Below are 57,671 nucleotides of genomic sequence, written 5' to 3'. Positions count from 1 at the left end.
GTTGATGAGGAAATGTTAATTTTGAAAAAGATAATTTATAATTAGCTCTTTTAAGAATAGAAGGGTATAGTCCTAAAGAACCACCTATTATAAAATCTATAGTACTATTACCATTAATTTCACAGCCTTCAATTAAGTGAGATAGGTCTTCTGAGGATATTGAATTTCCTTTTAAATCTAAGGCTATTACAAAGTGATTATCCTTTATATGTTTTAATATTTTTAATCCCTCTTTTTCTTTTATTAGGTTTTGTTCTTTTTCAGAAGCTTTTTCCGGTGTTTTCTCATCAGGAACTTCTATTATATTTAACTTACAATATTTACTTAGTCTTTTAGAATATTCATCTATAGCAGATTTAAGAAATTTTTCTTTTATTTTTCCTACACATATTATTGATATATTCATTTTTACCTCCATATATAAGTATAGCCTTACACAAAGTGTAAGGCTTGTACATTAAGCGTTTTTTCCGCAACAATTTTTATATTTTTTACCACTACCACATGGACAAGGCTCATTTCTTCCAACTTTAGTTTTCTTTACTATAGTTTTAGTAGAAACCCATTCTTTATGAATTTCTTTTCTTTTTTCTTTTGAAAGAATAGCATCCCATTGAGGCAGATTGAATAAATAGTCAGCTTTAGCATCTAGCATATTGAAATATAATTTTTCAAAGTCAATATCTAATGTAATGTTAGAAGTTTCTTCTATGTTTTCAATATCTAGAGGAGTTTTTAAACTTTCATTTACTCCATCTAAGAATCCCATAAAGAATACTATAGATGTATCATATTTTTCTGCAAGTTCTTTTATAGAACCAGTTATAGTGTTGTTGTGAGATGCTAAAATTTCAGAGTATACCTTTTTTTCAATATATCCATATTCTTGCCAAAAAGCATCTTGTCCTTTAGTTTTTACATAATTAACAACCATGTCAGTCCATTGTTTATATAAACTCATAATTACATTCTCCTTTTGAAATAAAATTATAATAATTCTGATGGCCCATTGTTTTTAAATTTTTTTAATACATATAAGGCCTTTTTTTCACAATAACTACACTTTTTATTATCTGTTACTTTTTCTAAGTAAGGAAAGGTTTCATTACAGTTTATGAAGTCATCAAAAGCTATATCGGTATGATCTTCACAACAATAACTAATTCCTTTTGTCTTTTCGTTTTGCATTAGTTATATCATCCCTTCCTAATGGTTTTGATAAATCAAAATTTTTACTTATATTACTCATACTTTTATTATCTATAAGTATTTGTACCTTTTGGATAGAGGAAATCTCTGTTAGGGACCATATTATACTTTTTAAATAAGCTTCTTCTCTAGCTTCTGTCATATTATAATAAGCCTCTTTACTTAAATTAACATAGGCAATATTATCCTTTATTGAAAAACTTAAAAGTCTAGTTTTTTTAGGAAAAATAGGTTTAAGAGAACTATTTACAGAAGGTCCTTTTATTAATTCTTGAATTATCATTTCTGCAATAACTTCATCTTTTTTTAGAATACGTTCTTCTTTAACCATTTTTGAATTATTTTCATCATTAGAAGAATCAAAATACAATTCTAATTCTATATTATTATTTTTTTCATTGTCAAAAACTATTTTTTTTATTTTGTCTTTATTATTTACAGTAAGGTTATCCTTTTTTTCGCAACCTATAAACAATAAAAAGCATAAGACTAATAATGAAAAAGTTATAAGTTTAATATATTTTTTCAAATTTTATCACCTAACCCTAAATTTCTATATAGCTACTAGGTATATTTCTTTTGGCTATAGATAATGATATATCCTTACCAGGTTGTATACCATTGCCTTGCAATGTATTAAGGACTGTTTGATAAGCCAATTCTGGAAAATTATTGGTTTTACTAAGATGACCTAATATAATATTTTTATACTTATTGTTAGTAATATTAAGTATAGCTCTTCCACAATCTTCGTTAGATAAATGACCTATGTTACTTAAAATCCTTCTTTTTAATGGATAAGGGTAGGGACCAAATTTAAGCATTTCTGTATCATGATTACTTTCAAGTAAAATTATATTACAATCTTTTAAAATATCTTCTATTTCTTTGGAGAAATACCCCAAATCAGTTGCTACACTTACTTTTTTATTATCACATACAATTTTATAACCACAAGGCGATGCTGCATCGTGTGGAATAGGAAACGAGTTTATTTCCATATCATTTAAACACACTTTAGATGAATCCATTATCTTTATATTGTGGTCTTTAATCTTTCCTAGATTTTTTTCCATAGCCATCCAAGTTTTATAGTTAGCATATATAGGTATATTATATTTTCTTGATAGGACGCCTACTCCTTTTATGTGATCTGTATGCTCATGAGTTACAAATATAGCATCTAAATTAGCTCCATCTTTGTTTATGTAATTTAAAGCTTTATCTATACTTTTGCCAGGAAGTCCGGCATCAATTAATATTTGTGTTTTTTTAGAGGATATAAATATAGAATTACCACTACTACCACTATAAAGTGGACAAAAAATCATAATTGTTAACCTATTACTTAATCTTCGCTTCTAGATATATTAGCGCCTAATGCTTTAAATTTGTTCTCAATATTTGGATATCCTCTATCTATATGTTCAACACCTAAAACTTCAGTTTCTCCACTAGCAATTAAGCCTGCAATAACCATAGCAGCTCCAGCTCTCAAATCAGTGGCTTTTACTATAGCTCCTGTAAGGTTTTCAACACCATCTATTATAGCTGTTCTTCCTTCAACTTTTATATTAGCACCCATTTTCTTAAGTTCGTCTACATGTTTAAATCTACTTTCCCAAATACTTTCATTTATTATACTTCTACCTTTAGCTACAGTTAAAAGTGCGCTCATTGGCTGTTGAACATCAGTAGGGAATCCTGGATAAGGTTGAGTTTTTATATTAACTCCTTTAAAGTTTTTATTAGATTTTATTGTAATAGAATCTCCATTTTCTGTTACTTCAATGCCCATTTCAATAAGTTTTGCAGACATAGATTCTAAATGTTTAGGAATTATATTATTTATTGTTACTTCTCCACCACAAGCCGCTGCAGCTATCATATATGTACTAGCCTCGATTTGATCAGGTATTACACTATAGCTACATCCTTTTAATTCATTAACTCCTGTAATTCTAATAACATCTGTACCAGCACCTTTAATGTTAGCACCCATAGTATTTAAGAAATTAGCTACGTCTACAATATGAGGTTCTTTTGCAACATTTTCAAGAACAGTATTGCCTTCAGCTAAAGATGCAGCTAACATTACGTTTATAGTAGCTCCTACACTTACAACATCAAAAAATATATTTGTTCCAACTAATTTATCAGCTTTTACAATAACAGCACCGTGCTCTATTGTAACTTTTGCACCTAAAGCTTCAAATCCTTTTATATGTTGGTCTATAGGTCTTACGCCTATAGGACATCCACCTGGTAATTCAACCCTAGCTTCTTTAAATCTTCCAAGTAATGCTCCAATTAAATAATAAGATGCTCTCATTTTTCTTACATCTTCCGTATTAGCATCTGTACTTTTAACATTAGTACTATCTATATGAACTGAGTTATTATTCTTAGTAACGGTACATCCTAATGATTCTAATATTCTTTCAATACAATGTACATCTTCTATATTAGGTATATTATCAATAGTGCAAATTCCTTTACTAGCCATTATAGTAGCAGGTACTATAGCTACTGCAGCATTTTTAGCACCACTTATATCCACTTTTCCAAGGAGGGGGTTGCCTCCTTTAATTTTTAATATACTCATCCCCGCATCCATCCTTACTTTTGAATTTATATATATTTAAACTTCTTAGTTAATTTCAAAGTTACATAACAAGATATATTATATCATAACTATTTGTTTTTTTAATATTAAATTTTAAAATATTGGTCATTATATTAATAAATTTTTTAAAAAAATTGGGATAATATGAAAAACAAAAGTAATAAACAATATATTTTCTATAATTATAACCTTAAAGGCCTATTATATACTAACTTTATAGGCTTATATTTAAGATAGATACATTACATTAAAGTAGTGTATTTTACACTTGTTTTAAAGCCAAAGGTATTATGATATAATACCTATAAAATAAAAAATACGGGGGATTAGTTTTAATTATGAAATATTATTTGGTAGCATTATTTGATAAAGAGGATTATTCAAAACTAGAAAAGATTCAAAGGACCATATCCAAAAAATATAAAATATATAAGAATCTACCTATGCTTCATATAACACTTGAAGTTATAGATGATCCTAATATTGATAAATTGGAACAAATAATAAGTAAGATATTAAGTCCTTATAAAAAATTTAAAGTTGAAATAAACGGAGCTATATGTTTTGAACCTCCATATAAATCTGTAAATTTAAAAATAGAAAATAAGGGATATATAATTAGATTAGCTAGAGTTATAAATGAAACTTTAAAATTACATGGATTTAAGGTTAGAGGAAGTATAGATGATTGGGATTTACATATATCCTTGGCTAATACGAATTTTGCTAACAGGGAATGGTCTAATAAAGAATACTCTGCAGCGTGTAGTAATCTAAAGTCGGAAAATATAAAAGATATGGTAAGAGTTAATAGAATAGAGTTATGGAAGCCTATTAATAATAGACGAGATATGGTTATTAAAAGTTTTCCATTAAGAGATTTTTAATAGAGTCATAATAAAAACTACTTATACTTAAAATATAATTTTAAGTATAAGTAGTTTTTGTTATATATCTAATAGGTTCTTTTTATATGTAGAGTATATATATCTAAGTTCTTTCATTTTTTCTTCTAATTCTAATTGAAGTTTAGATATAGATTCTAAATCATTATTATTTTTAGCATCTTTAATTTTAGTAAATAATGATTTATTAGAATAAGAATCTTTCATTATATATTGTCTTAGCTTATTAATCCTTTGCCAATTAGCTACATCCAAATCCAATGCTTTTTCATTATGATGAAGTTGTTTAAAACTTCTTATTTCATTAGCATAACTAGGAATAATTCTATTAGTTATTTCAACTAACCATCTTTCTATTATTGCTAACTTATAACTATTTACTATTTGAGAAGTAAAAACATCGCCTTTTGCTAAGACATCTAATTTATTAGGAAATTTATCTAAAGCACTTATATTTTCATAAACAGTAGAAGGGGCTTTCCCAAATATTTTAGCTCGTTCTTCTTCACTAAAATATTCAAAGACATCTTCTTCGCTTCTATAGGATCTTCCTTCCTCTAGATAGTCCGATTTTTCTTCTGGTGATTTAGAAAGTTCTTTTAATAGATCATCCTCAGACTTATTATTTTCTAGTGCATAAGAAATACCATCTATCATGCACATACAAAGGGAGGCTATAGTTAAATAAGTATTACTACGAGGATTTGGGGATCTAAGTTCAAATCTAGTAGATAAAGGGTTATCCAAATCTCTTATAACACCTACAAGTACTGTTCTATTTCTTGAAGGAAGATCTACTGAGTGGCCTATGGAGGTTACACTACAAACTGGAGCTTCAAACCCAGGTTTTAATCTTCTTAATGAATCATTAGTTGATGAAACAAATGGATTTATAATTTCATAATTTTTAAGTATACCCATTATGGAAGCATAACCAAATGAACTTAAATAATGTTTTTTATTAGTAGAGAATATATTTATTTTTTTACCATTCTTAAGTTTTAATGCTACACCTAAATGGGTATGTTCTCCACTACCGGCAGCCTCATCTATAGGTTTTGCAAGAAAAGTAACATCTAATTGATTTCTTCTAAAGGTTTCCTTTATAATACTTTTAACTAGTAATTCGTTGTCTGCAGCTTGTAGAGCTGTAGAATACTCCCAATCCACTTCTAATTGCTCCATTATGTGGGTAAATGCACCAGCGTTAGTTAGCTTAGCTTTTACTCCACCAACTTCTTTGTGTCCCATTTCAGGTTTTAAGTTATGTGCTTCCATTATAAGAAGAGATTCTTCTAGAGCTGTTCTAACACTACCTTTAGTTCTATTCCAATATTGTTCATGTAAAACTTGAGAAGTTGATAGCTCTTCTGCTTCTGCTTCATCATTTGGAGTTTTTACCCAAAATTCTAGTTCAGTGGCACAGGTTACTGCTATATCTTCTATATCTTCAAATTTAATATTATAGTCACTTAATGAGTCTGGATGATTTTTTATTAAATTTAAAAGTGTAGATTTAAAATGTTTTATAGATTTTTTTAGTATATGTCTAGAATCTACAGGCTTATTTTCATGATAAAGGAAACAAGGAATTCTTAAAGTACCAATTGGTTTTTGAGTTGTTTTATCTAAAAGGTCATAGTTGTAATCTATGAACCAATTTATATCCATATCAGCAATCATATCAACTTTGGCATTATTAAGAGTTGCAATGCCAGGAAGGACAACAGAAGAACCATCTGTTTGGACACACCCCTTTATGTATTTGTCCATATCTTTTAAAAATAATTTAATAGGGATTTTTTCATCAGTATCATTACCAGATAGATCGATGCAAACAAGAGATACAAATTTTATTTCTTCATGCTGAGAAAGTATTTTAGTTAGTTTCTCTTTAGAATGGAGTTCTTTAGGAATTAAATAAATTAAATCATCTAACATAGTTTACCCCCTAATTTATTAAAAAACTATAAAATTAGTATTGATATATTCAGAATTTGATATATCCTATATATTATAATTAATATTTTTGTATGTCAATAGAAAAATATTTGATAGATTTATATAATATAAGTATTGATAATATAATGTTATTGTTAATGCTATTTAGATAATGAGGTGATATTTTGGACTTTAAAAATAATCCTATAGGTGTTTTTGATTCAGGAGTAGGCGGAATTAGTGTGTTAAGGGAGGCTGTTAAGTTATTACCTAAAGAGGATTTCTTATATTATGGAGATTCTAAAAATGCCCCTTACGGTACTAAAACTGTAGAAGAAGTAAAAAAATTATCTTTTAATGTAGCGGAATTTTTAATGAAAAAAAATATTAAAGCTTTAGTAGTAGCTTGCAATACAGCAACTAGTGCAGCTATAAATGAATTAAGATATGCTTACGATATTCCTATAATAGGTATAGAACCTGCATTAAAACCAGCAGTGGAGATAAGTAAGAAAGGTAAAATTATAATAATGGCCACGCCAATGACCCTTACGGAAAGAAAATTTAAAAAATTAATGAGTTTATATGAGTTAGAAGTAGATATACAGCCATTACCTTGTCCAGGATTGGTAGAATTTATTGAGCAAGGTATTGTGGAAGGAGATAAAATAACGAATTATTTAAAAGAAAAATTAAAAAAATATGAAGGTAAACCAATATCATCTATTGTATTAGGATGTACTCATTATCCATTTATAAAAAATACACTTCATAACATAGTTGGAGAGGATGTTCATATTATAGATGGAAGTTTAGGAACATCAAAAGAGCTAAAAAGACAACTTATCAACCACAATATACTAAGAGAAGATAACATTGAGAGAAAGGTAACTATATTTAATTCACAAAATGACAAAGAAATTATAAATTTATCCTATAAATTATTAAATTTAAGATAAATCAATATATTGCACAGTAGGTGATTAGAGTACATAATATTATGGTACAATAATGTTGTATATTTAAATTTAAAACTAATATAAATTGAAGGGAGAATTTTAATTATGAATCCAATAGTAACTATAGAAATGAGCAATAATAAAATTATTAAAATAGAACTTTTTAAGGATGTTGCACCTAATACTGTAAAGAATTTCATATCCTTAATAAAAAAAGGATTTTATGACGGAATTATATTTCACAGAGTTATTCCTGGTTTTATGATACAAGGAGGATGTCCTGATGGTACTGGTATGGGCGGTCCTGGTTATTCAATAAGAGGAGAGTTTACATCTAATGGTTTTAAAAATAATTTAAAACATACGGAAGGTGTAATATCTATGGCTAGAACAATGGATCCAAATTCAGCTGGTAGCCAATTTTTTATTATGGTAGCGGATGCACCTCATTTAGATGGACAATACGCATCTTTTGGTAAAGTAATAGAAGGACTTGATGTAGCAAAAGAAATAGTTAATGTGGATAGAAACTTTAGTGATAAACCTATTGAAGATCAAGTAATGAAGAAAGTTACAGTAGATACTTTTGATGAAGAATATGATGAACCTGAAAAAATTAACTAACTTTAAAGGAAGGTGGTATTATATTGAATAATGAAAAAATAATGCTTATCTATGGGTTTATAGAAGATGAGTTAAATATTTTTGATTATCTATGTAATGAATTTAAACTACCTAAATATAAAATAATAAAAAAAGATATGGCAAAAATGAAAGTTAGAGACTTACTAGAAGGTATAAATTTACCAGTGGTTAATAGTAAAATACCAGAGGAAAAGGTAGTTTTATTTAATAATTTTTCAGATAAAGAGTTACAAAAATGTATAAGATTCATTAAAAATAATTTAGAAAGTATGCCCATAATGGCTATAATAACTGATACTTCTATAAATTGGACATTTGAATATTTAATAGAACATTTAGTTGAAGAAAGAGAATGGTTTAAAGAACATAGAAATGGGGTATAAGGGATGAGTAGGGTTTCTGAAAAAATAAAAGAAGCTAGAAATAAAAAAGGATTAACCCAAAAACAACTAGCTAAAAAACTAGGAGTTTCTGAAAAATTTATTAGTGAGGTAGAACTTGGTAAAAGAATAATTAATCAAAATATAATGAATAGAATATCTAAGATATTAGGTGAAGATATAAATGATATAACTATGTCTTTTGAGGAAAAAATACTTCAAGAGAGTACTAAGAAAACTTCAAACCCAAATAATACTAAAGTAAAAGAGGTATGGAATGATGCTTTAAGTTCAGTATTAAAGAGTGTTCCAGTGTATAATTATAATCTAAGAAATATAATTACTACTAAACAGCTACCTATCATAGGTAATAAAGTTGAAGGACTAAATCACGATAAAGTAATCTATTTAAAAATTCAAGATGATGATATGATAGGATTTAGAATAGGTAAAGGCGATTTAGCTTTTTCATATATTACCCATGAAATAGAGAATAATGGTATATTCCTTATAGAGATAGAAAACGAAAGAGTTATAAGGCAGGTAAAAAGATTAGATAGTAATAAATTACTCTTGATAAATAATAAGGGAGAATTAAGGACTAAAACTGTTAATTTTAAAGAAGTAAAAATTATTGCTAAATTAATTAAAATAGAAATAACTTTATAAAAATATAAGGAGCATGATTATTAATGCTCCTTATATTTTTTATATTATTATAAATAATAAGGATTATTATAACAAATTAGATATTAATGGAGTATAATTTTATGAAAAACCTACCATGAACCTTTGTAAATAATACAAGGCTATTATATAATTATAAAATATAAGAATAATTTTCCTATAAAATTAATTAAAATATAAAGTAATAAAAGTAATAGTAAGGAGGGTTATATGTGAAAGGTACAGTAGTAGATACTTGGATGAAAACTTGTATAAATCTTTGTGGAGAAGGCGTTGTTAAAGATGCTATGAAAAAAGTTGGTTGGCAGGGCAAAATATTTTCTCCTATGGAGAATGTAGAAGATTCTAAGGTGAAAGAGCTTATAAAAATAATAGCAAAAAATTATGGTACAGACGTAAAAACATTATGGGGAAGAATAGGGGTAGACAATATAACATCATTTTTTAATGTCTATCCTGCATTTTTTAAGCATGAAAATCTTTATTCATTTTTAAAGTCAATGTTTGATGTCCATATAGTAATGACTAAAAAGTTTCCAGGAGCTAAACCACCTATTTTAATATTAGATCCTATATCAAATAGACAGGCTATATTTAGTTATAGTTCTAAAAGAGGAATGTTTGACTATTTTTTAGGACTAATACAAGGAAGTTCAGATTTTTTTAAAGAGGATATAAAAATAGAAGAAATAGAAAAAAATGAAGAATTTTTAAAGCTAAAGTTAACTTTTGAAAAGGATATATATTATAAGAAGGTATTTAAATTTAATAAAATATTATCTTTAGGATTTATAAAAAGTATTGGTGCAAAAGTAGCTATATTTACTTTTTTTATTAGTATATTATGTTCAATTCCTTTGCTTGGATTAAATAATATTGTAAAATCTATAGCATTATCTGTAATATCAGCAATAGCTTCTGGTATAATAGGTGAAGTACTTATGAGACCTAGACATATTATAGAGGAACAAATAAGTAGAATTAATAATAGTCATTATATAGAAGATGGAGATATAGTAACAGGAGATTTTTTTGAGGAATTATATAATAATATAAAATCACATAAAAGTAATATCAGAGCAGATTTTGTTGGCTTTAAAGGTGTAACTGATGAAATGAATAATTTTGTTGATAATATAAATATTATATCAGATTCAATGAATCATACTTCTAAAGAAATATCTGGTGTAGTAGAACAAGTTGCTAATTCCTCAGTAAGTCAAGCAGAAAATACGGAAGAAGCAGTTTCAGTATTAAATTGTAATATAGAAAATTTAAAGAGTATTGTTAATAGCGAAAATAATAATAAATCTGAATTAGAAAAGGCATTAGATAAAGTAAATAATAGTTATGATAGTGTTAATAATACAAGTAAAAATATATTAGACACTCTTAATAATTTTCAAGAACTAAAAGATACGGGTCTGAAGTTAGAGTCAAACGCGAAAGATATAACTAATATTGTGTCTATAGTATCGGGAATTTCAGAACAAACTAATTTATTAGCTTTAAATGCATCTATTGAGGCAGCTCGTGCAGGAGAGCAAGGAAAAGGATTTGCTGTAGTAGCTGGAGAAGTTGCAAAGCTTGCAGAACAATCTAAAGATGCAGTTCAAGAAATAAATACTAACCTTGTTAAGTTTGCAGAGGATGTAAAAGGCTTAGTAGATAAAATAGCTTCCCAATATAGTATACTTCAGAATGAGACTAAAAATTTAGAAACTGTAAGGAGTATAAGCTATGAGGCTACTACATCTATAAGATCAGTATCTTCTTCTATGATAAAAACAATAAATGAACTTAATAAGGAGGCAGATTCTATATCAGGTATTTATGGTAATATAGAATCCTTAGCAGCTATAGCAGAAGAAAACTCAGCATCTTCAGAAGAAGTTAGCGCCAATGTCTCAAGTTATATTAACGAAATAGATAAATTGGTTAAAAATATACATGCTTTTAAGGAAATAACAGAGACATTTAAATCAGATTTAAATAAATATAGGATATAAAGAACTAGCCATAATGAATTTATGGCTAGTTCTTTATATTCCTGTTAAATCAAAGTTAGGAACAAATTTTTTAGACGAGGTTCCTGATTCTTGAATAAATGCATTTTTAATTCCAAGTTCTAAACAATAATTTATCATAGAATCATAATGTTTAGGATTTAAAGTTTTATTTAGTTCTGGATATTTACTTAAATTATTTAAAGGAGTATATTGATTCATTAGGCTTATATATACATCATCTTTAAATTTACTATATATATAATCAATTACTTTTTTACTATCAAATAATAAGCCAGGTAACATAAGATGGCGTATTATGATTCCTCTTTGCATAATTCCTTCCGTGTTAAATACAGGAGTTCCTACTTGATTAAACATTTCTTCTATAGCCTTTGAGGTATGTTCAAAGTAATTATTGCAGCTTGAATATTTTACAGAGTATTTATTATTAAAGTATTTAAAATCTGGTAAATATATATCTATATATCCTTCCAACATTTTAATAGTCTCTATATTTTCATATCCATTGGAATTATATAATATAGGTATAGATAAACCATATTTTTTAGATAATTTTATAGCTTCTATAATTTCAGGCACATAATGAGTGGGCGTTACTAAATTTATGTTATGAGCACCTTCTCTTTGTAATTTAATAAATATATTAGATAAATCTTTTATAGAGATTTCCTTTCCATAACCTTCATGACTTATTTTATGATTTTGACAAAATACACATTGTAAGTTGCAATTAGAGAAGAAAACAGCGCCAGAGCCATTTCTTCCAGATATGCAGGGTTCCTCCCAATGATGAAGAGCTGCCCTACTTATTTTAATATTTTTTGTACTATTACAAAAACCCATTTGTCCATTCGCTCTATCTACACTACAATTTCTAGGACATAGTGTACAGTTACTTAATGAATTCATCTAAAACACCTCAATTGTTAAAATCTATAGTTTTAAATTTTATTTATCTTTTATATAGAAAATGATACATTGAATCATAAAAATAAAACTTATTACTGCAAAACTAGGATACAACACATTTATTAAATTTACAAATCCTAATTGTGATATAGGAATAGCTAGTAATATTACTATGAATATGGATTTTTTATAAGATATTCCTAGAGATTGTTCCATAGTTTTTCCCACACTGTATATATTTGAAACTTCAGTAGAGAACATTTCAAGCCAAATTATGCATAATAACATTATTTGAATTATAGTTCCAAATCTATTAGCTATATATAATAGGGGAATTTCATATTTAAAAATATATGGTATGTTAAGTAAAAGTAATAAATTTATTATGAAAGATAAAATAGTAAGACCTAAAGAACCTAAAATTAAACCAGATTTTAATGTAGTTTTATCTTTAATTTCAGTACTTAATGGAACTAAAACCCCGCTACAACAAAGAATGTTAAATCCACTATATATAAATGTAGAGCCTAGCCAATGTCTTTTATAATTAGGTATAGTTTTGATATAAGCTATACTTACATTTTTGGATAACGCTAAATAAAGTATAAATACGGTTATAATAACTATCATAAGGCTAGGAACTATAAATGAATTTATTTCTATAAGACCTTTGGTATTTCTAAGTAATACAATTAATGAAAAAAATATCATTAAACAAATGCCAATCCATTTAGAAATTCCAAAGTATTGATGAAGTAAAGCTCCACTACCTGCAAGTATTATAGCAGAACTACTTATAAGGAATAATCCTGTAAGTAGATCTATTGCTTTACCTAAAAAACCTGGACTTACTAAACCAATTAAACCATTATAAGAGTTTAAATTGTGTTTTATACTTATATCAATTATTATAGATCCCATGATGATATACACAAAAAAGCATATAGTAAGTCCTATAAAACTTTTATATCCGTATGTAGTGAAAAATTGAGTCATTTCTTGTCCGGATGCAAGGCCAGCACCAACTATAGTTCCTATAAAAACTGCCGCCATTTGAAAAATTAGATTTAATTTCTTTTTTATCATGATTCCTCCTAATTTCATTAATTATTCCTTTATATAAATATATATATAAAAATGAAAATAATGATTTTTAATTAAATTTTATTTTTAAGGAGAAAATAATTATATTAGATTAATATTAAAAATTAGATTAGAAAGGAGGACTAAAATTGAAATTTAATTATAGGGTAAAGAAAGTTATATGCTTAATTTTAATTTTAAGTAGTATATCTTTGTTTGGATGTAGAAGTAAAAAGGAAGAGGGCAAAATCGACAATGATTTCGATATGAAAATAGCCATGAATATAGTTGAAACCTATATGAATTATTTAATTGAAGGTAATGTAGAGAATATTAAAACTATGTATTCTAATAGACTTTCTAAACAAGGGGTGGAAAATAAGAATAATCAAGATTTAAAAATTAAAGGTTACACTATAGATGAAACTAATAATGTAGGAAAATCTGGTATATTTTCAGTTAAAACTGTGAGTATAAATTCACAAAATCCCTATACTTGTATAGAGGAGTATAGAATAAAAGTTATAAAAGAAAATAATCATTATAAAATAGATGCTATAAATATTAATATGGATAAAGAGGCATTTTTAGAAAAAAATAAAATAAGATACAGAAATAAAAATGAAATAAAAACAGAACTTATTTTGGATTCAAGCGGAATACCTGATTTTTCATATTCTAAGGATGATAAGGCTAATGTTAAGAAAATAGATATACCTAAAAAACATATTGGCACTATGAGTTTTGCATATAATGAAAATCTTATAGCTATATCTACTTATGATGAAAATAATGTTTTCGCTGCTATTATAACCATAGATGAGTCTAAAGCGGTACAAGGAGAGGCAGATGAAGGAGATCAAGAACAAGCACCTAAAGAAGGAGAAGAAAACCAGGGAGGCATGAATAAATCTAAAGAAGAACCTATAGGTAAGGAGGTATTACCTTTAGATATATTAAAGGCAAATAAAATAGATTTTATGGTGTTTTCTCCTGATGAAAAATTTATAGTTCTTCAATATGAAAATAGTGATAAAAGTAAAAATATTAGGATTTATAAAAGTGATAGTGGAGAAATAATTCCCATAAAATTTGAAGATAAGTATCCATTAGATAAAGTTAATGTGAAATTTTCATCTTTTAATAGAGATAGTGTAAATTTCGATGTAAGATCCAAAGAGAACAATAATAAGGCAGTATCTAAATTTATAGGAAAATGGCAATTAAATTTAAATAATTTTAAGTTAAAAAAACTATAATAATTTTGAAAAAAAGTATCTGTAAGTTATAATATTTACAGATACTTTTTTGGAGGAATTTATATGGAATTTAACTGGTATAATAAAAGATATCATAGTTTAAATTATTTTTTAAGGAATAAATTTGGATCTAAGGTATTTAAGATATCCTTAGATGGAGGTTTTTACTGCCCCAATAGAGATGGTACTATAAGTACAGGAGGATGTATATATTGTAGTGCTAAAGGTTCAGGAGATTTTGCAGGAGATAGGCATCGTTCAATACATGATCAGTTTGCAGAAATCAAAGAGATTATGAATAAAAAATGGAAAAGTAATAAATATATAGCTTACTTTCAGGCCTATACAAATACATATGGTCGCATTGATGTACTAAAGGAAAAATATGAAGAAGCTATAAAAGAAGATGGCGTTATAGCATTGGCTATAGCTACAAGACCAGATTGCTTAGGTGAAGATATATTAGATTTATTAGAAGAAATGAATAAGAAGGTATATTTATGGATTGAATTAGGACTACAAACTGTTAACAACAATACAGCAAAAATTATTAATAGAGGATATGAATTAGAGGTATTTGAGCAAGCAGTAAAAAATTTAAGGGAAAGAAATATAGATGTAGTTGTTCACACTATTTTTGGATTGCCAGGTGAAAATAAAAGACAAATGCTAGATACGGTTAGATATATATCTAAATTAGATATACAAGGAATTAAATTTCATCTATTACACTTATTAAAAGATACACCTCTTGTTAGACTTTATAATCAAGGTAAATTAGAATTTTTAACTCAAGAGGAATATATAGATTTAATTTGTACATCTATAAGTATGTTACCACCTGAAATGGTTGTTCATAGACTTACGGGAGATGCTCCAAGAAATCTTTTAATAGGTCCCATGTGGAGTTTAAAAAAGTGGGAAGTGTTAAATGATATAGACAAAAAATTGAAGGATGAAAATATATATCAAGGGTTAAACTATAATAAATTGTAGGGGGATTTTTATGAATATTGATATCATAATTTCTGCAGATTATGTAACACCAAATAAAATAAAAGATAAAACAGTAGTGGTTATAGATATATTAAGAGCTACTTCAGTTATTGTAACAGCTTTAAAAAATGGGTGTAAAGATGTTATTCCAGTATTAACTGTAGAAGAAGCTAAAAATATAGCTAACAAGAATAGAGATAATTATATACTTGGTGGAGAAAGAAATGCGTTAAAGATAGATGGGTTTGATTGTTCAAATTCTCCATTGGAATATACTAAAGATAGAATTTTAGGAAAAACCTTAATATTAACAACAACTAATGGTACTAAGGCTATAAATAAAAGTATAGGTGCAAAAAATATATTAATATCTGCTTTGATTAATTCTAAAAGCACTGCAGAAAAAGTTATGGATATAAATAATGATGTAATTATAATTAACGCTGGAACTTATGGAGAATTTTCTATAGATGATTTTATATGTAGCGGTTATCTTATAGATTGTATATGCAATATAAAAAAAGATATAGTATTATCAGATATAGCTAAAACAGCACAATTTATATATTTAAATAATAAAGATATAGTAAGTTTTATGAGGCAAGCTTCTCATTATAATAGAATAAAAAAATTAAATTTAGAAAAAGACTTAAAGTATTGTATGCAAAAGGACATAACTACTATTGTGCCAGAATATTTTAATGGTAAAATATTGAATGCTAACAAAGGTTATATAAGTTCTAAAGTATTTTAAAGATAATCTCTCTAATTTTAAAAAATTAGAGAGATTATCTTATTTATATAATATCTATACAATCTTGTTTTATCCATCCCTTGGTATTAATAACACCTTTGTAAAAGCAAGTAATTTCATACCACAATTTATTTGAAACTTCTGCACTGTCTACTATATATATATTTTCACCTTTAACTAGACTATTTATTGTTGGAGAATTCTCCATAGGATATAAATGTATATTACAATATTTATTTATAGTTCCACTATTAGCATCAGGATTAATGTATCTAATTTTGATATTTTTAATAGGATTATTATATTTCAATTCATTTTTCAAGCTTTCATTATGCTGCTTTAACAATAATACTTGCTTTTTTTGTAAATTTAATTTATTAGAAAAATAATAAAAAATATATCCATAACCACAAAGTAATATTAAGAAAAATAGTAATCCAAACAATAAAATACCTCCTTATATGAATAGTATAGTTATAGTATATTCATATAGGGATAAACTTTTACAAAAATTATATAATTAGATACTTATATGATTGTTTGTATTTCATCATAATCATTTATATATAAATCTGCTAAAGATTCCATTTGTTTTTTATACTTACTAGAATATGTATCGTATACAGCAATAACTTTCATGCCTGCAGCTTTAGCACCTTTTAATGCAGGTAATATATCTTCAAATACTATACAATTTTTGGGATCTATATTAAGTTTTTTTGATGTTAATAAATATATATCTGGAAAGTCCTTACCTCTGGACACTTCATCTATAGTAGTTATAACATCAAATAAATTTAAAATATTATTGTTTTTTAATACAGCATTAACTAATGGAGTTGTATTGCTTGTGGCTATAGCAATTTTTATCCCTCTATACTTTAACAAATTTAAAAAATTTTTTGCACCCTTTTTTAAATTTATATTGTGGGCATATTCCTTATAAGCCATGTTATTCCATTCTTCTAGTATATCTTCAATACTTTCAGTGAGTTTAAATCTGTTTTTAAAATATGTTGCACCTTCTTCAAAAGTCAGTGTTTCTATTTCTTCCTTTAAGTTTATTGGAACTTTTAAGTTTCTTTTAGTTAAAAAATCTGTATCTATTTTATTCCATATGTCCATGGAGTCTATTAAGGTTCCATCTAAATCAAAAATTGCAGCTTTTAAATTATTCATTATACCACCCCGCCTAGCTTTTATAATTTAAAAGTCTCTTTCAAATATTTTTATTTTATTGGGATCTTTGAAATCTTCTATAGAGTTTATCTTTATTTTTTTTAATATATTTTTCATACAAGGACTATCTATGGAAACTTTTATAGAGGATTTATTGGCAAAGGTATCTACATTTTTTTTTCCTATATCTTTATTAATTAATGCTTTGGGTCCACCAACACAACCACCAACGCATCCCATACCTTCTATAAAGTTTGAATCTATTTCTCCTTTTTGTGCTTTCGAAAGTAATTCTTTACACTCTAGTATACCATTACCTTGAGTAGATTTTAATAATGAAAGCTTTTGGGGGAATAATTTTTTCACTACGTCCTCAACAGCAATAGAAACTCCACCAGTTCTAGCATATAATCTACCACCTCTAGACGCATATTCTGAAGATAAATCTTCTTTAAGATTATTTAAATCTATATTTAATGAATCAAATATATCTTTTAGTTCAGAAAAAGTTAAAACAAAGTCTATGGCATCATTTATATCTTTATCTTTAGCTTCAGCTTTTTTAGCTATACAAGGTCCTATAAATACTACACTGCAATTTGGATTTATTTTTTTTATTACTCTTCCAGCAGCTATCATGGGAGATACAGAAGGTGAAACGTGTTTTATAAGGGACTTATAAACTCTTTTTAGCATTCCAACCCACATAGGACAGCAGCAAGAAGTTATCATTAAGTCATCCTCATTATGAACAAGATGATTAAATTCTATAGATTCTTTTAAGGTAAGCATATCAGCAAAAAAAGCTACCTCTATCATATCTGTAAAACCTATTTTTTTAAAAGCAGATCGTAGCTTATTAATGGTTATATTTGAACCAAATTGTCCAACAATAGCAGGAGCTACTGCTGCTATTACAGGTTTATCACTTTTTAATAATTCTAGTAGAGGAATAAACTGAACTTTATCTAATATACTACCAGTTGGGCAAGCTTCTACACAAAATCCGCAATCTGTGCATTTATCAGTATTTATATATGTACGATTATTTTTTTTGTTCAATAATATAGCATTGAAAGGGCATGAATCTTGACACGGAGTTTTACCGTTAATTTTATTACAATCCACGGAACAGTCTTTTATTTTATTTACTATCTTATGATTGGAGGAATAGTCTTTTATAGCTTTTTCTAAATCTTTTATAAAGGATTTAGAATCAGGATCTACTTCTACTCCACACAAAGACGGAATTACATTGCATAAGTCTTGTTTATTATTTGGATATTCTTTTAATAGTTTATTTATAGTACTATTAAAACTTCCCTCATTATAAGAGTTTACAATAGCCTTAAATAGATTACTGTATTGTTTTTTCATTAAATCACCTCTAAAAATTAAATATGAACTTAATTTTTAGTTTTACCTGTATTTATAATATTATAAATTATTATAAAAAAAAGAGTTACTTTTAAAGTAACTCTTTGGTCGGGGTGACAGGGCTCGAACCTGCGACCTCATGGTCCCAAACCACGCGCGCTCCCATCTGCGCCACACCCCGAAATAAAATCCGGACAACCATATTATACAATATATATATTAATAAATCAAGGAATGCCTTATGTAGTAAATAAGGTAAAAATAACTGTTTTGATTTTTAAAATCAAAACAGTTATAAGTTAATGACTATTGGATTCTTCAACTCCTTTAGTAGGAACTGTAGAAATTAGAAATCCTACTAATATAGAAACTAAAGCTGGAGCTACAATATTTAAATATATTACAAAACGAGTTTTGTATAATACTAAGGAAGTCACACCAGTTATTATTAAAGTTGCAACAAATACATAAATAACAAAACGAGAAAGAGAACTAAATAATTTTTCGTAAATTTTATGACGAGTAGGACCGCTTATTATATTCCTAAATAAAAAATAGGAAGTTAAAATTAGTACAATGTCTGCTATAGCAGAGATTAAAAAATTTTTCATAAAAAACACCTCCAAAAGGTTATACAAATATAGTATTTCCTAATTGAAGGTATTTTAAGCATATTATTTATGAGTTAAGATAATTTTCGCCTATTTTAAATACATCTCCAGCTCCCACAGTTAATATTATATCACCATCTTTAGCAGATTCTTTTAAATAATCCACAATATCGTGGAAATCATGAATATTTGTACACTTAACTTTTCTTTCCCTTATTTTATCTCCTAGCATATCTGAGTTAATTTCTCCTGTATCTTTTTCCCTAGCAGCATATATATCAGATAATATAAGTTCATCACATTCATCAAAGCAAGTTATAAATTCATCAAATAATTTTAGTGTTCTTGAATAGGTATGAGGTTGAAATACGCAATATATTTTGTTATGTGGGTAATTCTTAATTGCATTTAATGTAGCTTTTATTTCAGTTGGATGATGTGCATAATCGTCAATTACAGTAATACCATTTTTGCAACCTTTTAACTCGAATCTTCTATGAGTACCATAAAAACTTTCTAATCCATCTATTATTGAATCAGTATCTATATTTAATGCTATAGATGTACATACACTAGCTAGTGCATTTAGTACATTATGTTTTCCAGGTACATTTAAATTTAATGAAAATAACTTTTCACCATTTCTACTTATATCAAAAGAGGCACAAGCTTTTTCATTATATTTTATATTGGTAGCTTGTATATCTCCAGAGTTTATACCATATGTTAATGTATTACATGAAACATTTTTTAATACGTCTTTTACATTATTATCATCTATACATGCTACAAGATATCCATCATTAGGAATTAAATTTATAAATTTTGAAAAAGCTTTCTTTATATCATTTATATCTTTGTAATAATCTAAATGATCTTCATCAATATTTAATATAACTCCTATATAAGGGAAAAATTTAAGAAATGATGATTTATATTCGCAAGCTTCAGTAATAAAATAATCACTATTTCCGACTTTAACATTTCCATCTATTATATCTAAATTACCACCTACTAATATTGTAGGATCTACGTTGGCGTTTATAGCTATATGAGAGAACATGGAAGTAGTAGTAGTTTTACCATGAGTACCAGAAATAGCTACATTGTATTTATGGCTTTTCATTAATGATCCTAAAAAATCTGCTCTATCTATTAAAGGAATATTATTTTCCTTAGCAGCTATAATTTCAGGATTATCAGAAGGTATAGCAGCAGTATATACTATTAAATCTGCATCTTGTATATTATTTTTATTATGACCTATATAAATTTTGGCACCTTTTTTTTCAAGCTTTTGTGTCATAGGGGATGGGTTCATATCAGAACCAGATACGGTGAAATCATGATGAAGAAGTATCTCAGCTAGTCCACTCATACTTATTCCACCAATTCCAATGAAGTGAATATTTTTATCTTTATCTTTTATAAAATCAAATGACAACTTTATCATCTCCTTAATTAAGTACTATATTAAATAATTATATACAAAAACCGAATAAAAAACACATTAATAGGCTTATTTTATGGGAAAATTTATTTTCATATTGATATTGTTAGTTATTTATCTTAAAATGGGAATAATAAGATAAATATATTAAAAATAATTCGTTATATTAAAAATAGATAGGTGATATTATGCAAAAGTTTACTAGAAATCAAAGGATAGCTATTATTACGAAAACATTAATGGAAAATCCTAATAAAGTCATAAATTTAAATAATTTTACTGAAATGTTTAATGCGGCAAAATCAACAATTAGTGAAGATCTATTTGTAGTAAAGGATATATTAAATAAAGTATCTATGGGTAAGATTGAAACTATTTCAGGGGCTGCTGGAGGTGTAAAATACATAAGCGGTATGTCAAAAGAAAAAAGTAGAAAGTTTGTAGATGATTTATGTATAAATCTAACAAAAGAGGATAGAATAATACCAGGAGATTTTTTATATGTCACAGATATTATGTGTAATCCACAAATAATACAAAGAGCAGCAGTAGTTTTAGCATCTTTTTTTACAAATGAAAATATAGATTATGTTTTAACAGTAGAAACTAAAGGTATACCTTTGGCTTTTGAAGTGGCTAAGCTTTTAGGAGTACAATTAGTAGTCGTCCGTAGAGAAAATAAACTCACAGAAGGATCTACTTTAAGCATAAATTATGTTTCGGGATCTAGTGGAAGAGTTCAAAATATGTATGTATCTAAAGGTGCAATTAAAAGAAATAGTAAATGTGTATTTATTGATGATTTTATGAAAGCTGGAGGTACGGCTTTAGGTATAATTAATATTTTAAAAGAATTTGACAGTGAATTATTAGGAATTGGAGTATTAATAGATAATACTAGTATACCTAAAAAATTAGTACAGGACTATGTCTCACTAGTTGAATTTAAAGGCTTTGACGAAGATGGGAAGATATTAGTTAAACCATCTGATTTATTTATATAATGTAATTTTCAAAATAATTAATACTTTTTTGAAAATTAAGGAGGAAAAATATAAAAAATAGAGAATATGTATTGTATATACATAAGCATCTTGGAGGTGGAATTATGCAAATTACAGATGTACGTGTTAGAAAAATTGCTACAGAAGGTAAAATGAAGGCAATAGTTTCAGTAACCTTTGATAATGAATTTGTAGTTCATGATATTAAGGTTATAGAAGGACAAAATGGGTTATTTATAGCTATGCCTAGTAGAAAAACACCAGATGGTGAATTTAAGGACATAGCTCACCCAATCAACACAGAAACTAGAGAAAAAATTCAAAGTGCTATACTAGAAGAATATGAAAAAGTTAAAAATGAAGAAATGTCTTTAGACAACAAAAAAGATGAATAAATGAAATAAAAAGGAGTATTTACTCCTTTTTATTTTTTTATGTTATAGTAAATATGACCTAATAGGTTGAAAATACTTTTTATATAAAATATAATATTATAGGATGTTTAAATAAAAAATATAAAAAATATATTATAATAAAACCATAAAGAGGTGCTATAATGTATAATTGTGCTATAATATTGGCCGCCGGAAAAGGAAAAAGAATGAAATCTTCCCTACCAAAGGTCATACATAAAGTTTGTGGTAAAGAAATGGTTAACCACGTAATAGACAATGTTAGAAAAGCAGGAATAGAAGACGTAAATTTAGTAATAGGTAAAAGTGCAGATAAAGTTAAAGAAAACACTAAAGATAGAGAAGTAACTTACTCATTTCAAAGTGAACAATTAGGAACAGGTCATGCAGTTATATGTGCTAAAGATTTTTTAAAGGATAAAAAGGGAGTAGTTGCAGTATTTACAGGAGATGCTCCTTTAATTACAGAAGAAACCATAAAAGAATTATTTAGCTTTCATGAAGAAAATTGCTTTAGTGCAACTCTAGTAACATCTACTGTGAATAATCCAACAGGTTATGGAAGAGTAATCAGAGAAGCTTCAGGAGAAGTAAAAAAAATAGTAGAACACAAGGATTGTAATGAGAAAGAATTAAATGTTAAAGAAATAAACAGTGGGATGTATTGCTTTGATATAGAAGAATTATTATTAAGTTTAAACCAACTGAATAACAATAATTCTCAAGGAGAATATTATTTAACTGATGTTATAGAAATAATGAAAAATAACAAGAAAAAAGTAGGTGCCATGGTTGTACCTTTTGATGAAATAATGGGAGTAAATTCAAGAGTGCAATTATGTGAAGCTGAAAAAGTTATGAGAAATAGAATAAATCATAAGCATATGATAAATGGAGTAACTGTTATAGATCCAGAAAGTACATATATAGATTCGGATGTAGAAATAGGTAATGATACTATAATATATCCGGGGAATGTAATACAAGGTAAAACAACAATAAAAGAAAATTGTACGTTATATTCTAATTCTAGAATTCTTAATAGTATCATAGAATCAGGAGTTAAAATTGAGAATTCTGTAATATTAGAAAGCTACGTAGGTGAGAATACTACAGTAGGACCATTTGCGTATATAAGACCAGAAAGTGTAATAGGAAAGTCTGCTAGAATAGGTGACTTTGTTGAAATAAAAAAATCAACTATAGGAGACAAAACAAAGGTTTCACATCTTACTTATATAGGTGATGCAGAGGTAGGTAGTGAATGTAATTTTGGTTGTGGAACTGTAGTTGTAAATTATGATGGACAAAAGAAACAAAAGACTATAATTGGTAATAACTCTTTTATAGGTTGTAACACAAATTTAATTTCACCTGTTAAAGTTAATGATAATACTTACATTGCAGCTGGTTCTACAATTACAAAAGAAGTTCCAGAAGGATCGTTAGCTGTTGCAAGAGCAAAACAGGTTAATAAAGAAGGCTGGGTATGTAGAAGAGGTTTATTAAAGAAATAAATTTTAAGGAGGACTATATATAATGATAACCCATGGAAAAAATATTAAAATTTTTTCAGGTAATTCTCATCCTAAATTAGCAAAAGATATTGCTGATATACTAGGAGCAGAAGTAGGAGATGCTCAAGTATCAACATTTAGTGATGGTGAAATAGCTGTAAATATTAAAGAAACTGTAAGAGGAACTGATTTATTTATTGTTCAATCAACTAATGCTCCAGTTAATGATAACTTAATGGAATTATTAATAATGATTGACGCTTTTAAAAGAGCATCTGCAGGCAGAATAACTGCAGTAATTCCTTATTATGGATATGCAAGACAAGATAGGAAAGCAAAAGCTAGAGATCCAATTACTGCAAAATTAGTAGCAGATCTTTTAACAGCAGCAGGAGCAGATAGAGTTCTAACAATGGATTTACATGCTTCACAAATACAAGGATATTTTAATATACCAGTGGATCACTTATTAGGTTCACCAATACTTGCAAGATACTTTGTAGAAAAAGGATTTGGTGATAGAGATGACGTAGTAGTAGTATCACCTGACCTAGGAAGTGTAACAAGAGCTAGAAAGTTTGCTGATAAATTACATGCTCCGATAGCTATAATTGATAAAAGAAGACCTAAAGCTAATGTATCTGAAGTTATGAATATAATTGGAGATATAAAAGATAAAACAGTTATATTGATAGATGATATGATTGATACAGCAGGAACTATAACAAATGGAGCTAATGCTTTAATTGATATGGGAGCTAAAGAAGTATACGCATGTTGTACTCATGCTGTTTTATCAGGACCTGCAATTGAAAGAATAGAGGACTCAAAGATAAAAGAGTTAGTTATGTTAAATACTATAGATTTACCTGAAGATAAGAAACTAGACAAGTTTAAAGTATTATCAGTAGCACCTGTTTTTGCTGAAGCAATTAAGAGAATATACGAAGATATGTCAGTTAGTAAGATATTTGAAGATTAATATTAAATTACATATAAAAACCTATAGACTAGTCTATAGGTTTTTTAATTATATAATTAATTATTTGTAAATTTTATAATATTGATTATATTTGAGCAAAATAATATGATAAATTAAATATATATTAATTATTATAAGTGTTAGTTACATTAATTGGAAGGAGGAAAATTTAATGGATGGTAGAATAGGAAAAGTTCTTATTGTAGATGATGATGAGAATATAGCAGAAGTGATAAAAATGTATTTAGATAGTGCGGGATATGAGACTAAAATTTGTTATGATGGAAAAGCAGCGCAAGAGGGTTTTAATGAATATAAACCAGATTTAATATTATTAGATATAATGCTTCCACATATAGATGGTGTAGATGTTCTTAAATGGATAAGAAGAGATAGCATGATACCAGTAATAATGTTAACAGCTAAGGGAGATACTTTTGATAAAGTTCTTGCTCTAGAATTAGGTGCAGATGATTATATAGTAAAACCATTTGAACCTAAAGAGTTACTAGCTAGGGTAAAAGCTGTTCTTAGAAGATATAATGCAGATAATGATAATAGAGAAGTTTTAAAATTTGAAGATTTAGTAATTGATGTTAATTCATATACAGTTTTATATAAAGATGAAGAAATAAAGATGCCTCCAAAGGAATTTGAGCTTTTATACTATCTTGCGAATAATAAAAATAGAGTTTTTACAAGAGAACAATTATTATGTGAGGTATGGGGATATGATTATCCGGGTGATTCTAGGACTGTAGATGTTCATATAAAAAGATTAAGGGAGAAATTAGAAGGTGATCCAAATTGGCAGATAGAGACAGTCTGGGGAGTAGGTTATAAGTTTGAGGTGAAATAAATGAAGAGAGGTTTATTCCAAAAACTTGTAGCTACATTTACTATAATCATTTCTGTAAGTTTTGTAATTATTGCAGCATTTTTATCCTATTGGTTTGAGGGATACTATTTTAACCAAAGGAAAAATCAGCTTATTACAGAATCGCAATTTATAGGTAATGCTGCAGTACAGTATATAGAGGGGAATATATCTTCTCAAAGGGTAAATGAAGTTATAACTTATATAAGTAATTATCTATCAGCTAATATATGGGTTACAGATAAATATGGATATGTATATGCAGTTTCTAATAAAAAACATAAAAACTTAATAGGAGTTCAAGTTTTAACTAAGGAATTAGAAGAACTTAGACATGGCAATAATATAGAAAATAAAGGTTTATATACAAATACATTTTCGACTCCAGTACACACGTTTGAAATACCTATTTTCCATAGAGGTAATTTTCGAGGTGTTATTATAATGCATACATCCATAGACGAAATTAGGGAGCCTTTAAAAAAGGTATATAATATTATATGGATTTCGGCTATTTTTGCAATTATTATATCATCTATTGTTATTTATTATTTTTCTGAAAGAATGATAATTAAACCACTTTCAAAAATTAATTACGTAGCAGATAAAATATCAAAAGGGGAAGTAGATAAGAGAGTAGATATAGAATCCCATGATGAAATAGGAGCTTTAGCAAAATCTTTTAATTCTATGGCGGATTCTATAGAGGAGATAGATAATAATAGAAGACACTTTATTTCTAATGTGTCTCATGAAATAAGATCTCCAATGACTTCTATAAAGGGATTTATAGGTGGAATATTGGATGGAATTATACCTCAGGAAAAACAAAATTATTATCTAAAGATTACCTATGAAGAGGTTCAAAGACTTACAAGACTTATAAATGATTTGTTAGATTTATCAAGTATTGAATCAGGACAATTACAGCTAAAAATAGAAAAATTAGATATAAATGAGATAATAAGAACTAGCGTTATAAAATTCGAAACAAAAGTAAAAGATAAGTCATTAAAGGTCAATGTAAGCTTAGAAGGGGATAGACTTTATGTAATAGCTGATAAGGATAGAATCATACAAGTGGTAATGAATCTTTTAGACAACGCTATAAAATATACTAATGAAGGGGGAAATATAAAAGTAGATACTAAAATAAAAGGTAGTAAGATTTTGGTTTCTATTTTTAATGATGGACCTAAAATACCAGATGAGGATATAAAGCATATATGGGATAGATTTTATAAAGCAGATAAAGCAAGATCTTCTAAAGTAAGCACAGGGTTAGGATTATCCATAGTGAGAAGTATATTAACTCAGCTTGGAGAAGATATATGGGTGGACAATGAATCTTCAGGGGGAGTAACTTTTAGTTTTACAATGAAAAGAGCATAAAATTAATTTAACTAACGGAGGTGCCCTATGGATAAAGATAGAGAAAATAATTTTGAAAAAAGCAACTTAAATAATAATTGTGGAGAAATAAATTTTAAAAGATCAAGAAGAAGAAAAATAATTACAAATATAGTTGTTTTACTTGTTGTTGCTTGTATATCGGCTTTATCAGGTGCTATTACTGCATCATATATTATAAAATCAAAATTAAGCCGAAACTTTTATGGACCTACAAACCAATCCCTGTTTGAACAAAGTGAAAATAATGATAAGAATAAAAAGGAAGAATTACCTAAAAATTCAATTACAAAAGTAGCAGAAAGTGTTGGACCGGCGGTAGTTGGAATTAGTAATAAGGCAGAAGGCTATTTTGGAGTAGCAGATCAAGGTTCAGGGTCAGGTATAATTTTTGATCCAGATGGTTATATTGTTACTAATAATCACGTTATAGATGGAGCGCAAAAAATAACAATTAAATTATCCACAGGAAAGGTTTTAGATGCTTCTGTAGTAGGAAAGGATCCAAGATCAGATTTAGCTGTAATAAAGGTTAATGCTAAAAATTTGCCTGTAGCTAAATTTGGGGATTCATCTAAAGTTAAGGTTGGAGATATGGCCATAGCTATAGGTAATCCTTTGGGAGAGGAATTTGCAGGTACAGTTACAGCAGGGATAGTAAGTGGAGTAAACAGAAAAATACAATATGGTGGAGCAATATATAAATTAATTCAAACAGACGCTGCTATAAATCCAGGTAATAGTGGAGGAGCACTATGTAACGAAGCAGGAGAAATAATAGGAATTAATAGTTTAAAGGAAAAAGCTGAAGGTATTGGTTTTGCTATATCAATAAATGAAGCAAAAGATATAATAAAATCATTAATGAACTATGGAAAGGTATCTAGGCCCTATTTAGGAATAGCAGGTAAAACAATTTCTTCAGAAGAATCAGGAGTATCAGGTGTATATGTAGCAGAGGTAGTGCCAGGTTCTGGAGCAGCAGCTGCAGGTGTTAAGCCTACAGATGTAATTGTAGAGTTAGACAAAAAAAAGGTAGAAAAATTTGAAGATTTAGCAGAGATATTAGATAAACATAAAGTTGGAGATGCAGTAGAAACTAAGATTTTAAGAAATAGAAAATATACAAAATTAAATATAATACTTTCTGAGATGAAGGAAAACAATAATAAATAATAAAGAGACTATTTAGTCTCTTTATTATTTATTATAGTATAATGTAATTAGTGAAAATTAAATAAAAAGTTAGGAGTGTAAATATGTACTTAGTAGTTGGTTTGGGGAATATAGGAAAAGAATATGAGAGCACTAGACACAATATAGGATTTGATGTGGTTGACGCTATTGCAGATAAGTATAATATTCAGTTAAATAGGCAAAAATTTAAAGGAATCTATGGAGAAGGTAGAATAGGACAGGAAAAAGTTGTCCTATTAAAACCAAGTACATATATGAACTTAAGTGGTGAAAGTGTAATAGAAGCTGTTAATTTCTATAAATTGGGCAAGGAAAATATTATAGTTATTTATGATGATATGAGTATTGAAATAGGAAAATTAAGACTAAGAAGTAAGGGAAGTGCTGGTGGACATAACGGAATAAAAAATATAATTAGTAATTTAAGTTCCGATGAATTCTTTAGAATTAAAGTAGGAATTGGACAGACTGATAAAGATGTAGTAAATTATGTATTAGGAAAATTTTCCAATGGGGAAAGAGAAATTATAAATAAAGTAATAGATGTAGCAGTGGATGCAACAACTAACGTAATTTCACAAGGAATGCAAAATGCCATGAATAAATTTAATGGAATAAAAATAGAAGATATATAAGGTGGTAGTTGATATGAGGCTAAAGGGATTATTGTCACCTTTAACGGAAAATATGAATTTTAAACAAATATTAAAAAATATTAATTTAAATAATTATCCTTTAGAGATACATGGAATATCTGATTCAGGAAAAAGTTATCTTATAGATAACTTGTTTGAGTCTATAGAAAAAAGTGTACTAATTCTAACTAATAGTGATATAGAAGCACGAAAATTATATGAAGATTTATCATTATACACTACTAATGTTTATTATTTACCTTCTAAAGAAATAGTTTTTTATGATATATATGCTATTTCAGGAGACTTAAGATGGGAAAGACTAAAGGTAATAAATGAGATTTTAAATAATGATAAAAAAATAATAGTTACTTGCATAGAGTCATTAAGTGCTTATTATATTCCTGTAGAGTTGTATAAAAAATATACTTTTGATTTATCTGTAGGAGATACTGCTAAAATAGATAAAATACAAGAACTTCTAGTAAAAGGTGGTTATGAAAGAGTAGAATTAGTGGAAAATAAAGGTGAATTTTCTACGAGAGGGGGAATTGTTGATATATATACTCCTATATCCTCTGAACCTTATAGAATAGAATTTTTTGGGGATGAAATTGATTCCATAAGGAATTTTAATGTGGAATCACAAAGGAGTATTGAAAAGGTTAATAAGATAAAGGTATTTCCTGCAAAAGAAGTTATACTAGAAAAGAAAAATATAGATAGAGGATATGAAAATATAAAAAAAGATTTAAAGTTTATATTAGGTAAATTAGATAAAGATCAAATACAAAAAGAGAAAATAACTAAAAATACAAAACAAAAGTTAGAATCTTTAAAGGAAAATTGGGGATTTGAGGCTATAGATAGTTTTATACCATATTTTTATGAAAGATTAGATACTTTATTAGATTATACTAAAGATTATTTAGTAATAGTAGATGGAATAAAAAGATGTTTAGGAAAATTAGATAGTGTAAATTTAGAGTTTATTCAAAATTATAATAATTTTTTAAGTAAAGGAGATATACTTCCACAACAAGCAAAGCTTATTATAGATAAAGATGAATTGATTGATTTATTAAAAGAAGAGCGAATAATAACTGTCGAAGCTATAGAAAATTCTATAAAAGAATTTAAACCAGCAAACAAGTTTAACTTTTCCCAACTAACGTTGCAAAGTTATCATGGACAGGTTGATATGTTAATAGAAGATATAAAAAGAAAAAAAGAACAAGGATTTAAAACTGTAATTTTATCGGGTACTAGAAGTAGAGGAGAGAGACTTGCAAAAAGTTTGCAGGAAATGGGCATAGAGGTTTTTTATAAAGATGTTATAAGAGAAATAGATGATGGAGAAGTATTCGTAACATTTGGTGAACAAATAACTGGGTTTGAATATCCTGATTTAAAGTTATGCCTAATATCTGATAAAGAGATTTTTGGTCAATTTAAAAAAAGAAAAAAACGTAAACATGATAAAAAGGGTACACAAAAAATCAAAAGTTTTACTGAACTTAAGCCTGGTGATTATGTAGTTCATTCAAATCATGGTATAGGTGTTTTTAAAGGTATAAAGCAATTGGAGGTTCAAGGTCATAAAAAAGATTACTTAGAAATAAGCTATGATTCTGATGATAAACTTTATGTTCCAGTAGAACAACTAGATTTAGTACAAAGATATATAGGTAGTGAAAGTAAAACTCCTAAAATAAATAAACTAGGTACCTCTGAGTGGGCAAAGACAAAAAGAAAAGTTAAAAAATCTATAGAAGAAATGGCAGAAGATCTAGTGAAATTATATGCAGTAAGATCTACCCTAAAGGGATATAAATTTTCTAAAGATACAGTATGGCAAAAACAGTTCGAAGATGAATTTCCTTATGAAGAGACACCAGATCAGATTTCTGCTGTAGAAGATATCAAAAGTGATATGGAAACCACTAAAGTAATGGATAGATTACTTTGTGGAGATGTAGGTTATGGTAAAACAGAAGTTGCTATAAGAGCAGCATTTAAAAGTATTATGGATGGAAAGCAAGTAGCTTTTTTAGTGCCTACTACTATATTGGCTCAACAACATTACTCTAATTTTAAAAAGAGGTTTTCTGGATTCCCTGTAGAAATAGATGTTATAAGTAGATTTAGAACAGTAGCGCAACAAAAGGATACTATTAAAAAAGTAAAAGAGGGAAATGTTGATATATTAATAGGAACCCACAGAATATTGCAAAAAGATATAAACTTTAAAGATTTAGGGCTTTTAATTATAGATGAGGAGCAAAGATTCGGTGTTTCTCATAAGGAGAAAATTAAAAAATTAAAAAAGAATGTAGATGTTTTAACATTGAGTGCAACACCAATACCTAGAACCCTTCATATGTCTTTAGTAGGAGTTAGAGATATAAGTGTAATAGAGACACCACCAGAGGAGAGATATCCTGTTCAAACTTATGTAGTCGAATATAATGATCAGCTTATAAGAGACTCTATATTAAGGGAAATTTCAAGGGGTGGACAAATTTATTTTGTTTACAATAGAGTTGAACATATACATGAAATGGCTTCAGCTATATCAAAACTTATTCCTGAGGCTAAAGTAGCTATAGCCCATGGTCAAATGAAAGAAAAGCAATTAGAAGGAATTATACTAGACTTTACAGATAAAAAATATGATATATTAATATCTACTACTATAATTGAAACTGGTATGGACATACAAAATGTTAATACCATGATTATATATGATGCAGATAAAATGGGTCTATCCCAGTTATATCAATTAAGGGGAAGAGTTGGTAGAACTAATAGAATGGCATATTGTTATTTAACTTATAGAAAAGATAAAATTCTTACAGAGGTAGCCGAAAAAAGGTTAAAGGCTATAAAAGATTTTACAGAGCTAGGATCAGGTTTTAAAATAGCGTTAAAGGATTTAGAAATAAGGGGTGCAGGTAATATGATGGGATCTGCACAACATGGTCATATGGCATCAATAGGATATGATCTTTATTGTAAAATGCTACAAGATACTATTAAATTAGTTAAGGGGGAAATAGAGAGGGAACCTATAGAAACTTCTGTAGAACTGAAAGTAGACGCGTATATTCCATCTACTTATATAAAAGATGAAACACAGAAAATTGAAATATATAAAAAAATAGCTGCCATAGATTCTAAAGAAGAGCTTATGGATGTAGAAGAAGAAATAGAAGATAGATTTTCTGATATACCAAATTCAGTATACAATCTTATAAATGTAGCTTATATAAAGAGCTTAGGCAAGAAGCTTGGTATAGAAAGTATAAAAGAAAGGGGACAGGAAGTTATCTTCCAATTTGAAAATAAAGATAGATTAAGTCAAAAACTTATAAGTTCTATATTGGATAAGTATTCAAATAAAGTGGCATTTAAGTTAAAAGAAAAAATAGCTATTGGATATAAAATAAAGGATATAAAGAGAGAAAACTTATTTTTAACTTTAAAGGAATTTTTAGAATACATGGTAGAAAATAATGATTAATTTTATGTTTTGTAGTATTATAACTTATATGATAAAATTACCTTAATTGTTGTAAAAATAAAACATAGTGGAGTGGAGGAATTAAAGTGAAACATATAAAAAAGATATTGGCAAGTGTCTTAATTGGAACTTTTGCATTATCATTTGCAGGATGTAGCTTAGTAGAAAAAACACCAGAAGCTAAACAGAAAAGTCCCGTAGTTAAAGTAAATGGAGAAAAAATAAAAAGAAGTGAGTTAGAAGAAAATCCTAGATATAAACAATTAGTTCAACAAATAAAGATGCAATATGGTGAAGATTTTGATAAAAACGAACAAGGAAAAGGGATTTTAAAAGAACAAAAAAATAAAATATTAGATGAAATGGTAATGGAAAAAATTATACTACAGAAAGCTAAAGAATTGAAGATAGAACCTAAAGAAGATGAATTAAATAAAGAAGCAGATAAAAAAATTAATGAAATAAAATCAATATATAAAAATGATGATAAAAAGTTTGAAGAAACATTAAAATCTACAGGGTTTACTAAAGAATCACTAAAAGAAAACTTTAAGAAACAAATAATAATGGATAAAGTAATAAATGAAGTAACAAAAGATGTAAAAGTGACTGAAAGGGAAGTAAAGGATTATTATAACCAAAATCAATACATGTTTACTGAAAAGCCAAATAAAATAAGGGCATCTCATATATTAGTTAAAACTCAAGATGAAGCTAAAAAGGTAAAACAAAGAATAGATGGCGGTGAAGATTTTGCTAAAGTAGCTAAGGAGGTTTCACAAGATCCAGGTTCAAAAGATAAAGGTGGAGACTTAGGACTTATGAATTACAGTGATCTAGATCCTACGTTTTTAAGAGCTGCTATAGCTTTAAAAGAAGGATCTGTATCTAATCCAGTTCAAACTCAATTTGGATTTCATATAATAAAAGCAGTAAAAAAAGAAGAGTATCCTGTTAAACCATTTGATAAGGTTAAGGGAGAAATTGAGAAACAATTAAAACAACAAAAACAAAGAGATACATTTACAAAGGAAATGGAAAAATGGCAGAAATCAGCTAAGATAAAGAAATATGAAAAGAATTTAATGTAATGGAGATCTATCCCAAAATGATGTGAAAATCATTTTGGGATAGTTTTTTTTATTTAAATAACATTTGTGCATAAAATTTCATAATTGGAAAGATAATATTAATACATAATAATTCTAATATATTTAAATTTTACTTAGAGGAGGTAATATTGTAATGAAAGCAACAGGAATTGTTAGAAGAATAGACGACTTGGGAAGAGTTGTTATTCCAAAGGAAATTAGGAGAACTCTAAGAATAAGAGAAGGAGATCCTCTTGAAATATTTACAGATAGAGAAGGAGGTGTTATATTAAAAAAATATTCACCAATTGGTGATTTAAGTGAATTTTCTAAAGGATACACAGATTCATTACATCAAAGCATTGGTAATATAGTTATTATTAGTGATAAGGATACAATAATATCTGTAAGTGGTGCTTCTAAAAAAGAATATGTGGATAAAAAAATAAGTTATGAATTAGAAAAGGTTATAGAAGATAGAAAAATAATTTCTATAAATAGTGAAGATAAGTTAATACCAATTTATCAAGATGAGGATGTTGATGGAAAATATTCTTGTGAAATTATAGCACCTATTATAGCTGAAGGTGATACTGTAGGTTCAGTTATAATAGTTTCTACAGAAAAAAATGAAAAATTTGAAGAATTACATGTTAAACTTATTGAAACAGCAGCTTCATTCTTAGGTAAACAAATGGAAGAATAACATGTGTATATTTATATAAGTATATGCTAAAATAAATAACAATTTATAAAAATATATTAATTAAAGTAATAATACCTTCGGATTCTAAATACTTATATTTATAGTAGGATTCCGGAGGTATTATTATGAAAAAACAATCTTTAATAAAAGGTACACTTATATTAGGATGTGCTGGAATTATTGCGAAATTTTTAGGACTATTTTTTAGATGGCCACTCCAAATGCTTATAGGGGATGAAGGTGTAGGATATTATCAAATGTCATATCCGTTATATATGTTTTTTATAGCAGCAGCATCTGGAATTCCTGTAGCGGTATCTAAGATGGTATCCGAGAGAAAAGCAGTAGGAGATAGTAAAGGAGTAGCTTTAGTTCTAAAAGAAGCTATGATATTTATGACATTAATGGGATTAGGCTTTAGTAGTATACTTATAGTTTTCTCTAAGAAAATAATATATTTCTTAAAGTGGGATAGTAAGTCTTATTATTCGTTAATAGGTATATCCTTAGCACCTTTTTTTATATCTATAATGAGCGTATTTAGAGGATTTTTTCAAGGCCTACAAAATATGACGTATACAGCAAAGTCACAGATTATTGAACAATTAGGACGAGTAATTATAGGAGTAGGACTTGCTTATGTGTTATTGCCTAAGGGAATCGAGTATTCTGCTGGGGGTGCTGCTATTGGTGCTGCAGCTGGGGGTCTATTAGGCGGATTATATTTGATTTCTAAATATTTTCATATAAAAAGAGAGTTTAATATATCAAAATCTAAAAGAAGTTCACTCATAATGACTAAGCTATTATATACAGCTATACCTATATCAATAGGATCAGCAGTAGGAACTATAATGAGTCTTATTGATTCTGCTTTAGTGCCACAAAAATTATTAGAAGCAGGGCTTACTTATAAGCAATCCACTATATTATATGGGCAATTAACAGGTAAGGCATTTACATTGGTAAACGTACCATTAACCTTATCAGTGGCGCTATGCTCTTCATTAGTGCCTATAATAGCAGAATCGTACATACTTAATAGGAAAATAGATATAATAAAAAAATTAGAATTGGCAATTAAGCTATCTATGATAATAGCAATTCCGTCTTGTTTAGGATTAAGCTTTATGGCAAGACCTATATTAAATTTGATATTTCCGGGTCAGGATGCAGGCTATGAAATATTAAGATATTTATCTTTGGTTATTCCTTTTATAGTCTTATCTCAAACTAGTACAGCTATTTTACAGGGTGTAGGTAAGTATATAACTCCTGTGATGAATTTAGCTATAGGATGCGTTTTTAAAATCTTTATAACTTTAATATTAGTTCCAATGCCTAATATTAATATATATGGGGCAGTATTAGGTACTATTGTAGGATATGTAGTAGCTGGAATTTTAAATTTAAAATGTCTGAAGAAAAAGCTAAATGTTTCTATAAATTATTATGATGTAATTATAAAGCCAGCCTTTGCCTCTATAATAATGATATTAGTTGTTGAATTTATTTACTTCTATGCCTATAATTATACCATAAGTAGTAGGATAGCTTGTTTAATAGCTATATTGGCAGGAATAATCATATATTCTTTTATAATCATTATAATGGGAGTATTGGATTATAAGTATATAAAAAATAAATTTATGCGAAGGTAAGGGTGAATAAACATGATAAAAATTGTAGGGTTAGGACCAGGTTCTCAAGACTCTATAACTTTAGGTGCAATAGAGAATATTAAGAAATCACAAAAGGTTTACTTAAGGACAGAGAAACATCCAACAGTAGATTATTTAAAAGAAATAGGAATAAAATACGATACTTTTGATAATGAATATGAAAAAGGGGAAAACTTTGATGAAGTTTATGAAAATATAGCCAAAGCTTTAATAAAAAATAGCAAGGAATATGAAAACATAGTATATGCAGTGCCAGGACATCCGTTAGTAGCAGAGAAGTCTGTAAGTATATTAATAAATTTATGTAAAGGGGAAAATATAGAGTTTAAAGTTATACCAGCAGTAAGTTTTGTAGATGCATTAATGGAAGGTTTAACCATAGATCCTGTAGAAGGATTAAAGATTATTGATTCATTTGACATTGAAAGTAAAACGTTAGATAAAAGGATAGGAACTATAGTTACACAAGTTTATGATAAGTTTATTGCATCAGAGGTAAAATTAAAGCTTATGGAGTATTATAAAGATGACACGGATATATATTTTGTTAGGGGTGCGGGCATAGAAGGTATAGAAGAGATAAAAAAAATACCTCTTTATGACTTAGATAGACAAGAGAATATAGATCATTTAACTTCGATTTATATACCAAAGGATTTAAAAAACAACTATGATTTTATAGATTTATTAGATATAATAGAAAAGTTACGTAGTAAAGATGGTTGCCCTTGGGATAAAGAACAAGATCACTTTTCTATTAAAAAGTGCTTAATAGAAGAATGTTATGAAGTTTTAGAAGCTATAGACGAAAATGATATAGATATGTTAATAGAAGAATTAGGGGATGTTCTTTTACAAATAGTGTTTCATAGCCAAATAGGATCAGAAGAAGGTTTTTTTACTATACAAGATGTAATAAGCAGTATTTGTAATAAAATGATTAATAGACATCCACATGTATTTGGAGATATTATTGCAGAAAATTCAAAAGAGGTTATTGAAAATTGGGATAAAATAAAAAAGAGGGAACAAGGAATAGAAAATTATACAGATGAACTTAAACATGTTCCTAAAAACTTACCCTCTTTAATGAGAGCATATAAAGTTCAAAAGAAGGCAGCAAAGGTAGGTTTTGATTGGGATAATATAGAAGATGCTATGAATAAAATAGTAGAAGAGTATTATGAAATAAAGGATGTATACAAAGGTGAAAAAGAGGCAAAAATATTAGAAGAAATAGGAGATTTAATATTTTCAGTGGTAAATGTGGCAAGATTCCTTGACATAGACCCAGAAAATGCTTTAAATTATACTATAGATAAATTTATAAATCGCTTTGAATACATAGAAAGTACTGCTTTAAGTATGGGACTAGATTTAAATGAAATGTCTTTAGAAGAAATGGATACTCTATGGGAAAAGGCGAAACAAAAATAAATTTTTCTTATCTTAACAAAAAAATATGCTTTAAAGAAGGATTTTTTTGATAAGTGAAGAATATGCTAGTATGCTAGTAGTAAGTATGTAGAAAATTCTAAGTAGGCAACTACTTAATATTAAGGAGGTAACAAAAGTGAATAAATCCGAATTAATCACAAGTATGGCAGAAAAGTCAAAATTAACTAAGAAAGATGCAGAGGCAGCTTTAAAATCATTTATAGAAAGTGTTGAAGATGCATTAGAAAGAGGAGAAAAAGTTCAATTAGTTGGTTTTGGTACTTTTGAAACTAGAAAGAGAGCAGCTAGAATAGGAAGAAATCCTAGAACTAAAGAAGAAATAACTATACCAGAATCAATAGCACCTGTATTTAAGGCAGGAAAAGAACTAAAGGAAAAAGTTAATAAATAGTTTTTTTACAAAAAACCTAGGTTTTAATCTGGGTTTTTTGTTTTATTAAAGAAGTTAGGGGGAAGTGCAATGCGTTTAGATAAATATTTAAAGGTTTCAAGGATAATAAAAAGAAGAACAGTAGCAAAAGAAGCTTGTGATAATGGCAGAATATTAGTGAATAATAAAATATCTAAACCTGGTATAGAGGTAAAAGAAGGAGATATTTTAGAAATCATCTATGCAAATAAATCTATGAAGTATAAGATTACTAATATAGCAGAGCATGTTAAAAAAGAAGAAGCAAGCAATATGTATGAGATTATTTCTAATAATTAAATTGATTTTTAATAATCTCTCCTAGTAATATAAGTTTTAATGCTAGCATATATTATTTATAACTGGGAGGGATATTTATGGAAAAGAAGAATATCAAATATGAAGATAGAAAAAGTAATTTAAGTTTGGAAAATAGAAAAAAATTAATATTAAGTGGAGTAAAAGAAGTTATAAGTTTTAATGATACAGAAATAATTTTAAATACTAATTTAGGAAATTTAGATATAAAAGGTGAAAATCTAAAGATGAATAAACTAGATGTACAAAATGGAGATGTAATAATAGTTGGAGTGATAACAGCTTGCATATATGAAGATAATGAAATAAAGAAAAATAAACAAAGTATTATATCAAAATTGTTTAAATAGAGGTAACTTATATTATGGTAATATCTATAAGCAAACAAGTAGGTTTATTAATCTTTAGTTTTATATCAGGAATACTAACAGGAGTTTTCTTTGATGTCTATAGAGTAATAAGAGGAAGTCAAAATGTAAACTTTATAGTTAAAGTTATAGAGGATATATTATTTTGGTGTTTAGCAGGAATATTAGTATTTTTATTTTTATTGTATAATAACTATGCTTTTATAGGGGCTTATGTATATTTATGGATTGCTATAGGTATATATGTTTATTTAATTTATATAAGCAAGCATATAATAAATATAATAAAAAACATTATAAAATATACAAGTAAGTTTTTTAGGGTAACGATAAATATTATAATTTATCCCATAAAGTCAATATTGTATAAAATAAACAAATAAAGTATTATAAAAATTGATATATTTTAAAAAATAGCTTGAAGAAAATTTTAAATATAATAAAATATAACTATAGGATATAATCCATAAAAGGAGAATGAACTATATTAATGAAAAATAAATTTAAAACTAAGAAAATTATATTAATTTTATTACTAGCCTATGTATGTTATATATTTGTAAGTCAACAATTTACTATGTATAATATAAAAAGACAAATGAACGAAAAAAGAATAGAGTTAGATAAGGCTAAGGATAAACACGAGAGATTACAGGATGAAGTCAAATTATCTAAATCCAATGATTACATAGAGAAGTTGGCTAGAGAAAGATTAAGACTTATAAAAAGGGGCGAGACTCCTGTAATAAACAATAGTAATTAGTTATGTTTTTAATTTAAATTTTTCAATATATTTATATTATTTATTAAGGAGGAGTCTTGTTAATATGACTTTAAAGACAGGTAGTATACTTGAAGGTACAGTAGTTAATATTACGAATTTTGGAGCTTTTGTGGAGGTTGAAGGAAAAACTGGTTTAGTTCACATATCAGAGGTTTCAAATAGTTATGTAAAAGATATTAGACAGTATTTAAAAGAGAATGACAAAGTTAAGGTGAAAGTTATTTCAATAGATGATAAGGGGAAAATAAGTTTATCAATTAAGCAAGCAGAACCAGTAAGAAAATCCTCAAAGCCAATAGAAATAGATTGGACTAAAGAAAAAAGTAAAAAAAGCGAAGGAAATTTTGAAGATAGACTATCTAAATTCTTAAAAGATAGTGAGGAAAGATTTCAAGATTTGAAAAAGCATCAAGACTCAAAAGGTAGAGGACATAAGAGAGCATAACATCATAGATGGTTAATGGATGAAAGATCACAAAGGTGGTCTTTTTATCTATTTTAAAAAATATATAAAAAAGTTTAAAAAAAGTGTTGACATGTTCTATATTATAATATATAATTAATCATGTCGTAAGGCAAGAGCACAAAACGTGCTGGAGTGGCGGAACTGGCAGACGCACAGGACTTAAAATCCTGCGGGCCCTTAAAGCCCGTACCGGTTCGATTCCGGTCTTCAGCACCAATATCGCGGGGTGGAGCAGCTGGTAGCTCGTCGGGCTCATAACCCGAAGGTCGTAGGTTCAAGTCCTGCCCCCGCAACCAAATGTGGCGGAATAGCTCAGCTGGCTAGAGCATTCGGTTCATACCCGAAGTGTCGTAGGTTCAAGTCCTATTTCCGCTACCATTATTTTAAAATAATTTTTAATGTGCTGGAGTGGCGGAACTGGCAGACGCACAGGACTTAAAATCCTGCGGGCCCTTAAAGCCCGTACCGGTTCGATTCCGGTCTTCAGCACCAATGTCGCGGGGTGGAGCAGCTGGTAGCTCGTCGGGCTCATAACCCGAAGGTCGTAGGTTCAAGTCCTGCCCCCGCAACCAAATCGTAATTAAAAGACTCATAGAAATGGGTCTTTTTTTATTTGTATTATTTTTATTAGCATAAAAGTTTATAATATGTATAAATAAAAAGCTTATTTCCATATATTAACAAAATTGATATATAAATGTTCCATTAGTGTATTATTTTTATATTGATGTCTAAAAAAAATAATTATAAAAAATAATAGAAAGAAATGTCCGAAAAAACTTTTAAACCACTTCAACTTATGACAATTATTTCCAGTAGCCTTTGATATAATGTAATAGTAATTTAACGGAGGTGGTGATGTAATGCAATACGGAGCTGATATTTTTCCATACCAAAGATTAAAAAGGATAGAAAAACAAAAAGAAAAGAGAGAAGTTAATTTTAATTTAATTTTTAAAATAACAGTTTTTTTTGTGTCCTCATTTTTAATGAGTAGAGTAATGTTTGTAAATTTTATAGCACCCTTTGGAATAGCATTTCTATTATCTATAGCTAGTCAGAAGAATTCTGAAAAAATATTAACAATTTCGTCTATAGGATCTTTATTAGGATATATATCCTTACATAATAATATAAAGAATTTAGCTATTTATTTAATAATAGTTTTAACTATACCACTTGCAAGAGGTATTTTTAAAAATACAAAGAATAAAAAAACTATAATAATAATGTATACGCTTATTTATGTAGAATTATTACTATATAAGGTAATATTTTTAAGATTTTCAGTTCCCATGGGTATATTAGAAACAAGTTTTAATATAGGTTGTTTATTTCCTATATATTTTATTATAAATTATTCTATTTTATCATTTCAAGATATAAATACTATGCATTTATTTGAAAACGAAGAAATAATAAGTATGGCAATAACATTATCTTTAGTAGTTTCAGGAACTTGGGGGGTTAATGTAGCTGGAATTTCCATAAGAAATCTTATAGCTTTAACCTTAGTTGTAATCATAGGGTATATAAAAGGAAGCACAAGCTCAGCAGCAGTAGGAGTTGCTATGGGAACTATAGTAGGATTAGGATCTAAGGATATGATAATGTTTATTTCTGTATATGGATTATGTGGACTTATATCCGGGGCTTTTAAAGAAGCGGGTAAATGGTTTACAGGAATTGCATATATAATTTCCTTTACTATTTTAAAATTATATTCTAATTTAAATTATCAATTTAAAATAGAAGAAGCTGTCATAGCTTTAGTTATTTTCTATTTAATTCCTAATAAAATTTATAAAAAGATGGAAGTAGAATTAGACTACGAAAAGAAACAAGAAAATATTCAAGACAACTATATAAATAAAATAAAGAACTTGGTAATTAAAAGGTTGGAAAATTTCTCTGATGTATTATATAGCATGTCGGATATATTAGAAAAATTAGTTGATAATGATAAATTAGCTATGAAAAATAAAAGTGGAGCATTAATAGAAAACTTAGCTGACAGAGTATGTAGCAATTGTACTATGAACAATATATGTTGGAAAAGAGAAAATTATTATACGTATAATGCTTTAGGAGAGCTTATAGAAAATTACCAGGGAAATAAAAAGGAAGTTCCTTATGAGATAGAAAGAAAATGTATAAAGAGGGGACAACTTATTAAAAATACAGAAGAATTAGCAAATAATTTTATAATAAATGAAATGTGGAAAAAAAGATTAAGTGAATATAGAGGGGTCTTGGCTAGTGGAGTAAATAATATGGCAGAATCCATAGGAGAGATAAGGGAGGAGTTTAATAGCAGTATAAAGTTTAGTAATATAATGGATAAAAATATAAGGAGAATTTTAAATAAAAATAACATAAGATATAAGGATTTATTTTGTTATAATAATGAAAAAGGTAGGCTTATAGTAAAATTATCTATGAATGCTTGTGGAGGGAAACAAAAATGTGTAAAAGAAATACTACCTTTACTAAATAAGGTGACAGGGAAGATTATGTGTATAAGTGATGATGGTTGTAATATGAATGTACAAGAGGGAACCTGCAATGTAGTATTTGAAGAAACACCTAAATATCATATAGCTACTTATGTTAGTAAATTATGCAAAGATGGGGAACAATGTAATGGAGATAGTTACACTTTTGGAAAATTAAAAGATGGTAATTATATAACTATAATAAGTGATGGAATGGGCTCGGGACCTCAAGCTGGACAGGAAAGCAAAGTGGTTGTTGAATTAATAGAAAGATTTGTTCAATCTGGATTTAGTAAAATTACAGCTATAAATACAATAAACTCTATAATGAATATTAAATTTACTGAAAGTGAAAAGTTTTCAACAGTAGATTTAGCTAGTGTAGATTTATATAATGGAAAAATGGATTTTATGAAAATTGGGGCTGTAGCTAGTTTTATAAAAAGAGGGAAAGATATAGATGTGATAAGTTCTAAAACTTTACCTATTGGAATATTAGACAAGGTAGATATAGATGTGGAAGAAAAAGAAGTAAAAAATGGAGATATAGTATTGATGGTTAGTGATGGTGTCTTAGATTATGAGACAAATGAAGCTGGTAAGGTAGATTGGGTGGTCAATTATTTAAAAAATATTGAAAGTAATAATCCAAAAGATATATGTGAAGGAATAATGGAAACAGCTAAAAAGCTTAGTAGGGGTAGAATAAAGGATGATATGACTGTAATAGCACAAAAAGTTTATAGCTTATATTAATATAAGAATAAGAAGGGAATATAAAATTAGGTCATGTACTTAATTTATTTAAATATTCTCTTTTTTATGTCATTATTTATATTTAGTAAACATATTTTAACTATTTTTTATGATATAATAAATTAATATAAAGATTTTAGGATGTGTTTTTATGAAAGATATAGTTATAGACACCATAAAACAATATAAAATGATTGAAGAAAATGATAAGATAGTAGTCGCAGTATCTGGTGGGCCAGATTCTATATGTCTATTAGATATTTTAAATTCTTTAAAAAATGAATTATCTATAAAAGAATTATATGTGGCTCATTTAAACCATTGTATAAGGGGAGTAGATGCAGATAATGATGAGAAGTATGTAGAAAATTACTGTAAAGCACATAAGCTATCTTTCTTTGGAAGAAAAGTAGATGTAATTAAACTAGCAAAAGATCAAGGGATATCTACTGAAAGTGCAGGCCGAAAAGCTAGGTATGATTTTTTCTATGAATTAAAGAAAAACTTAAATGCAGAAAAAATAGCTATAGCTCATAATGCTAATGATCAAGCAGAAACTATGTTAATGAGAATTATGCGAGGTACGGGACTTGAAGGTTTAGTAGGAATAAAACCCGTTAGGGATAACATATATATAAGACCTTTAATAAAAGTTATGAGAGAAGATATAGAAAATTATTGTTTAAATAATAACTTAAATCCTAGAATAGATAAAACTAATTTAGAAAACATATATACTAGAAACAAAATAAGATTAGAATTAATTCCTTTTATAAAAAATAATTTTAATGAAGATATAATAAATACTTTAGTTAGACTGTCTAATATTTTGTCAAAAGATAATAATTATTTAGAAAAAGTAACATTACAAGAATATGAAAGGTATTGTAGTAATAAAGGCAAAAAGGTTATAATATCTAAGGAAGCTTTTTATAAGGAAGATGCTATTATAACTAGGGTTATAAGAAAGGCTTTATCCAATATATGTGGCAATTTAAATAATTTTCAGAATAAGCATATTTATGAAGTTATTAACCTGCAAAATAATTCTACAGGAAAAAAAATACTTTTACCAAATAATATAAAAGTTGAAAATATTTATGGTAATATATATATAGGTAAATATAATAAATCTACAATATTAAAGAATGAAAAAAAACATTTATTATCCTTAGGAAATAATAGTATAAATAATTTAGAAATTCAAATTAACATTTTAAAAGAAAAGCCTACTTATATTAATAAAAGTAATAAATATATTCAGTTTTTTGATTGGGATAAAATATGCAATAAAAAAATATATATAAGAAATAGACAATCCGGAGATAGGTTTACACCATTGGGGATGAATGGAAGTAAGAAAATAAAGGATATTTTTATGGATTTAAAAGTACCTAGAGAAGAAAGAGATGCAATACATCTTATATGTTTCGGGGAGGAAATAGCTTGGATTGTTGGATATAGAATAAGTAATAAATTTAAAATAGATAAAAATACAAAAAATATTTTACAAATTATTATTAAGGATGGGGATAGAAATGAAGAAGATAAATAATGATATAGAGAAAATACTTATAAATGAAGAACTTATAAAAGAAAAGGTGGAGGAAATTGCAACAAGAATAAATAAAGATTATGCTGGTAAAGATTTAATATTAGTAGGTATTTTAAAGGGATCAGTACCTTTTATGGCAGATTTATTAAAGAAAATAGAAATTCCATGCGTGATGGATTTTATGGATGTCTCAAGTTATGGAAATTCTACTACATCTTCTGGAGTAGTAAGAATACTTAAAGATTTAGATTTTGAAATAGAGAGAAAAGATGTTCTTATAGTAGAGGACATAATAGATTCAGGTATTACTCTAAATTATCTATTAAAATATTTAAGTGGAAGAAATCCTTCAAGTATTAACATAGCTTGTTTATTAAATAAACCTGAAAGAAGAAAGGTAAGTTTGGATGTAAAATACTTAGGTTTAGATGTCCCTGATTATTTTCTTGTGGGATATGGTCTTGATTATGCAGAGAAGTATAGAAATTTACCTTATGTGGGTATATTAAAAGAAGAAATTTATAAATAATTAATAGTCAATTTATTGTAAACATATTTTGGATATGATACAATTTTACAGTATAAAACTAGAAAGAGAGGTTGGCTTATATGAAAAAGATGTCAAGCACAGCGGCGTGGATTGTTGTACTTTTGTTAGTAATATTTTCAGCTTTAATGCTTGCAAAAAATAGTGATACTTCTAGAGTAGTTAACTTTAGCGAATTTCAAAAGTATTGGGTAGAAAACAATGTAAAGAGTTTTCAAGTTAAAGAAGATAAAATGACTGTAGTAGGTACACTAAAAGACGGAACTCAATATGAAACAGTAGTGCCTTCAGAAAGATTATTTCAATTTATAAATCAACATCCTAAAAATGGAGACGTTAAAGAAGTATATACTAAACCAACTTCAGTACCAGTATGGGTTCAGTATTTACCAATGGTATTAATTGTACTTATGTTACTTGGTTTTTGGTTTGTCTTTATGCAACAGGCTCAAGGCGGCGGTGGAAATAGGAATGTAATGAATTTTGGAAAGAGTAAAGCCAAGATGGCTACTCCGGATAAGAAGAAAGTAAACTTTAATGATGTAGCTGGAGCAGAAGAAGAAAAACAAGAATTAGAAGAAATAGTTGATTTTCTAAAGGCTCCGAAAAGATATATAGATATGGGAGCTAGAATACCAAAGGGAGTGTTACTTGTGGGTCCTCCAGGAACTGGTAAAACCCTTTTAGCAAAAGCTGTAGCAGGAGAAGCAGGAGTTCCATTTTTCAGTATTTCAGGTTCAGATTTTGTAGAGATGTTTGTAGGTGTAGGAGCTTCAAGAGTTAGGGACTTATTTGAACAGGCCAAGAAAAATGCACCTTGCATAGTTTTCATAGATGAAATTGATGCTGTAGGTAGACAAAGAGGAGCAGGACTTGGTGGAGGCCATGATGAGAGAGAACAAACTCTAAATCAATTGTTAGTTGAAATGGATGGCTTTGGAGCAAATGAAGGAATCATAATGGTGGCTGCAACAAATAGACCGGATATTTTAGATCCAGCCTTATTAAGACCAGGTAGATTTGATAGACAGATAGTTGTAGCTGCACCAGATGTAAAAGGAAGAGAAGAAATATTAAAAGTACATTCCAGAAATAAAAAGTTAGCGGATGAGATAAAATTAGATGTTCTTGCAAAAAGAACACCGGGCTTTACAGGAGCAGATTTAGAAAACTTAATGAACGAATCTGCATTACTTGCAGTAAGAAGAAGAAAAGATTTAATAACTATGGATGAATTAGAAGAAGCGGTAACAAGAGTCATAGCAGGACCTGAAAAAAAGAGTAGAATAATAGATGAAGAAGATAGAAAATTAACTGCTTACCATGAGGCAGGTCACGCAGTAGTTATGAAACTTTTACCCCATGCAGACCCAGTTCATCAAATAAGTATAGTACCTAGAGGAATGGCTGGTGGATACACTATGCATCTTCCAGAAAAAGATAGTTCATATATGTCAAAGTCAAAACTACAAGAAGAAATAGTAGGATTATTAGGTGGTAGGGTAGCAGAGCAATTGATAATAGGAGATATAAGCACTGGTGCTAAAAATGATATAGATAGAGCTAGTACAATAGCAAGAAAAATGGTCATGGATTATGGAATGAGTTCTACTTTAGGACCTATTGCATTTGGCTCTGGACATGATGAAGTATTTTTAGGTAGAGACCTTGGTAAAAATAGAAATTATAGTGAGGATGTAGCATTTAAAATAGACGAAGAAATTAAAAAGATAATAGATAATGCTTATAATAAAGCAAAAACATTATTAAGTGAAAATATTAATAAACTTCATGCAGTAGCAGGAGCTTTATTAGAAAAAGAAAAGTTAGAAGCTAACGAATTTGAAGAAATATTTAATAATAATTAAGTGTAAAGGGCAAATGAGGAATCATTTGCCCTTATAAGTTGTATGATGATATAATTAATATAAATTTAGGGAGAATAATACGTATAAACTATTTATGGGGTTTTGAAAGGTGTGTTTAATGGTGAAATCTGATATTGAAATTGCTCAAAAAGCTCAAATGAAAAACATAATGAAAATAGCTCAAGAAGTAGGTTTGACAGAAGAAGATATAGATTTATATGGAAAATATAAATGTAAAATATCATTAGATGTATTAGGAAAAAACAAAGATAAGAATAATGGTAAATTAATATTGGTTACATCTATAAATCCTACACCAGCAGGGGAAGGTAAATCCACGGTAACTGTAGGTTTAGGACAGGCATTTTGGAAGATTGGAAAAAAAGCTATAATTGCTCTTAGAGAACCTTCATTAGGACCAGTATTTGGCATTAAAGGAGGAGCTGCAGGAGGTGGATATTCTCAGGTAGTACCTATGGAGGATATAAATTTACACTTTACAGGAGATATGCATGCAATAACTTCAGCAAATAATTTGCTAGCAGCAGCTATTGATAATCATATCCATCAAGGAAATAAATTAAAAATAGATTCACGAAGAATATTATTTAAAAGAGTTATGGATATGAATGATAGGGCATTAAGACAAGTAGTAGTAGGATTAGGTGGAAAAGTAAATGGTTTTTTAAGGGAAGATAATTTTATGATTACAGTAGCCTCAGAAATTATGGCTATATTATGTCTATCAAATAATCTTATGGATTTAAAAGAAAGAATGGGTAATATATTAGTAGCTTATGATTTTGAGGGTAATCCGATTTATTGTAAGCAGTTAGAAGTAAATGGAGCTATGGCTATGCTTATGAGAGAAGCTATAAAACCTAATTTAGTTCAAACATTAGAGAATACACCAGCCATAATACATGGTGGTCCATTTGCTAATATAGCTCATGGGTGTAACAGCATTTTAGCTACTAAAATGGCTTTAAAATTAGGGGATTATGCTATAACAGAAGCAGGATTTGGTGCAGATTTAGGAGCAGAAAAGTTCTTTGATATTAAGTGTACAAAAGGTAATTTATCTCCAGATTGTGTTGTTGTAGTTGCTACTATAAGAGCATTAAAACATCATGGCGGTGTAATTAAGGATAAATTAAATGAACCTAATGTAAAGGCTTTAGCTAAAGGTATAGAAAACCTAGGTAAACATATAGAAAATGTTAAAAAATATAATATACCTATAGTAGTAGCAATAAATAAATTTATTTCAGATAGTAATGAAGAGGTTGAATTTATAAAAGATTATTGTAGTAAGTATGGTATAGATGTTGCATTAACAGAGGTATGGGAAAAAGGAGGAGATGGAGGTATAGAGTTAGCGGAAAAAGTATCAAAAGTCTTGGAAGAAGAAAAGGCTAATTTTACTCCTTTGTATGATATAAAATTGTCCATAAAAGATAAGATTCAGACTATAGCAAAAGAAATATATGGAGCTATAGATGTTAAATATTCTAAAAATGCAGAAAAACAAATAAAGGAGATTGAAGCATTAGGATTACATAAAAAACCTATTTGTGTAGCTAAAACTCAGTATTCTTTATCAGATGATCCTAAGTTATTAGCAAAACCAACTAACTTTGATTTAAATGTTAGGGAGGTTAGGATATCTAATGGAGCTGGTTTCATAGTTGTATTAACGGGTGACGTTATGACTATGCCAGGACTTCCAAAACGACCTGCAGCAAATAACATGGATATATTGGAGGACGGAACCATAGTGGGTTTATTTTAGCTTAGGAACATAACTAACTTGACAAATTGCATATAGCTGATAAAATAAAGTTGTCAAATTAACTAGAACATACAATAAAGGACAGCAGAAGTTAGGCTGTCCTTTAATTATATTCACATTTTTCCGTATTTAAGGGTGGTGCTTTTAGTGATTTTAGTTTTAGATGTAGGAAATACTAATATAGTTTTAGGAATATATAAAAATAATAAGCTCATAGCTAATTGGAGATTAGCTACAGATAGTAAAAGAACAGCAGATGAGTATGGAATACAAGTGTTAGAACTCTTTTTCCATAATAATTTGTCTTTTTCCGATATAGAAGGTGTTATCATATCTTCTGTAGTACCTAATATTATGTATTCGCTTGAACATATGCTTTCGAAATATTTAAATAAAAAACCTATAATAGTAGGTCCAGGAGTAAAGACTGGTATTAATATAAAATATGATAATCCTAAAGAAGTAGGAGCAGATAGAATAGTTAATGCAGTAGCAGCACATGAAATATATAAAAGATCTTTAATAGTTATTGATTTTGGTACAGCTACTACATTTTGTGCTATAACTAAGTCTGCAAATTATTTAGGAGGAACTATATGCCCAGGAATAAAAATATCTTCAGATGCTTTATTTGAAAGAGCAGCTAAATTACCAAGAGTTGAACTTGTAAAAACTCCTGGAGTTATATGTAAAAATACTGTATCTAGTATGCAGGCAGGTATAATATATGGATATGCAGGTCAAGTAGATTACATAGTTTCTAAGATGAAACAAGAAATGATAGATTTAGGAGAAGAAGAACCGTTAGTAGTTGCTACGGGTGGTTTAGCGAAATTAATAAATGAAGAGTCAAATAGTATTGATGAGATAAATCATATATTAACATTAGAAGGACTTAGAATAATTTATGAAAAAAATAAATAAGGTGATAATATGAGGATAAACAACTTAATTTTGCACAACAATGTATTTTTAGCACCTATGGCAGGTTTCACTGATATAGCCTTTAGAGAAATTTGTAAAGAAAAAGGTTGTGAATTAGTTTATACAGAAATGGTTAGTGCAAAGGCTTTATATTATAAGAGTGAAAACACTAAAAAACTCTGTAAAATATCAAAAAAAGAAACCCCAGTGGCATTACAGTTATTTGGACATGAACCAGATATTATGGCAAAGGCAGTACAATATTTTAATGATAATAAAGATATATATATTATAGATGTAAATATGGGATGTCCAGCGCCTAAAATAGTTAAAAATGGTGATGGTTCGGCTTTAATGAAAAATCCTAAATTGGCTTTTGAAATTGTAAAGGAAATGAAAAAGATTTCTAAAAAACCTATAACAGTTAAATTTAGAAAAGGTTTTGACAAAAACAATATAAATGCAGTGGAATTTGCTAAAGTGTTAGAAAGCGCAGGGGTAGATGCTATAACTATTCATGGAAGAACCAGAGATCAAATGTATAATGGAGTTGCAGATTGGGACATTATAAGGGAAATAAAAGAAGCCGTTAATATACCCGTTATAGGAAATGGAGATGTGTTTTCTGTAGAAGATGCATTAAAGTTAGTAAATGAAACTAAATGTGATGCTGTAATGATAGGAAGAGGTGCTCAGGGAAATCCGTGGATTTTTAGTCAGATTAATGACAAAATAAATGGAAGGGAAGTAGTTTATCCTACAGAAGCAGATAGAATAGATACTTGCATTGATCATTATAAAAGGGCACTTGATTATTTAGGAGAGCCTAAAGCAGTTAGGGAAATGAGAAAACATACAGCTCTTTATATAAAAGGATTAAAAAATTGTGCAGAAATAAAGAACCAAATTAATACAGAAAAAGAAAGCTTTAAGGTTTTAAAAATATTAGAAGACTATAGAAACTTTTTAGAAGGAATTAAAAATACATATTAGCATAATTATATAATGATATTAATGCTATAAAGTTGATTATATGTTACCTATATTAAGTTTAAAATCTAATATAAATAAGCCTTATTATAAAAATAATTATTTATCTAACATTTTAGATAGGTGGAAGATTATTTTTGAAGGTAAAAATTATATAAAAGATTTAGAAGTAAATATATCAAATATAAGAATTCCTCCTAATTTTCACAAAGATGCTTATTATAACAATATAAAACATGGACTTAAGCTACTAAGAAAAAAAGAGGTTATATTATCACCTAGTACTTTTAGAATATTAGATTATAATATGTATAATGATTTTCAAAAAAGACTATTAGGTTATAGTGTGACAAAAAGTATACAGTTAGTATTAAGATTAAATAAAAAAAGTATAAAAAACAGCTGTATTATAGTTTATGATGCCTCAGATACTATAACATTTTACACCATATGTTATTTAGCAACTAAAGCAAAGCATATAATTTTAGTATCAAATAATTTAAATAGGATTGTAAGTATAAGTGACTATATAATATCTAATTACGGTATAACTCCTATAGTAACTAATGAATTATTTAATGCCATTAAGACTTCAGATTTTATAATAAGTTCAAGAAAGATAGATGTAATGATTGAAAAACCAATATGGTATATGGATAATATGTGTTCCCCTATGGGGAAAAGTAATATAGAAATTAATAATGTTTTATATTCTAATCCATGGAATATAAAGAACTTAGAAATTACTCCAGAATTCTTAGGATCAATTCTTTGCCAGATGGGTGAGAAGGATATAGAAAAATCTCTTAAGTATAATGGTATTGTTTTAGAAAAAATAAATTTTCACGATAAAGAAATATTTTTTTAGGTTATAATAGTAAAATGTTGACATAAAATAGAACTGATTTATGATTACTTAAATATTTATTTTATGTTATAATGTTAAGAATATAGTATATAAAACCAATAAAATGAAGGGGAGAAAGACATGAGTGAATCAAAAAAATATGTTATGACATATGAAGGGGTAAAAAAATTAGAAGAAGAATTAGAATTTTTAAAGACTGTAAAAAGAAAAGAAATAACTGAAAAAATAAAAGTAGCTCTTTCATTTGGTGATTTAAGTGAAAACTCAGAGTATGATGAAGCTAAGAATGAACAAGCTTTTGTAGAAGGAAGAATACTTCAATTAGAAAACATGCTAAAAAATGCTACAGTAGTTGATGAAAATGAAATACCAAAAGATATAGTAAGTGTAGGATGTGTAGTTAAGGTTAAAGATTATGAATTTGATGAAGAAGATGAATATACAATTGTAGGTTCTGCTGAAGCCGATCCTATAAATAATAAAATTTCGAATGAATCCCCTGTAGGCAACGGCCTTATAGGTAAAAAAGTTGGAGATGAGGTAGAAATACCTGTTCCAGATGGAGTGAATAAATACAAAATACTAGCTGTTAGAAGAGCTTAATAATATTGGAGGGATTTAATAATGTCAAAAGATGATAATATAATGAACGACTTTGAGGAAAATGCTAATGAATTAATGAAAGAAAGATTTCAAAAACTAAAAGACCTTCAAAGCAATGGAAAAGACCCATTTGACGTTTACACAGTAGAGAGAACACACACTTCAGAACAAGTAAAAGCTAATTTCGAAGAATTAGAAGGAAAAAGTGTCACTGTAGCAGGTAGACTTATGTCTAAGAGAGTTCATGGAAAAGCAGGATTTTCTGATGTATTTGATAGATATGGAAAAATTCAATTATACATAAAAATAAATGATGTAGGAGAAGAAAAACTTAAGGAATTTAAGTCATTTGATATAGGGGATGTTATAAGTGTAACAGGTACACCTTTTAAAACAAGAACTGGTGAAATAACTCTTCATATAACAGACTTTGAATTAACATGCAAATCTTTAAGACCATTACCTGAAAAATGGCATGGTTTAAAAGACCCAGATTTAAGATACAGACAAAGATATGTAGATTTAATAATAAATCAAGATGTTAGAGATACATTTATGAAAAGAACAGCTATTATAAAGGCTATGAGAGAGTACTTAGATAATAGAGGCTTTTTAGAAGTTGAAACACCAGTTTTATCACCAATAGCAGGTGGTGCAGCTGCTAGACCATTTATAACCCATCATAATGCTTTAAATATAGATATGTATTTAAGAATAGCTACGGAACTTTACTTAAAGAGATTAATAGTTGGTGGATTCGAAAAAGTATATGAAATAGGTAAAAACTTTAGAAATGAAGGAATAGATATAAGACATAATCCAGAGTTTACAATGATAGAATTATATGAAGCTTATGCTGATTATAATGATATGATGAGTATTACAGAAAATATGGTAGCTTATATATGCGAAAAGGTTCTAGGTACAACAAAGGTTGTATATCAAGGAACAGAAATAGACTTTACACCACCATGGAACAGAATAACTATGGTAGATGCTGTTAAGCAATATGCAAATGTTGATTTTAACGAAATTAAAACAGATGAAGAAGCTAGGGAAATAGCAAAAGAAAAGAATTTAGAATTAAAGAAAGAATTAAAAGATTGTACAAAGGGAGATATATTAAATCAATTATTTGAAGATTTCTGTGAAGAAAAGATGATTCAACCTACATTTATATATGATTATCCTGTTGAAATATCACCTTTGACAAAGAAGAAAAGAGGAAATGAAGAATTCACAGAAAGATTTGAAGGATTTATTTATGGAAGAGAAATATGTAATGCGTATTCCGAATTAAATGATCCTATAGTTCAAAAAGAAAGATTTGTACAACAATTAAGAGAAAGAGAATTAGGTGATGATGAAGCATACATGATGGATGATGATTTCATAAATTCTCTAGAAATAGGAATGCCTCCAACAGGCGGTCTTGGAATAGGTATTGATAGATTAGTAATGTTTTTAACAGATGCATATTCTATAAGAGATGTAATACTATTCCCAACTATGAAACCACAACAAACAAAATAATTTATTGACAAAATAAATTTATTTGGTAAAATTATGAGTAATAATTAAATATTGATAATACGATGATAAAGAGGAGTAATAATAATTATTTTAAAGAGAGGCTATGTTTGGTGTAAATAGTCAATGATTATTATGAAGGGCGCTTTAGAGTATTTTTTAAGAAAGTAGGGCTATAGCCAAAAAGGGTGGAACCGCGATTTTTTCGTCCCTTTGATGCTATAGCTTTTTTATATGAATTTTTATAAAATAATAACTTAAGGGAGGAACAAATATGAGTTTTGAAAAAACAATGGATAAAGTAGTTTCGTTATGTAAAAATAGAGGTTTTGTATTTCCAGGTTCAGATATTTATGGTGGACTTGCGAATTCATGGGACTATGGTCCTTTAGGTGTAGAATTAAAAAATAATGTAAAGAAAGCTTGGTGGAAAAAGTTTGTCCAAGAAAGTCCGTATAACGTAGGATTAGATGCAGCTATACTTATGAACAATCAAGTTTGGGTAGCTTCAGGACATGTAGGAGGATTTTCTGATCCACTTATGGATTGTAAGGAATGTAAATCAAGATTTAGAGCAGATAAATTAGTTGAAGAACATATGACAGAACAAGGTGTAGAAAAAGCTAGTGCAGACGGATGGTCTAATGAAAAATTAAAAGAATATATAATAGATAATGAAATAGAATGCCCAAAATGTGGAGCTAAAAATTTTACAGATATAAGACAATTCAATCTTATGTTTAAAACTTTCCAAGGGGTAACAGAAGATGCAAAGTCAGAAATATATTTAAGGCCAGAAACTGCTCAAGGTATATTTGTAAACTTTAAAAATGTTCAAAGAACAAGTAGAAAAAAATTACCTTTTGGTATAGCCCAAATAGGAAAGTCTTTTAGAAATGAAATAACACCAGGTAATTTTACTTTTAGAACAAGAGAATTTGAACAAATGGAATTAGAATTTTTCTGTAAGCCAGGAACAGATATAGAATGGTTTAATTATTGGAAGGAATATTGTTGGAATTTCTTATTAAACTTAGGAATAAATAAAGATAGCATAAGATTTAGAGATCATAGTCAAGAGGAATTATCACACTATAGTAATGCTACTTCAGATATAGAATTCTTATTCCCATTTGGTTGGGGTGAATTATGGGGTGTTGCAGATAGAACAGATTTTGATTTAAAGCAACATTCAAATCATTCAGGAGAAGAATTGAATTATTTAGATCCTATAACTAATGAGAGATATATACCATATTGTATAGAACCGTCATTAGGTGCAGATAGAGTTGTTTTAGCCTTCTTATCAGATGCTTATGATGAAGAAGAGTTAGAAAATGGAGATAAAAGAACAGTATTACATTTACATCCAGCATTAGCTCCATTTAAGGCAGCTATATTACCACTTAGTAAAAAATTATCAGATAAAGCTTTAGAAGTATACAGTATGTTAAGCAAAAATTTCAATGTAGACTATGATGAAGCAGGAAGTATAGGAAAAAGATATAGAAGAGAAGATGAAATAGGAACACCTTATTGTATAACTGTAGATTTTGATACATTAGAAGATAATACTGTTACTATAAGAGATAGAGATACAATGCAACAAATCAGAATAAAAATAGATGAACTAGATAGCTTTATAGCGGATAAATTAAATTTTTAATTAAAGTATGGCTTTAAAAGAAAAAACACTATAGTTATTAATTAACTTATAGTGTTTTTTCTTTTTATTTTTTGAAATAAAAAAATCAGGTGATTCCGTTCACCTGATAGAATGAAATAGGGTTTAATCATGGGGATATGTTATATGTTTAAATAAAACTTGGGGAATTATATTAGATTCTTACGGCACAAAAAAGATTATATCACTATTAATGATATTTTTCAACATATTATGATATTTTTTTTGCGTATATTAATAAAATTTATATTGGATTAGGTGTTATAATTAAAGTGTTATAATATTTAAAGAAGTTAAAAAACTTTGTGTTGGAGGTTTATAAATGAATAAGGAATTTAAAGAATTTAAAGAATTTATTAAAAATAAAAAGGTTGCTGTAGTAGGGATAGGGGTGAGCAATACACCTTTAATACATTTCTTAGTTAAGTTGGGAGCAAAGGTTACAGGTTTTGATAAAAAGGATAAAAATAAATTAGGTAATATTTATAATGAACTAAATGAGTTAGGTGTAGACTTAGTTTTAGGAGAAGATTATTTAAACAGTCTTAAGGGATATGATGTTATATTCAAAACTCCTTCTATGAGAATAGATATACCAGAACTTATTAAGGCAAAGGAAGAAGGAGCATATATAACATCTGAAATGGAGGAGTTCGTAAAATATTGTCCATCAAAGATTTTTGGAATTACAGGTAGCGATGGAAAGACTACAACTACAACATTAGTTTATGAAATATTGAAAAAAGAAGGATATAAAACATGGGTAGGAGGAAATATAGGAACTCCTTTATTTGCACAGATAGAAAAAATGACTAAGAATGACATGGTAGTATTAGAACTTTCAAGTTTTCAACTTATGACTATGGATACTTCAGCAGAGGTTGCACTTGTAAACAATTTGAGTCCTAATCATTTAGATGTTCATAAGGATTTTAATGAATATATAAATGCTAAGAAAAATATATTTATAAATCAAAAAGACAAAGATTTATTAGTATTAAATAAAGATAATAAACTAACTAATGAATTATCTAATGAAGCAAAGGGAACAGTCATTAAGTTTAGTATAAAAGAGGAGATAAAAAACGGGGCATGTATAAAAGACGATAATCTAACTATATTTGGAAAGGCTGTTTGTAATAAAAACGAAGTAAAATTAAAAGGTATGCATAATATAGCTAATTTACTAGCAGCATTTTGTATGGTTTATAAATATGCATCAATAGATAGTATGAGATATATAGCTACTAATTTTGCAGGGGTAGAGCATAGGTGCGAATTAGTTAGAGAAATTAATGGAGTAAAATATTATAATGATTCTATAGCATCTAGTCCAAGCAGAACTTTAGCAGGACTTAAGGCTTTTGAAAAACCAGTTATATTAATTGCAGGAGGGTATGATAAAAAGATTCCTTTTGAACCTTTAGCAGAGGAAGGATATAACAAGATAAAAATACTTATATTAATGGGAAAAACTAAAGATAAAATTAAACTTGCATTTGATAAGGTATTAGATGAAAGAAAAATAAATATTCCTATAATTATAGTAGATAGTTTAGAAGAAGCTGTGTTAGTTGCTAAAAAGGAAGCTCAAGAAGGTGATATAGTAACATTATCACCAGCTTGTGCTAGCTTTGATATGTTTTCTAATTTTGCAGTAAGAGGAAATAAATTTAAAGAAATTGTAAAACAGTTATAAGGCTATTTTATTTATTAGTATATAATCTTTTGTTGCTATAGATGAAGGATTATATACTAATAAAAAATAATTTATTTAACATAATATGTAGTGTATTATGTTAAATACCAAATAGAATAATGTTAACTGAACCAAGTGTGTCTATATAAGAAATTTGAATTATTTTTAAGTTATTGAAAGAAATTTATAAGATATTTAAAAAAAATGAACATATATGAACAAGCATTAATTTAGTAGTATGATAAAATAACACATGTCGTTTGGTGATGACCAAGCGAAACAAGTCTTTTTAGTTATTAAATATTGAAAGTATTACTAACTAAAAAGAATTTGAAAAAAGTGTTGACAAAGAAAAACACTTATGTTACTATAAGAAAGTCGCTTGAAGCGATATGGTCTTTGAAAATTAAACAGAGAATAACAAGAAATTTTTCTTGTAACACAGCCAGTAACAAGGTATAAAACCTTGTCAATGATTTTGAGAAGATTAAACTTTTAAATTGAGAGTTTGATCCTGGCT

General features: G+C 27.9%; 54 protein-coding genes, 6 tRNA genes and 1 other annotated feature (1 of these 61 running past the window's edge). Of the genes, 45 read left to right on the top strand and 15 right to left on the bottom strand.

Features of this window, described 5'->3' with window-relative positions:
- The 6 genes in view from rlmH to BN1711_RS00510 are tightly spaced (at most 51 nt apart) and all read right to left on the bottom strand, a layout consistent with a single transcriptional unit that may run on beyond the window.
- Positions 1-406: the 5' portion of a 23S rRNA (pseudouridine(1915)-N(3))-methyltransferase RlmH gene (gene rlmH, locus BN1711_RS00535; RefSeq protein WP_050606269.1), read on the bottom strand. 74 nt of this gene lie to the left of the window's left edge; the window shows 406 of its 480 coding nt (coding positions 1-406); it begins with the start codon at positions 404-406; its stop codon lies beyond the left edge, outside the window.
- 51 nt (positions 407-457) lie between these two features.
- A complete protein-coding gene (locus BN1711_RS00530) occupies positions 458-961 on the bottom strand; it encodes an SEC-C metal-binding domain-containing protein (protein ID WP_050606268.1) in 504 nt (167 codons plus the stop codon).
- A gap of 26 nt (positions 962-987) precedes the next feature.
- A complete protein-coding gene (locus BN1711_RS00525; RefSeq protein WP_050606267.1) occupies positions 988-1,188 on the bottom strand; it encodes a CxxH/CxxC protein in 201 nt (66 codons plus the stop codon).
- The gene (locus BN1711_RS00520; RefSeq protein WP_050606266.1) at positions 1,160-1,738 is read right to left on the bottom strand and encodes a GerMN domain-containing protein; all 579 of its coding nucleotides are present in this window, start codon (positions 1,736-1,738) and stop codon (positions 1,160-1,162) included. Before BN1711_RS00520 ends, BN1711_RS00525 begins: the two co-directional genes overlap by 29 nt.
- A gap of 16 nt (positions 1,739-1,754) precedes the next feature.
- Entirely contained in the window at positions 1,755-2,540 is a 786-nt protein-coding gene (locus BN1711_RS00515; RefSeq protein ID WP_050606265.1) for an MBL fold metallo-hydrolase, read from the bottom strand.
- Positions 2,541-2,557: 17 nt separating this feature from the next.
- A complete protein-coding gene (locus BN1711_RS00510; protein ID WP_050606264.1) occupies positions 2,558-3,814 on the bottom strand; it encodes a UDP-N-acetylglucosamine 1-carboxyvinyltransferase in 1,257 nt (418 codons plus the stop codon).
- Positions 3,815-4,173: 359 nt separating this feature from the next.
- Here BN1711_RS00510 and BN1711_RS00505 point away from each other — a divergent pair, with 359 nt between their 5' ends.
- On the top strand, positions 4,174-4,722 hold the full coding sequence (locus BN1711_RS00505) for a 2'-5' RNA ligase family protein (protein ID WP_050606263.1): 549 nt from the start codon (positions 4,174-4,176) through the stop codon (positions 4,720-4,722).
- Positions 4,723-4,782: 60 nt separating this feature from the next.
- Here the strand turns inward: BN1711_RS00505 and BN1711_RS00500 are convergent, their stop codons facing one another.
- Positions 4,783-6,681, bottom strand: coding sequence for a type I glutamate--ammonia ligase (locus BN1711_RS00500; protein ID WP_050606262.1), 1,899 nt, complete (start codon positions 6,679-6,681; stop codon positions 4,783-4,785).
- 185 nt (positions 6,682-6,866) lie between these two features.
- Here BN1711_RS00500 and murI point away from each other — a divergent pair, with 185 nt between their 5' ends.
- The 5 genes from murI (at position 6,867) to BN1711_RS00475 (ending at position 11,361) form a co-directional block, all read left to right on the top strand.
- Complete coding sequence (gene murI, locus BN1711_RS00495; protein WP_050606261.1) at positions 6,867-7,640, top strand: glutamate racemase; 774 nt, start codon at positions 6,867-6,869, stop codon at positions 7,638-7,640.
- A gap of 105 nt (positions 7,641-7,745) precedes the next feature.
- The gene (locus tag BN1711_RS00490; RefSeq protein WP_050606260.1) at positions 7,746-8,264 is read left to right on the top strand and encodes a peptidylprolyl isomerase; all 519 of its coding nucleotides are present in this window, start codon (positions 7,746-7,748) and stop codon (positions 8,262-8,264) included.
- A gap of 23 nt (positions 8,265-8,287) precedes the next feature.
- The gene (locus BN1711_RS00485) at positions 8,288-8,668 is read left to right on the top strand and encodes a DUF3783 domain-containing protein (protein WP_050606259.1); all 381 of its coding nucleotides are present in this window, start codon (positions 8,288-8,290) and stop codon (positions 8,666-8,668) included.
- 3 nt (positions 8,669-8,671) lie between these two features.
- Positions 8,672-9,334 carry a helix-turn-helix transcriptional regulator gene (locus BN1711_RS00480; RefSeq protein ID WP_050606258.1) on the top strand — a complete coding sequence of 221 codons (663 nt, stop codon included), beginning with the start codon at positions 8,672-8,674 and terminating at the stop codon, positions 9,332-9,334.
- A 230-nt stretch (positions 9,335-9,564) separates the two neighbouring features.
- Entirely contained in the window at positions 9,565-11,361 is a 1,797-nt protein-coding gene (locus tag BN1711_RS00475; protein ID WP_050606257.1) for a heme NO-binding domain-containing protein, read from the top strand.
- Positions 11,362-11,394: 33 nt separating this feature from the next.
- Here BN1711_RS00475 and BN1711_RS00470 read toward each other — a convergent pair whose 3' ends face one another.
- Together BN1711_RS00470 and BN1711_RS00465 are read right to left on the bottom strand one after the other, a co-directional pair.
- Positions 11,395-12,291 (bottom strand): radical SAM protein, encoded by an 897-nt coding sequence (locus tag BN1711_RS00470; RefSeq protein ID WP_050606256.1) that lies wholly within the window; start codon positions 12,289-12,291, stop codon positions 11,395-11,397.
- A gap of 39 nt (positions 12,292-12,330) precedes the next feature.
- On the bottom strand, positions 12,331-13,377 hold the full coding sequence (locus BN1711_RS00465; RefSeq protein WP_050606255.1) for a YkvI family membrane protein: 1,047 nt from the start codon (positions 13,375-13,377) through the stop codon (positions 12,331-12,333).
- Between the two features lie 146 nt (positions 13,378-13,523).
- On the opposite strand from BN1711_RS00465, the gene BN1711_RS00460 reads away from it, so the two are divergent.
- The 3 genes from BN1711_RS00460 (at position 13,524) to BN1711_RS00450 (ending at position 16,383) form a co-directional block, all read left to right on the top strand.
- Entirely contained in the window at positions 13,524-14,633 is a 1,110-nt protein-coding gene (locus BN1711_RS00460; protein WP_050606254.1) for a hypothetical protein, read from the top strand.
- Positions 14,634-14,696: 63 nt separating this feature from the next.
- Positions 14,697-15,629, top strand: a complete 933-nt coding sequence (gene mnmL, locus BN1711_RS00455) for a tRNA modification radical SAM protein MnmL/YtqA (RefSeq protein ID WP_050606253.1) — start codon at positions 14,697-14,699, stop codon at positions 15,627-15,629.
- A 10-nt stretch (positions 15,630-15,639) separates the two neighbouring features.
- Entirely contained in the window at positions 15,640-16,383 is a 744-nt protein-coding gene (locus tag BN1711_RS00450) for a 2-phosphosulfolactate phosphatase family protein (protein WP_050606252.1), read from the top strand.
- Positions 16,384-16,426: 43 nt separating this feature from the next.
- Here BN1711_RS00450 and BN1711_RS00445 read toward each other — a convergent pair whose 3' ends face one another.
- From BN1711_RS00445 to murC, 6 genes are all read right to left on the bottom strand, one after another.
- Positions 16,427-16,828 carry a hypothetical protein gene (locus BN1711_RS00445; protein ID WP_050606251.1) on the bottom strand — a complete coding sequence of 134 codons (402 nt, stop codon included), beginning with the start codon at positions 16,826-16,828 and terminating at the stop codon, positions 16,427-16,429.
- An 83-nt stretch (positions 16,829-16,911) separates the two neighbouring features.
- Positions 16,912-17,562, bottom strand: a complete 651-nt coding sequence (locus BN1711_RS00440) for an HAD family hydrolase (RefSeq protein ID WP_082174038.1) — start codon at positions 17,560-17,562, stop codon at positions 16,912-16,914.
- A gap of 27 nt (positions 17,563-17,589) precedes the next feature.
- The gene (locus BN1711_RS00435) at positions 17,590-18,939 is read right to left on the bottom strand and encodes a [Fe-Fe] hydrogenase large subunit C-terminal domain-containing protein (protein WP_050606249.1); all 1,350 of its coding nucleotides are present in this window, start codon (positions 18,937-18,939) and stop codon (positions 17,590-17,592) included.
- A gap of 105 nt (positions 18,940-19,044) precedes the next feature.
- A tRNA-Pro gene (locus BN1711_RS00430) sits at positions 19,045-19,120 on the bottom strand.
- Between the two features lie 118 nt (positions 19,121-19,238).
- Positions 19,239-19,550 carry a hypothetical protein gene (locus BN1711_RS00425; protein ID WP_050606248.1) on the bottom strand — a complete coding sequence of 104 codons (312 nt, stop codon included), beginning with the start codon at positions 19,548-19,550 and terminating at the stop codon, positions 19,239-19,241.
- A 67-nt stretch (positions 19,551-19,617) separates the two neighbouring features.
- A complete protein-coding gene (murC, locus tag BN1711_RS00420; RefSeq protein WP_050606247.1) occupies positions 19,618-20,994 on the bottom strand; it encodes a UDP-N-acetylmuramate--L-alanine ligase in 1,377 nt (458 codons plus the stop codon).
- Positions 20,995-21,188: 194 nt separating this feature from the next.
- On the opposite strand from murC, the gene purR reads away from it, so the two are divergent.
- The 36 genes from purR (at position 21,189) to murD (ending at position 57,151) form a co-directional block, all read left to right on the top strand.
- Positions 21,189-22,004: a pur operon repressor gene (gene purR / locus BN1711_RS00415; protein WP_050606246.1), complete on the top strand. Its 816-nt coding sequence runs from the start codon at positions 21,189-21,191 to the stop codon at positions 22,002-22,004.
- 104 nt (positions 22,005-22,108) lie between these two features.
- Entirely contained in the window at positions 22,109-22,399 is a 291-nt protein-coding gene (gene spoVG / locus BN1711_RS00410; protein ID WP_050606245.1) for a septation regulator SpoVG, read from the top strand.
- Between the two features lie 161 nt (positions 22,400-22,560).
- Complete coding sequence (gene glmU, locus BN1711_RS00405) at positions 22,561-23,934, top strand: bifunctional UDP-N-acetylglucosamine diphosphorylase/glucosamine-1-phosphate N-acetyltransferase GlmU (protein WP_050606244.1); 1,374 nt, start codon at positions 22,561-22,563, stop codon at positions 23,932-23,934.
- A 22-nt stretch (positions 23,935-23,956) separates the two neighbouring features.
- Positions 23,957-24,916: a ribose-phosphate diphosphokinase gene (locus BN1711_RS00400; RefSeq protein WP_050606243.1), complete on the top strand. Its 960-nt coding sequence runs from the start codon at positions 23,957-23,959 to the stop codon at positions 24,914-24,916.
- A 172-nt stretch (positions 24,917-25,088) separates the two neighbouring features.
- The gene (locus BN1711_RS00395) at positions 25,089-25,775 is read left to right on the top strand and encodes a response regulator transcription factor (protein ID WP_050606242.1); all 687 of its coding nucleotides are present in this window, start codon (positions 25,089-25,091) and stop codon (positions 25,773-25,775) included.
- A complete protein-coding gene (locus BN1711_RS00390; protein ID WP_050606241.1) occupies positions 25,776-27,185 on the top strand; it encodes a sensor histidine kinase in 1,410 nt (469 codons plus the stop codon).
- 27 nt (positions 27,186-27,212) lie between these two features.
- The gene (locus BN1711_RS00385) at positions 27,213-28,379 is read left to right on the top strand and encodes a S1C family serine protease (protein WP_050606240.1); all 1,167 of its coding nucleotides are present in this window, start codon (positions 27,213-27,215) and stop codon (positions 28,377-28,379) included.
- 83 nt (positions 28,380-28,462) lie between these two features.
- Positions 28,463-29,035, top strand: a complete 573-nt coding sequence (gene pth / locus BN1711_RS00380; protein WP_050606239.1) for an aminoacyl-tRNA hydrolase — start codon at positions 28,463-28,465, stop codon at positions 29,033-29,035.
- Positions 29,036-29,048: 13 nt separating this feature from the next.
- On the top strand, positions 29,049-32,558 hold the full coding sequence (gene mfd / locus BN1711_RS00375) for a transcription-repair coupling factor (protein ID WP_050606238.1): 3,510 nt from the start codon (positions 29,049-29,051) through the stop codon (positions 32,556-32,558).
- A gap of 86 nt (positions 32,559-32,644) precedes the next feature.
- Positions 32,645-33,649, top strand: a complete 1,005-nt coding sequence (locus tag BN1711_RS00370) for a peptidylprolyl isomerase (protein ID WP_050606237.1) — start codon at positions 32,645-32,647, stop codon at positions 33,647-33,649.
- A 154-nt stretch (positions 33,650-33,803) separates the two neighbouring features.
- Positions 33,804-34,355, top strand: a complete 552-nt coding sequence (gene spoVT / locus BN1711_RS00365; RefSeq protein WP_050606236.1) for a stage V sporulation protein T — start codon at positions 33,804-33,806, stop codon at positions 34,353-34,355.
- Between the two features lie 125 nt (positions 34,356-34,480).
- Positions 34,481-36,016, top strand: coding sequence for a putative polysaccharide biosynthesis protein (locus BN1711_RS00360; RefSeq protein WP_050606235.1), 1,536 nt, complete (start codon positions 34,481-34,483; stop codon positions 36,014-36,016).
- A 12-nt stretch (positions 36,017-36,028) separates the two neighbouring features.
- The gene (gene yabN / locus BN1711_RS00355) at positions 36,029-37,474 is read left to right on the top strand and encodes a bifunctional methyltransferase/pyrophosphohydrolase YabN (RefSeq protein WP_050606234.1); all 1,446 of its coding nucleotides are present in this window, start codon (positions 36,029-36,031) and stop codon (positions 37,472-37,474) included.
- A gap of 118 nt (positions 37,475-37,592) precedes the next feature.
- Positions 37,593-37,886, top strand: a complete 294-nt coding sequence (locus BN1711_RS00350; RefSeq protein WP_279233049.1) for an HU family DNA-binding protein — start codon at positions 37,593-37,595, stop codon at positions 37,884-37,886.
- A 69-nt stretch (positions 37,887-37,955) separates the two neighbouring features.
- Positions 37,956-38,204, top strand: a complete 249-nt coding sequence (locus tag BN1711_RS00345) for an RNA-binding S4 domain-containing protein (RefSeq protein ID WP_050606232.1) — start codon at positions 37,956-37,958, stop codon at positions 38,202-38,204.
- 77 nt (positions 38,205-38,281) lie between these two features.
- Positions 38,282-38,572 (top strand): sporulation protein YabP, encoded by a 291-nt coding sequence (gene yabP, locus BN1711_RS00340; RefSeq protein ID WP_050606231.1) that lies wholly within the window; start codon positions 38,282-38,284, stop codon positions 38,570-38,572.
- Positions 38,573-38,586: 14 nt separating this feature from the next.
- A complete protein-coding gene (gene yabQ / locus BN1711_RS00335; RefSeq protein WP_050606230.1) occupies positions 38,587-38,973 on the top strand; it encodes a spore cortex biosynthesis protein YabQ in 387 nt (128 codons plus the stop codon).
- A gap of 107 nt (positions 38,974-39,080) precedes the next feature.
- Positions 39,081-39,353, top strand: coding sequence for an FtsB family cell division protein (locus BN1711_RS00330; protein WP_050606229.1), 273 nt, complete (start codon positions 39,081-39,083; stop codon positions 39,351-39,353).
- A gap of 64 nt (positions 39,354-39,417) precedes the next feature.
- Positions 39,418-39,819, top strand: coding sequence for a S1 domain-containing RNA-binding protein (locus tag BN1711_RS00325; protein WP_050606228.1), 402 nt, complete (start codon positions 39,418-39,420; stop codon positions 39,817-39,819).
- Positions 39,820-39,966: 147 nt separating this feature from the next.
- Positions 39,967-40,056 (top strand) — tRNA-Leu (locus BN1711_RS00320).
- Between the two features lie 4 nt (positions 40,057-40,060).
- Positions 40,061-40,136 (top strand) — tRNA-Met (locus tag BN1711_RS00315).
- Between the two features lie 5 nt (positions 40,137-40,141).
- Positions 40,142-40,218: transfer RNA gene (locus BN1711_RS00310), tRNA-Met, on the top strand.
- A 24-nt stretch (positions 40,219-40,242) separates the two neighbouring features.
- Positions 40,243-40,332 (top strand) — tRNA-Leu (locus tag BN1711_RS00305).
- 4 nt (positions 40,333-40,336) lie between these two features.
- Positions 40,337-40,412, top strand: a tRNA-Met gene (locus BN1711_RS00300).
- A gap of 291 nt (positions 40,413-40,703) precedes the next feature.
- The gene (spoIIE, locus tag BN1711_RS00295) at positions 40,704-43,091 is read left to right on the top strand and encodes a stage II sporulation protein E (protein WP_050606227.1); all 2,388 of its coding nucleotides are present in this window, start codon (positions 40,704-40,706) and stop codon (positions 43,089-43,091) included.
- Positions 43,092-43,242: 151 nt separating this feature from the next.
- The gene (tilS, locus tag BN1711_RS00290) at positions 43,243-44,646 is read left to right on the top strand and encodes a tRNA lysidine(34) synthetase TilS (RefSeq protein ID WP_050606226.1); all 1,404 of its coding nucleotides are present in this window, start codon (positions 43,243-43,245) and stop codon (positions 44,644-44,646) included.
- Positions 44,630-45,175, top strand: a complete 546-nt coding sequence (gene hpt, locus BN1711_RS00285; RefSeq protein WP_050606225.1) for a hypoxanthine phosphoribosyltransferase — start codon at positions 44,630-44,632, stop codon at positions 45,173-45,175. Before tilS ends, hpt begins: the two co-directional genes overlap by 17 nt.
- 80 nt (positions 45,176-45,255) lie before the next feature.
- On the top strand, positions 45,256-47,061 hold the full coding sequence (gene ftsH, locus BN1711_RS00280) for an ATP-dependent zinc metalloprotease FtsH (protein WP_050606224.1): 1,806 nt from the start codon (positions 45,256-45,258) through the stop codon (positions 47,059-47,061).
- A gap of 121 nt (positions 47,062-47,182) precedes the next feature.
- Positions 47,183-48,853: a formate--tetrahydrofolate ligase gene (locus BN1711_RS00275; RefSeq protein ID WP_050606344.1), complete on the top strand. Its 1,671-nt coding sequence runs from the start codon at positions 47,183-47,185 to the stop codon at positions 48,851-48,853.
- Positions 48,854-49,000: 147 nt separating this feature from the next.
- Positions 49,001-49,777, top strand: coding sequence for a type III pantothenate kinase (locus BN1711_RS00270; protein ID WP_050606223.1), 777 nt, complete (start codon positions 49,001-49,003; stop codon positions 49,775-49,777).
- Between the two features lie 9 nt (positions 49,778-49,786).
- A complete protein-coding gene (gene dusB, locus BN1711_RS00265) occupies positions 49,787-50,770 on the top strand; it encodes a tRNA dihydrouridine synthase DusB (RefSeq protein WP_050606222.1) in 984 nt (327 codons plus the stop codon).
- A 40-nt stretch (positions 50,771-50,810) separates the two neighbouring features.
- The gene (locus tag BN1711_RS00260) at positions 50,811-51,635 is read left to right on the top strand and encodes a hypothetical protein (RefSeq protein WP_050606221.1); all 825 of its coding nucleotides are present in this window, start codon (positions 50,811-50,813) and stop codon (positions 51,633-51,635) included.
- A gap of 120 nt (positions 51,636-51,755) precedes the next feature.
- Positions 51,756-52,238 carry a transcription elongation factor GreA gene (gene greA / locus BN1711_RS00255; RefSeq protein WP_050606220.1) on the top strand — a complete coding sequence of 161 codons (483 nt, stop codon included), beginning with the start codon at positions 51,756-51,758 and terminating at the stop codon, positions 52,236-52,238.
- Between the two features lie 21 nt (positions 52,239-52,259).
- Positions 52,260-53,771: a lysine--tRNA ligase gene (lysS, locus tag BN1711_RS00250; RefSeq protein ID WP_050606219.1), complete on the top strand. Its 1,512-nt coding sequence runs from the start codon at positions 52,260-52,262 to the stop codon at positions 53,769-53,771.
- A 53-nt stretch (positions 53,772-53,824) separates the two neighbouring features.
- Positions 53,825-53,984: a binding site (T-box leader), on the top strand.
- Between the two features lie 58 nt (positions 53,985-54,042).
- A complete protein-coding gene (locus tag BN1711_RS00245; protein WP_050606218.1) occupies positions 54,043-55,434 on the top strand; it encodes a glycine--tRNA ligase in 1,392 nt (463 codons plus the stop codon).
- Between the two features lie 340 nt (positions 55,435-55,774).
- Positions 55,775-57,151, top strand: a complete 1,377-nt coding sequence (gene murD, locus BN1711_RS00240; RefSeq protein ID WP_050606217.1) for a UDP-N-acetylmuramoyl-L-alanine--D-glutamate ligase — start codon at positions 55,775-55,777, stop codon at positions 57,149-57,151.
- Positions 57,152-57,671 lie beyond the last annotated feature (520 nt).

Source organism: Clostridium niameyense, from assembly GCF_001243045.1.
GTDB lineage: Bacteria > Bacillota > Clostridia > Clostridiales > Clostridiaceae > Clostridium_F > Clostridium_F niameyense.
Note: the sequence above shows the minus strand (reverse complement) of the source record. Positions and strands in the feature narration are given on the sequence as shown.

Bases quoted from the DNA above. Each gene is read 5' to 3' on its own strand.
- BN1711_RS00530 (WP_050606268.1), bottom strand. From the start codon at position 961: ATGAGTTTATATAAACAATGGACTGACATGGTTGTTAATTATGTAAAA.
- BN1711_RS00525 (WP_050606267.1), bottom strand. From the start codon at position 1,188: ATGCAAAACGAAAAGACAAAAGGAATTAGTTATTGTTGTGAAGATCAT.
- BN1711_RS00515 (WP_050606265.1), bottom strand. From the start codon at position 2,540: ATGATTTTTTGTCCACTTTATAGTGGTAGTAGTGGTAATTCTATATTT.
- BN1711_RS00510 (WP_050606264.1), bottom strand. From the start codon at position 3,814: ATGAGTATATTAAAAATTAAAGGAGGCAACCCCCTCCTTGGAAAAGTG.
- BN1711_RS00505 (WP_050606263.1), top strand. From the start codon at position 4,174: ATGAAATATTATTTGGTAGCATTATTTGATAAAGAGGATTATTCAAAA.
- BN1711_RS00500 (WP_050606262.1), bottom strand. From the start codon at position 6,681: ATGTTAGATGATTTAATTTATTTAATTCCTAAAGAACTCCATTCTAAA.
- BN1711_RS00490 (WP_050606260.1), top strand. From the start codon at position 7,746: ATGAATCCAATAGTAACTATAGAAATGAGCAATAATAAAATTATTAAA.
- BN1711_RS00480 (WP_050606258.1), top strand. From the start codon at position 8,672: ATGAGTAGGGTTTCTGAAAAAATAAAAGAAGCTAGAAATAAAAAAGGA.
- BN1711_RS00470 (WP_050606256.1), bottom strand. From the start codon at position 12,291: ATGAATTCATTAAGTAACTGTACACTATGTCCTAGAAATTGTAGTGTA.
- BN1711_RS00465 (WP_050606255.1), bottom strand. From the start codon at position 13,377: ATGATAAAAAAGAAATTAAATCTAATTTTTCAAATGGCGGCAGTTTTT.
- mnmL (WP_050606253.1), top strand. From the start codon at position 14,697: ATGGAATTTAACTGGTATAATAAAAGATATCATAGTTTAAATTATTTT.
- BN1711_RS00450 (WP_050606252.1), top strand. From the start codon at position 15,640: ATGAATATTGATATCATAATTTCTGCAGATTATGTAACACCAAATAAA.
- BN1711_RS00440 (WP_082174038.1), bottom strand. From the start codon at position 17,562: ATGAATAATTTAAAAGCTGCAATTTTTGATTTAGATGGAACCTTAATA.
- BN1711_RS00435 (WP_050606249.1), bottom strand. From the start codon at position 18,939: ATGAAAAAACAATACAGTAATCTATTTAAGGCTATTGTAAACTCTTAT.
- BN1711_RS00425 (WP_050606248.1), bottom strand. From the start codon at position 19,550: ATGAAAAATTTTTTAATCTCTGCTATAGCAGACATTGTACTAATTTTA.
- purR (WP_050606246.1), top strand. From the start codon at position 21,189: ATGCAAAAGTTTACTAGAAATCAAAGGATAGCTATTATTACGAAAACA.
- spoVG (WP_050606245.1), top strand. From the start codon at position 22,109: ATGCAAATTACAGATGTACGTGTTAGAAAAATTGCTACAGAAGGTAAA.
- glmU (WP_050606244.1), top strand. From the start codon at position 22,561: ATGTATAATTGTGCTATAATATTGGCCGCCGGAAAAGGAAAAAGAATG.
- BN1711_RS00400 (WP_050606243.1), top strand. From the start codon at position 23,957: ATGATAACCCATGGAAAAAATATTAAAATTTTTTCAGGTAATTCTCAT.
- BN1711_RS00395 (WP_050606242.1), top strand. From the start codon at position 25,089: ATGGATGGTAGAATAGGAAAAGTTCTTATTGTAGATGATGATGAGAAT.
- BN1711_RS00390 (WP_050606241.1), top strand. From the start codon at position 25,776: ATGAAGAGAGGTTTATTCCAAAAACTTGTAGCTACATTTACTATAATC.
- BN1711_RS00385 (WP_050606240.1), top strand. From the start codon at position 27,213: ATGGATAAAGATAGAGAAAATAATTTTGAAAAAAGCAACTTAAATAAT.
- pth (WP_050606239.1), top strand. From the start codon at position 28,463: ATGTACTTAGTAGTTGGTTTGGGGAATATAGGAAAAGAATATGAGAGC.
- mfd (WP_050606238.1), top strand. From the start codon at position 29,049: ATGAGGCTAAAGGGATTATTGTCACCTTTAACGGAAAATATGAATTTT.
- spoVT (WP_050606236.1), top strand. From the start codon at position 33,804: ATGAAAGCAACAGGAATTGTTAGAAGAATAGACGACTTGGGAAGAGTT.
- BN1711_RS00360 (WP_050606235.1), top strand. From the start codon at position 34,481: ATGAAAAAACAATCTTTAATAAAAGGTACACTTATATTAGGATGTGCT.
- yabN (WP_050606234.1), top strand. From the start codon at position 36,029: ATGATAAAAATTGTAGGGTTAGGACCAGGTTCTCAAGACTCTATAACT.
- BN1711_RS00345 (WP_050606232.1), top strand. From the start codon at position 37,956: ATGCGTTTAGATAAATATTTAAAGGTTTCAAGGATAATAAAAAGAAGA.
- yabP (WP_050606231.1), top strand. From the start codon at position 38,282: ATGGAAAAGAAGAATATCAAATATGAAGATAGAAAAAGTAATTTAAGT.
- yabQ (WP_050606230.1), top strand. From the start codon at position 38,587: ATGGTAATATCTATAAGCAAACAAGTAGGTTTATTAATCTTTAGTTTT.
- BN1711_RS00330 (WP_050606229.1), top strand. From the start codon at position 39,081: ATGAAAAATAAATTTAAAACTAAGAAAATTATATTAATTTTATTACTA.
- BN1711_RS00325 (WP_050606228.1), top strand. From the start codon at position 39,418: ATGACTTTAAAGACAGGTAGTATACTTGAAGGTACAGTAGTTAATATT.
- spoIIE (WP_050606227.1), top strand. From the start codon at position 40,704: ATGCAATACGGAGCTGATATTTTTCCATACCAAAGATTAAAAAGGATA.
- tilS (WP_050606226.1), top strand. From the start codon at position 43,243: ATGAAAGATATAGTTATAGACACCATAAAACAATATAAAATGATTGAA.
- hpt (WP_050606225.1), top strand. From the start codon at position 44,630: ATGAAGAAGATAAATAATGATATAGAGAAAATACTTATAAATGAAGAA.
- ftsH (WP_050606224.1), top strand. From the start codon at position 45,256: ATGAAAAAGATGTCAAGCACAGCGGCGTGGATTGTTGTACTTTTGTTA.
- dusB (WP_050606222.1), top strand. From the start codon at position 49,787: ATGAGGATAAACAACTTAATTTTGCACAACAATGTATTTTTAGCACCT.
- BN1711_RS00260 (WP_050606221.1), top strand. From the start codon at position 50,811: ATGTTACCTATATTAAGTTTAAAATCTAATATAAATAAGCCTTATTAT.
- greA (WP_050606220.1), top strand. From the start codon at position 51,756: ATGAGTGAATCAAAAAAATATGTTATGACATATGAAGGGGTAAAAAAA.
- lysS (WP_050606219.1), top strand. From the start codon at position 52,260: ATGTCAAAAGATGATAATATAATGAACGACTTTGAGGAAAATGCTAAT.
- BN1711_RS00245 (WP_050606218.1), top strand. From the start codon at position 54,043: ATGAGTTTTGAAAAAACAATGGATAAAGTAGTTTCGTTATGTAAAAAT.
- murD (WP_050606217.1), top strand. From the start codon at position 55,775: ATGAATAAGGAATTTAAAGAATTTAAAGAATTTATTAAAAATAAAAAG.